Annotated in this window: 47 protein-coding genes (2 of these 47 only partly in view); 21 read left to right on the top strand and 26 right to left on the bottom strand. The window is 44.9% G+C overall.

Going from position 1 to position 57,671, the window contains the following annotated elements; all coding sequences use genetic code 11:
• The 7 genes from H8K33_RS08010 to H8K33_RS07980 all read left to right on the top strand — a co-directional run.
• On the top strand, nt 1–785 hold the 3' portion of the coding sequence (locus tag H8K33_RS08010) for a substrate-binding domain-containing protein (RefSeq protein ID WP_186890443.1). 214 nt of this gene lie to the left of the window's left edge; 785 of the gene's 999 nt are visible here — the last part of the coding sequence; its start codon lies beyond the left edge, outside the window; the stop codon is at nt 783–785.
• A gap of 147 nt (nt 786–932) precedes the next feature.
• Nucleotides 933–1,289 (top strand): terminase, encoded by a 357-nt coding sequence (locus H8K33_RS08005; RefSeq protein WP_186890442.1) that lies wholly within the window; start codon nt 933–935, stop codon nt 1,287–1,289.
• Between the two features lie 82 nt (nt 1,290–1,371).
• Entirely contained in the window at nt 1,372–1,800 is a 429-nt protein-coding gene (locus H8K33_RS08000; RefSeq protein WP_222613337.1) for a DUF2059 domain-containing protein, read from the top strand.
• A 113-nt stretch (nt 1,801–1,913) separates the two neighbouring features.
• Entirely contained in the window at nt 1,914–2,783 is an 870-nt protein-coding gene (locus H8K33_RS07995; RefSeq protein WP_186890441.1) for a lysozyme inhibitor LprI family protein, read from the top strand.
• 73 nt (nt 2,784–2,856) lie between these two features.
• Nucleotides 2,857–3,291: a hypothetical protein gene (locus H8K33_RS07990; RefSeq protein ID WP_186890440.1), complete on the top strand. Its 435-nt coding sequence runs from the start codon at nt 2,857–2,859 to the stop codon at nt 3,289–3,291.
• The gene (locus H8K33_RS07985) at nt 3,288–3,677 is read left to right on the top strand and encodes a DUF1801 domain-containing protein (protein WP_186890439.1); all 390 of its coding nucleotides are present in this window, start codon (nt 3,288–3,290) and stop codon (nt 3,675–3,677) included. Before H8K33_RS07990 ends, H8K33_RS07985 begins: the two co-directional genes overlap by 4 nt.
• A gap of 11 nt (nt 3,678–3,688) precedes the next feature.
• Nucleotides 3,689–5,080, top strand: a complete 1,392-nt coding sequence (locus H8K33_RS07980) for an ATP-grasp domain-containing protein (protein WP_246443398.1) — start codon at nt 3,689–3,691, stop codon at nt 5,078–5,080.
• Between the two features lie 13 nt (nt 5,081–5,093).
• Here H8K33_RS07980 and H8K33_RS07975 read toward each other — a convergent pair whose 3' ends face one another.
• The 3 genes from H8K33_RS07975 to H8K33_RS07965 all read right to left on the bottom strand — a co-directional run bounded on the left by H8K33_RS07975 (nt 5,094) and on the right by H8K33_RS07965 (nt 10,853).
• On the bottom strand, nt 5,094–7,226 hold the full coding sequence (locus tag H8K33_RS07975) for an EAL domain-containing protein (RefSeq protein WP_186890438.1): 2,133 nt from the start codon (nt 7,224–7,226) through the stop codon (nt 5,094–5,096).
• A gap of 36 nt (nt 7,227–7,262) precedes the next feature.
• Nucleotides 7,263–9,035, bottom strand: a complete 1,773-nt coding sequence (locus H8K33_RS07970) for a PAS domain S-box protein (RefSeq protein ID WP_186890437.1) — start codon at nt 9,033–9,035, stop codon at nt 7,263–7,265.
• A 207-nt stretch (nt 9,036–9,242) separates the two neighbouring features.
• Nucleotides 9,243–10,853, bottom strand: a complete 1,611-nt coding sequence (locus H8K33_RS07965; RefSeq protein WP_186890436.1) for a phospholipase D-like domain-containing protein — start codon at nt 10,851–10,853, stop codon at nt 9,243–9,245.
• 296 nt (nt 10,854–11,149) lie between these two features.
• Between H8K33_RS07965 and H8K33_RS07960 the strand changes: the two genes are divergently transcribed.
• A complete protein-coding gene (locus H8K33_RS07960) occupies nt 11,150–12,352 on the top strand; it encodes a toxic anion resistance protein (RefSeq protein WP_186890435.1) in 1,203 nt (400 codons plus the stop codon).
• Between the two features lie 262 nt (nt 12,353–12,614).
• On the top strand, nt 12,615–13,064 hold the full coding sequence (locus H8K33_RS07955) for a YiaA/YiaB family inner membrane protein (protein ID WP_186890434.1): 450 nt from the start codon (nt 12,615–12,617) through the stop codon (nt 13,062–13,064).
• A 36-nt stretch (nt 13,065–13,100) separates the two neighbouring features.
• On the opposite strand, the gene H8K33_RS07950 is transcribed toward H8K33_RS07955, so the two are convergent.
• The 11 genes from H8K33_RS07950 to H8K33_RS07900 all read right to left on the bottom strand — a co-directional run bounded on the left by H8K33_RS07950 (nt 13,101) and on the right by H8K33_RS07900 (nt 28,361).
• The gene (locus H8K33_RS07950) at nt 13,101–13,961 is read right to left on the bottom strand and encodes a hypothetical protein (protein ID WP_186890433.1); all 861 of its coding nucleotides are present in this window, start codon (nt 13,959–13,961) and stop codon (nt 13,101–13,103) included.
• An 89-nt stretch (nt 13,962–14,050) separates the two neighbouring features.
• Nucleotides 14,051–14,947 carry an HvfC/BufC N-terminal domain-containing protein gene (locus H8K33_RS07945; protein ID WP_186890432.1) on the bottom strand — a complete coding sequence of 299 codons (897 nt, stop codon included), beginning with the start codon at nt 14,945–14,947 and terminating at the stop codon, nt 14,051–14,053.
• Nucleotides 14,938–15,849, bottom strand: coding sequence for an MNIO family bufferin maturase (bufB, locus tag H8K33_RS07940; RefSeq protein ID WP_186890431.1), 912 nt, complete (start codon nt 15,847–15,849; stop codon nt 14,938–14,940). The genes H8K33_RS07945 and bufB overlap by 10 nt, the downstream gene beginning before the upstream one ends.
• Nucleotides 15,850–15,931: 82 nt before the next feature.
• Nucleotides 15,932–17,611 carry a ferritin-like protein gene (locus H8K33_RS07935; RefSeq protein WP_222613336.1) on the bottom strand — a complete coding sequence of 560 codons (1,680 nt, stop codon included), beginning with the start codon at nt 17,609–17,611 and terminating at the stop codon, nt 15,932–15,934.
• Between the two features lie 85 nt (nt 17,612–17,696).
• The gene (locus H8K33_RS07930) at nt 17,697–19,040 is read right to left on the bottom strand and encodes a heme-binding protein (protein ID WP_222613335.1); all 1,344 of its coding nucleotides are present in this window, start codon (nt 19,038–19,040) and stop codon (nt 17,697–17,699) included.
• Nucleotides 19,041–19,425: 385 nt separating this feature from the next.
• Nucleotides 19,426–21,753, bottom strand: a complete 2,328-nt coding sequence (locus tag H8K33_RS07925; protein WP_186890429.1) for a patatin-like phospholipase family protein — start codon at nt 21,751–21,753, stop codon at nt 19,426–19,428.
• A 105-nt stretch (nt 21,754–21,858) separates the two neighbouring features.
• On the bottom strand, nt 21,859–23,073 hold the full coding sequence (locus H8K33_RS07920) for a cytochrome P450 (RefSeq protein ID WP_186890428.1): 1,215 nt from the start codon (nt 23,071–23,073) through the stop codon (nt 21,859–21,861).
• A gap of 311 nt (nt 23,074–23,384) precedes the next feature.
• Nucleotides 23,385–24,338, bottom strand: a complete 954-nt coding sequence (locus H8K33_RS07915; RefSeq protein WP_186890427.1) for a GlcNAc-transferase family protein — start codon at nt 24,336–24,338, stop codon at nt 23,385–23,387.
• 277 nt (nt 24,339–24,615) lie between these two features.
• Nucleotides 24,616–25,101, bottom strand: coding sequence for a hypothetical protein (locus H8K33_RS07910; protein ID WP_186890426.1), 486 nt, complete (start codon nt 25,099–25,101; stop codon nt 24,616–24,618).
• Between the two features lie 107 nt (nt 25,102–25,208).
• Nucleotides 25,209–25,883: a hypothetical protein gene (locus H8K33_RS07905; RefSeq protein ID WP_186890425.1), complete on the bottom strand. Its 675-nt coding sequence runs from the start codon at nt 25,881–25,883 to the stop codon at nt 25,209–25,211.
• 315 nt (nt 25,884–26,198) lie between these two features.
• Nucleotides 26,199–28,361, bottom strand: a complete 2,163-nt coding sequence (locus H8K33_RS07900) for a S9 family peptidase (protein ID WP_186890424.1) — start codon at nt 28,359–28,361, stop codon at nt 26,199–26,201.
• Nucleotides 28,362–28,567: 206 nt separating this feature from the next.
• Between H8K33_RS07900 and H8K33_RS07895 the strand changes: the two genes are divergently transcribed.
• Complete coding sequence (locus H8K33_RS07895; RefSeq protein ID WP_186890423.1) at nt 28,568–29,263, top strand: outer membrane lipoprotein; 696 nt, start codon at nt 28,568–28,570, stop codon at nt 29,261–29,263.
• Nucleotides 29,264–29,316: 53 nt separating this feature from the next.
• Here the strand turns inward: H8K33_RS07895 and H8K33_RS07890 are convergent, their stop codons facing one another.
• From H8K33_RS07890 to H8K33_RS07880, 3 genes are all read right to left on the bottom strand, one after another.
• On the bottom strand, nt 29,317–29,625 hold the full coding sequence (locus H8K33_RS07890; RefSeq protein WP_186890422.1) for a single-stranded DNA-binding protein: 309 nt from the start codon (nt 29,623–29,625) through the stop codon (nt 29,317–29,319).
• 71 nt (nt 29,626–29,696) lie between these two features.
• Complete coding sequence (locus tag H8K33_RS07885) at nt 29,697–30,104, bottom strand: hypothetical protein (RefSeq protein WP_186890421.1); 408 nt, start codon at nt 30,102–30,104, stop codon at nt 29,697–29,699.
• Nucleotides 30,105–30,131: 27 nt separating this feature from the next.
• Nucleotides 30,132–30,518 (bottom strand): VOC family protein, encoded by a 387-nt coding sequence (locus tag H8K33_RS07880; RefSeq protein ID WP_186890420.1) that lies wholly within the window; start codon nt 30,516–30,518, stop codon nt 30,132–30,134.
• Between the two features lie 307 nt (nt 30,519–30,825).
• On the opposite strand from H8K33_RS07880, the gene H8K33_RS20165 reads away from it, so the two are divergent.
• Nucleotides 30,826–31,569 carry a TlpA family protein disulfide reductase gene (locus tag H8K33_RS20165; protein WP_222613334.1) on the top strand — a complete coding sequence of 248 codons (744 nt, stop codon included), beginning with the start codon at nt 30,826–30,828 and terminating at the stop codon, nt 31,567–31,569.
• A gap of 187 nt (nt 31,570–31,756) precedes the next feature.
• Here H8K33_RS20165 and H8K33_RS07870 read toward each other — a convergent pair whose 3' ends face one another.
• Together H8K33_RS07870 and H8K33_RS07865 are read right to left on the bottom strand one after the other, a co-directional pair.
• A complete protein-coding gene (locus H8K33_RS07870; RefSeq protein ID WP_186890418.1) occupies nt 31,757–32,608 on the bottom strand; it encodes a dienelactone hydrolase family protein in 852 nt (283 codons plus the stop codon).
• Nucleotides 32,609–32,683: 75 nt separating this feature from the next.
• Nucleotides 32,684–33,703 carry a PIN domain-containing protein gene (locus tag H8K33_RS07865; RefSeq protein ID WP_186890417.1) on the bottom strand — a complete coding sequence of 340 codons (1,020 nt, stop codon included), beginning with the start codon at nt 33,701–33,703 and terminating at the stop codon, nt 32,684–32,686.
• 315 nt (nt 33,704–34,018) lie between these two features.
• Here H8K33_RS07865 and pgmB point away from each other — a divergent pair, with 315 nt between their 5' ends.
• The 4 genes from pgmB (at nt 34,019) to H8K33_RS07845 (ending at nt 39,976) form a co-directional block, all read left to right on the top strand.
• Nucleotides 34,019–34,729: a beta-phosphoglucomutase gene (gene pgmB / locus H8K33_RS07860; protein ID WP_186890511.1), complete on the top strand. Its 711-nt coding sequence runs from the start codon at nt 34,019–34,021 to the stop codon at nt 34,727–34,729.
• A 208-nt stretch (nt 34,730–34,937) separates the two neighbouring features.
• Complete coding sequence (locus H8K33_RS07855) at nt 34,938–37,250, top strand: family 65 glycosyl hydrolase domain-containing protein (RefSeq protein ID WP_186890416.1); 2,313 nt, start codon at nt 34,938–34,940, stop codon at nt 37,248–37,250.
• A gap of 337 nt (nt 37,251–37,587) precedes the next feature.
• Nucleotides 37,588–39,213 (top strand): alpha-glucosidase, encoded by a 1,626-nt coding sequence (locus H8K33_RS07850; protein WP_222613333.1) that lies wholly within the window; start codon nt 37,588–37,590, stop codon nt 39,211–39,213.
• A gap of 64 nt (nt 39,214–39,277) precedes the next feature.
• Nucleotides 39,278–39,976, top strand: coding sequence for a thiol:disulfide interchange protein DsbA/DsbL (locus H8K33_RS07845; protein WP_186890414.1), 699 nt, complete (start codon nt 39,278–39,280; stop codon nt 39,974–39,976).
• 70 nt (nt 39,977–40,046) lie between these two features.
• Here H8K33_RS07845 and H8K33_RS07840 read toward each other — a convergent pair whose 3' ends face one another.
• From H8K33_RS07840 to H8K33_RS07830, 3 genes are all read right to left on the bottom strand, one after another.
• Complete coding sequence (locus tag H8K33_RS07840) at nt 40,047–41,171, bottom strand: beta-ketoacyl-ACP synthase III (RefSeq protein ID WP_186890413.1); 1,125 nt, start codon at nt 41,169–41,171, stop codon at nt 40,047–40,049.
• A gap of 177 nt (nt 41,172–41,348) precedes the next feature.
• Nucleotides 41,349–41,969 carry a YitT family protein gene (locus H8K33_RS07835; protein WP_186890412.1) on the bottom strand — a complete coding sequence of 207 codons (621 nt, stop codon included), beginning with the start codon at nt 41,967–41,969 and terminating at the stop codon, nt 41,349–41,351.
• Nucleotides 41,970–42,146: 177 nt separating this feature from the next.
• Entirely contained in the window at nt 42,147–43,136 is a 990-nt protein-coding gene (locus tag H8K33_RS07830) for a tetratricopeptide repeat protein (protein WP_186890411.1), read from the bottom strand.
• Between the two features lie 290 nt (nt 43,137–43,426).
• On the opposite strand from H8K33_RS07830, the gene H8K33_RS07825 reads away from it, so the two are divergent.
• Nucleotides 43,427–44,743, top strand: coding sequence for a hemolysin family protein (locus H8K33_RS07825; protein WP_186890410.1), 1,317 nt, complete (start codon nt 43,427–43,429; stop codon nt 44,741–44,743).
• Nucleotides 44,744–45,161: 418 nt separating this feature from the next.
• The gene (locus tag H8K33_RS07820) at nt 45,162–48,752 is read left to right on the top strand and encodes a bifunctional diguanylate cyclase/phosphodiesterase (protein ID WP_186890409.1); all 3,591 of its coding nucleotides are present in this window, start codon (nt 45,162–45,164) and stop codon (nt 48,750–48,752) included.
• A gap of 97 nt (nt 48,753–48,849) precedes the next feature.
• Here H8K33_RS07820 and H8K33_RS07815 read toward each other — a convergent pair whose 3' ends face one another.
• From H8K33_RS07815 to H8K33_RS07805, 3 genes are all read right to left on the bottom strand, one after another.
• Complete coding sequence (locus H8K33_RS07815; protein WP_186890408.1) at nt 48,850–49,998, bottom strand: 6-phosphofructokinase; 1,149 nt, start codon at nt 49,996–49,998, stop codon at nt 48,850–48,852.
• Between the two features lie 47 nt (nt 49,999–50,045).
• The gene (locus tag H8K33_RS07810; protein WP_186890407.1) at nt 50,046–50,234 is read right to left on the bottom strand and encodes a YgaP family membrane protein; all 189 of its coding nucleotides are present in this window, start codon (nt 50,232–50,234) and stop codon (nt 50,046–50,048) included.
• 98 nt (nt 50,235–50,332) lie between these two features.
• Entirely contained in the window at nt 50,333–51,193 is an 861-nt protein-coding gene (locus H8K33_RS07805) for an MBL fold metallo-hydrolase (RefSeq protein ID WP_186890406.1), read from the bottom strand.
• A 208-nt stretch (nt 51,194–51,401) separates the two neighbouring features.
• Between H8K33_RS07805 and H8K33_RS07800 the strand changes: the two genes are divergently transcribed.
• Nucleotides 51,402–52,208 (top strand): sulfite exporter TauE/SafE family protein, encoded by an 807-nt coding sequence (locus tag H8K33_RS07800; RefSeq protein WP_186890405.1) that lies wholly within the window; start codon nt 51,402–51,404, stop codon nt 52,206–52,208.
• Between the two features lie 25 nt (nt 52,209–52,233).
• Nucleotides 52,234–53,157 (top strand): hypothetical protein, encoded by a 924-nt coding sequence (locus H8K33_RS07795; protein WP_186890404.1) that lies wholly within the window; start codon nt 52,234–52,236, stop codon nt 53,155–53,157.
• A gap of 32 nt (nt 53,158–53,189) precedes the next feature.
• Here the strand turns inward: H8K33_RS07795 and H8K33_RS07790 are convergent, their stop codons facing one another.
• Nucleotides 53,190–53,531 (bottom strand): ArsR/SmtB family transcription factor, encoded by a 342-nt coding sequence (locus H8K33_RS07790; RefSeq protein WP_186890403.1) that lies wholly within the window; start codon nt 53,529–53,531, stop codon nt 53,190–53,192.
• 205 nt (nt 53,532–53,736) lie between these two features.
• Between H8K33_RS07790 and H8K33_RS07785 the strand changes: the two genes are divergently transcribed.
• Nucleotides 53,737–54,867 carry an efflux RND transporter periplasmic adaptor subunit gene (locus tag H8K33_RS07785; protein ID WP_186890402.1) on the top strand — a complete coding sequence of 377 codons (1,131 nt, stop codon included), beginning with the start codon at nt 53,737–53,739 and terminating at the stop codon, nt 54,865–54,867.
• A gap of 36 nt (nt 54,868–54,903) precedes the next feature.
• A protein-coding gene (locus tag H8K33_RS07780) for an efflux RND transporter permease subunit (protein WP_246443395.1) crosses the window boundary here: on the top strand, nt 54,904–57,671 show its 5' portion. The gene runs 490 nt beyond the window's last position; the window shows 2,768 of its 3,258 coding nt (coding positions 1–2,768); it begins with the start codon at nt 54,904–54,906; its stop codon lies off the right edge, out of view.

Here is a 57,671-nt window from a genome sequence, read left to right as displayed (position 1 = left end):
TGGCTGATCCTATGTTCATGCAAATTGTCGGTGGCATGGTGGAAGCATTGGAAGGTCGCCAAATGGATTTAATCATGGCGCCTGTGTCACCGGAAAATGAGTTACGCGCTTATAAACATATGGTGAAAGAGCGTCGCGTCGATGGTTTGATTGTTGGTCGCACCAAATTGTATGACGAACGCGTCGCCTATCTGGCCAAACATGGTTTGCCTTTTGTTGCACATGGTCGTACCCGCGTTAATGAACCACATGCCTGGTTCGATTACGATAATGAAAGCGGCATGCGAGTTGCCGTTGAACATTTACTCGCCTACGGACATCAGCGTATTGCTTTAATGAGTGCGCCGTTAGAGATGAATTTTGCACGTCAGCGTTTTGATAGTTTTCAATCTGTGATGCGCGATGCTGGCTTACAGCCAAATCCCGATTATCTCAAAGATAATTCGAATGATCGACGTGGTGGTTACGCTGCCATGCAACAGTTATTGGCGAGCTCCGCGCCGCCAAGTGCAGTGATCGTCGATAACCACATGGCAGGCGTCGGCGCGATGCGTGCTCTGTTAGATGCAGGTATCGCAATTGGCAAGCAAATGTCCATCATCGTGTGGGGTAAGATGGAAGATTCTTTGGCTGGCTACAATGTCACCACGATAGAGCAGCCTAATCCTGATCTTGCTGGTAAGAAAATGGTAGAGATGCTGTTGGCGCTACAGAATGGTACGCCTCCGTCGGAGTTACAGGTCTTATGGCAACCAGTTTTGATTGCTGGTGAGACGGTGAGTTGAACCCAGATTTTCCATTACGAAGAAATTTCTTTGCACTATCAGTGCACCAATTTCTGCATAAACGCTTGCATTGTTTGTGTTCTTTCTCTCAAGTATTATGGTGAGTCTTTGTTGACACTAACATGATTTAAATTGAGGAAAAAGCATATGCGCTTAGTTGAACTCGTCCGTTGGCAGTGGGACGGCTATCATTTATATCATCGCTCACGCAAAAATCTCTTAATCCACATCGTCGCCGTGCCGCTATTTTTACTGGGTAATGTGGGTGTCGTGCTTAGTTTCGTGCAGTGGACGTCGATTGGTCTATTCTTTTCTCTTGCCTTGATGGCTTTGTCCTTGGCATTGCAAGGACGTGGTCACGCGATCGAGTCTTTACCATCGATTCCATTTTCCGGAAAACTGAATGCGATCACGCGTCTCCTATTGGAACAGTGGATTAATTTTCCGCGTTTTGTTTTGACCGGCGGGTGGTTGCGGGCATTTAAGCAATCTCAATTGGGATAATGATTTTTACTAATATTAATAATTTTTTAATTTGATAGTAATTCTGTAAAATATCTGTTTTAAATTAATTGGACATCGCAAAATGAAATTAAGCTACCTAGTTATTGGTTTGTTTGCCGTCTGTACTACTTTTTCTTCTGTGACGATGGCGCAAGACAGTCCTGAATTACGCGCGAAAGCCGCTGACCGTTATTTGAAAAGCGTGCCTATGGCGACCATGCTAGACGATGCTTTTGCATCGGTCGCCCAGCAGATGCCAGCGGATCAACGAGAGAAATTCTTGAAAGATATGCGAAGTATCGTACGTGTGGAATTTCTCGAGGCGGTGTCAAAAGAAAAAATGGTCAAGGTATTCACTGCCGAAGAGTTAAACGCCATCGCAACTTTCTACGAATCAAAAGAAGGTGCAAGTGCGATGAAGAAATTTGGCGTGTATATGGCAGAGATTATGCCGGTGATGCAAAAAGAAATGGTACAAGCGATGGCAAAGTTGCGAGACGAGAAAAAGTAAATTTTCAAAATTCGGCCTTTGTCGCGAAATATAAACCGGCAAATCGAATTAGCTGGAGATAATCTAACTGAACGTCGCTAATACAAGCAATTTACTCTGACCCATCATAGCAAATGAAATCACTACGCTTAGTGCAATATCTGCTCATCATCAGCCTAGCTTTCGCATCGAATATTGGCGCGCAAGAGCATACGAATTTGGCGTTGCAATCCCTAGCGCCCAAATCGCCAGGTGCCTCTAAAAGTGTCTCTAATACAAATGGTTTTGTCAGCCTTAATTGTGCCGTCATCCAATCAGATTTGAAAAAAATGATGTGTGCCAGTCCTGAAATTATGGCTGCTGAAAGTAAGTTGCGTGATCTCTATCAAAAGGTTGAAGTGCAAACTCGCGATCCGCAAGTTTTGTTCGGTCAACAAAAAGACTGGCGGAAGAAACTAGTCGAATGCAAGTCTGAGAAGTGCATACTTGAGCGATTCCGGTCGCAGGAGAAGATGCTTTCGACATGGATTGCCAATGAAATGAAACGACTCCAAGAAAAGGAAAATTGCCAAGGCAAAGCGTGCTGGCCTGAAGGTAGCGCCATGCATACAGCATATGTACTAAGCGAAGAATTAGATCAACTTACGCCTGCTTTGCAGTTACAGTTTGAAAAATTATTACGCTTACTATCTAACACGCAAGGCAGTAATGGCAGGCCTTATATTGAATCGCGTATCCTTTCTGGCATAGAGTTGCAACAACGCGGTTGGAAAAAATACATAGAGGATGAATGTGAGTTGGTCGGAGCCTTAACGGGTGCTGGCGGCACGTGGCCCACTACTTGGGCGCTTGACTGCCAAGTGACTCAAATGAAAAATCGCTTATTGGATGTAAAAAAAGTGACTGCTTGTATCGAAAAAATACCACGCGAAACGCGTTGGATTGATCAAGACGTCTGCATTCGAGAACTTATCACCTTAAGCAAAAATGTTAATCCATCATGACTTGAGATTTAGAATTGACGATAGGTTTTTGTAGTGCAATCTGTGCGGAGATTGATTTCGAGAGAACGAACTAATGACTAACTCCATAAATATCTATTTGCTATTCGCCGCCGCCGGCACTTTTTTTGCGGCACTTTTGCACTTTGCGTGCATCATCTGGGGAGCGCCTTTATTTCGTCTGTTAGGTGCAGGCGATGCTGTAATCGCAATGCTGAATCGTGGACATACGCAACCATTAATGATGGCTGCAATTGTCGGCGTCGCATTATTGATGTGTTCTGCGTATGCCTTGTCAGCGGCGGGGGTAATCATGCCCTTACCTCTACGGCGGGTGGTTCTGCTTGGCTTGATTATTGTGTTTATTGCGCGTGGCTTAGCATTTCCTTGGTTAAAACCATTCTTCGTCGGAAACAGTGATATGTTTTGGTGGATCAGCTCAGCGATTTGCTTGTTGCTGGCAGCGGTGCATGCGATAGGATTAAGTCAAGTATGGAGTGAGTTATCATGAGCAAGAATACAAACGAAGCTGAAAACCGTGTCACATTGTTTTTGCAAGATTTGAGCCTGACTAATTCTGCACACTATGAATTGGTACAGACAATACGTAAAAAAATCCTTAACGTGAATAAGTCTAATGATGTCGTCATCAAAGAAGAAGTGAAGTATGGTGGAATTTTATTCGCTGAAGAAGAAGCGTTTTGTGGCATCTTTGTGTATGCGAATCACGTATCTTTGGAATTTGGCGAAGGGGCGAATTTGCCTGATCAATTTGGCGTGTTAGAAGGTAAGGGAAAGTTTCGTCGACACATTAAATTGGTGACTATCGCTGATATCGAAAGCAAACATCTCATGCATTATGTGAAGCTGGCACACCAGCATTCCCTATCAACATAAATTAAATCAAAATGAATTCAACAGATAAGCTAGCGTCGGAAGTGTGTCATGTGTGTGGTACGAATGAAGATGCGGCGAAAACCATACAAAAACTCAATAGCCAATGTTTTTGTTTGAGCTTACCTGATGGCGCATTAAAGCAAGCGCTCAAAGTTGAGCTTGCTGCGCCTGAGATTTTTGATTTAATTGAGCAACGTTGTCCGCATGTATTTTCCGCTCAGCCGGTGTTTGTTTCGGCAAGCCAGCAACGCGCCATGGCAGCGGTAATTCAGGCGATAGAAACTGTGGTGGCGATGCCGGCATTTCGCGAAAAGATTTTGCGCGATGCGCCAGCAATTGCACAGCATGAAAATCAGGCGGTGAAAGGGGTTTTCTTTGGTTACGATTTTCATGTGCATGATGAAAAAATCGGCTTGATTGAGGTGAATACGAATGCTGGTGGTGCCATGCTAAACGCGGTGCTAGCGCGGTCTCAGCGGGCTTGTTGTGCGGTAATGGACGATATTGTGCATGACCATTCAACCGTGCAGGCATTTGAGCAAGACATTATCAAGATGTTTCGCCAAGAGTGGGCGCTGGGGCAAAGTGAGCACGCCACCAAATTGTCACCTGAACTGAGCACCATTGCGATCGTCGATGATGCACCAACAGAGCAATATTTGTATCCTGAATTTTTACTTTTTCAGCAGCTATTTTCACGATTTGGTATCCATGCAGTGATTACTGCACCAGAAGATTTGAGTTGGCGCGATGGTGGTTTATGGCATGGCCATTGCAAGATTGATTTAGTGTATAACCGACTGACAGATTTCTATTTAGAACATTCCAACACGAACGCATTAAGACAAGCTTATCTCGCTGATGCCATCGTATTAACGCCAAATCCACAAGCGCATGCATTATTTGCCGATAAACGTAATTTGGTGATCTGGACCGATCCACAGCAATTGCAAGCATTGGGTGTGAGTACAGAAGTGCAAGCGTGTTTGTTAGCGAATATTCCTGGTACTGAAATTGTAAAGCCTGATCAAGCCGAACGATTGTGGGCTAAGCGCCGACATTTATTCTTTAAGCCGAATGCGGGTTATGGTGGTCGCGCAACTTATCGCGGTGATAAATTAACTAAGCGCGTCTGGGAAGAAATTCTGGCTGGTGATTACATCGCGCAAAGCATTATTACGCCAGGCGAACGGATTTCAGGATCGCCCGAATTGCCAGCGCAAATGAAATTTGATATTCGCCAATACACTTATAACGGGCAAGTGCAGTGGACCGCAGCACGCTTGTATCAGGGGCAGACGACTAACTTTCGCACGCCGGGTGGTGGCTTCGCACCGGTGTATACCATTAGTGATAAAGATTTGACCGATAATCCGCAAAAAATGCACGCAATCCTTTGCTAACTTTGGATGCTTATCAAACCAAAGGTTCAGGATAAGCAACGCCATAGCCCTGTGCGTAATCAATTCCCATCACTCGCAGTTGATCGATGATTTCCTGATTTTCAGCAAACTCGGCTATGGTTTTTAGTCCCATCACGTGACCGATTTTATTGATGGCATCGACCATCGCGGCGTCAACAGTATCGCTAATAATATCTTTGACAAAGCAACCGTCAATTTTTAAGAAATCAACCGGTAAATGTTTGAGATAAGCGAATGAGGACATGCCGCTACCAAAATCATCTAAGGCGAAGTAGCAGCCTTTTTCTTTTAAGCTGAGGATAAACGCACGGGCGTTTAGCAGGTTGGCGATCGCTGCGGTTTCGGTGATTTCAAAACAGATACTTTCAGGCCTAGCACCACTGATCGCAAGTTGCTCGTAGATGTAATTTAAAGTTTTCTCATCATTCAAACTGCCGCCCGAGAGGTTGATAGAGAACAAGGCGTTCTCAGGTGTTTCTAATTGGGCGATATGGGCAAATGCATGTCGTATCACCCAGCGATCAATTTCGGGCATTAAACCATAGCGTTCTGCCGCGGGAATAAATGCCATAGGTGGAATCACCTTACCCTCGGCATTAATTAGTCGCAGCAGTATTTCTACATGTGCCTGCACTTGCTCATCCGCCGATGGATTTAATGACACTATTTTCTGTGCGTACAATACCATGCGATTTTCTGCTAAAGCGCTGCAAATCTTGGTATACCAATCTAACTCGCCATGCCGTTTGGTGATGGCATTATCTTCGGGTTGATAGATATGAATGCGATTGCGACCAAGATCTTTAGCGGTGTAGCAAGCGGAATCCGCAAAACGCAAGATTTCATTAACGCCCTGACGTTCGGCTTCTTGTCCACCAAAACTGACCAGTCCGATACTGACACTAATAGGAAAAGTTTTACCGTCCCAACTGAAATGGAAGTCGCCGATGATATTGCGTAATTTTTCCGAAATTTGTAAGGCAACATACGGTGGACAAGTTTCCAGTAGCACGCCAAATTCGTCACCGCCAAGGCGCGCCAAGGTGTCGTTTGCGCGTAATGCCAAGCGTAAGAGCCCCGTAATTTGACGTAGTAATTCATCACCCGCATTATGACCACAGGTGTCGTTGACGATCTTAAATTGGTCGAGATCAAGATAGGCGAGCGCATGTTGTTGTTGATGCAGGATGCTGCCTTGAACCGCTTTCTGTAAGCGCTTTTCAAATTCGCGGCGATTGACTAAATCAGTGAGTTCATCATGCGTGGCTTGATAGGTCATTTCATCTGCCAGACGTTTAGTTTCGCTAACATCATGAAATACGACTACTGCGCCAATAATTTGCTCATTGCGGTCTAACATTGGTGCGGTTGAGTCTTCAATCGAAAACTTCGTGCCATTGCGATTGACCAGAACACTCTTATGCGCCATGCCCGTCACTTGACCAGTTCTCAGCGTCGCCTCTATCGGAGAAATGGTCGATTCCTGCGTTTCTTCGTCTATGAGCGTTAAGACTTTTGCGACGGGAACTCCCATTGCTTCAATACATGACCAGCCAGTTTTTCTTTCAGCGACTGGATTAAGGTAAGTGACATTGCCGGAATGGTCTGTGGTGATGACACCATCACCGATAGAATTGAGTGTGACTTCCAGACGTTGTTTTTCCTTGTACAGTTCTGCTGCATGTACTTCTAAATCACGCTTGGCGCTTTCCATTTTTGCGTAAGCGACCGCCAGCAGATTTTCGCTCATCTTTAAACGGGTTTCGACTTGATGTCGTTCCAGTGCCATCTGTATCGTGGCATGTAATTCCCGCTCTGAAAATGGTTTGACCAAATAGCCGTAAGGCTTGCTGGCTTTAGCTCGTTGTAAGGTGCTTTCCTCGGAATAGGCGGTCAGAAAAATAACGGGTAAATCAATTTTGGCTGCGGTGTCGATGCCATCGATGTCGCCAGAAATATTGATGTCCATCAGCACGATATGCGGCAAGGTTTCTTGTATCGCTTTGATAGTCTGTTCGCAACTGGCGGCGACACGCGGCACATCATAGCCAAGGCGAATCAGGCGTCGTTGCAGATCAAGTGCTACGATGCTCTCGTCTTCGACGATTAGTACACGTGTTAGCATGGTGATGTCCTCACTTAGTGTCTGCTGAGTGTTGGTCTAGTGCTCTGTCAGCGGAAAGCTTAATACAAACTCTGTCGGATGCTGGCGTTGTATGCGCAATACACCGTTTAATTGTTGCGAGAGCAGGTTGACCAGTCGCAAGCCCAAAGTCTCGACTTCATCTAAATTTAAATGGTCTGGGATACCGTTGCCATCATCGCTAATACGCAATTGAATTTCTTTGTTGTCGTTGGCCGACAAAGAAACGCTGATTTTGCCTTCGTTACGCTCTGTAAACGCATGCTTGAGTGCATTCGTAATTAATTCATTGATCAGTAAGCCACAAGGAATTGCCGAGTTGATTGGCAGATAAACTTCATCGACATTCACCGCCAACGTGATATTTTTTCCTGATACTGAATAGGAATTCACCAGCGTCGGAATCAGCGCTTCTAAGAAGTCAGCGAAATCAACGCGGGCAAAATTATTGGATTGATACAGTGTTTGATGGATCAGTGCCATCGATTGAATCCGGTTCTGGCTATCCATCAACATATTTCTGACCGCTTCGTCATTGATCAGTGAGGATTGCAGACTGAGTAAGCTATGCACCACTTGCAAATTGTTTTTGACTCTGTGATGAATTTCACCAAGTAAGACGTCTTTCTCAGTGAGCGCTTCTTGAATTCGTAACTCTTTTTGTTTGCGATCTGAAATGTCAACGATAGACGATAACACCATCATGCCATCTTCGGTCTCGATAGGATTGAGACCGATTTCGATAGGGAACTCGCTACCATCTTTGCGACGACCGAATAAATCGCGACCAGCACCCATAGGACGTGACTGCAAGTCGCCGAAAAATTGGTGGCGCTTGCCTGGGTGTTCATGTCTAAACCGTTCAGGTACCAAAATTTCGATTAACTGACCAAGTAATTCTGCACGGGTGTAATGGAATAGCAGCTCGGCTTGGGTATTGACCATTTCTATCCTGCCTTGCGAATTCACCATGACCATTGCATTTGGTGCAGATTCGACCACACGACGAAAGCGTTCTTCCAGGCGTTTGCGTTCGGAGATATCGACGATGGAAGATAGAACCATCATACCTTCATCCGTTTCAATTGGATTGAGGCCAATCTCGATAGGGAATTCACTGCCGTCTTTGCGTCTGCCAAACAAATCTCGCCCAGCTCCCATTGGTCGTGATTGCGGTGCATGCAAAAACATATCGCGTTTTACTGGATGTCCGTGGCGAAAACGTTCTGGTACCAGGATCTCTATTTTTTGTCCCAACATCTCTGCACGACTATAGTTGAAGAGCCGTTCGGCCTGCGTATTCACCATTTCAATACAGCCATGATGATTGACCATTACCATCGCATTCGGCGCCGATTCAACTACGCGTCGAAAGCGCTCATCTATGCGGCGTCGTTCACTCAAATCTTTGATGATTTGGCTATAGCCAATTAATGTTCCATCGGTTTGAAATAAAGCGGTGATCAACACATTCGCCCAGAACTCAGAACCATCTTGTCTGCGTAACCAAGTGTCAACCTCGTAATGCCCATGCTGGGCGACATGGTTTAATAGTGAAGGCGAAAAGTGATTGTTCAATATCTCTTCGGAATACAGCGATAACATGGGCTGCGCTAAAACTTGCTCCTGAGAATAGCCCAAAATCTGTCTTGCACCAGCATTCCAACTTTGGATATGACCAGCTGGATCGAGCATGATGATCGCATAATCTGCGATGCCATCGACTAACAAGCGATAGCGATCATCGACTGCCTTGTGCTGCTCCTCATCTTGCTCGATGCGATCTGTCATGATGCCACCTTCGTGAAGTTTGCATCTTATGCTAGCACGATTTATGCCTTCTATATCCTTGAGGCAAGATTCTTCGATTAAAACGGACTAAAAAATGTGCAAGTCTTTTATGAATAGCAATAATTTTTTTGCTTGTCCGTAGCGCCTGATTTTTCGGTGCATTTTTCGAGTTATTTTTTACGTGTAAATCTTATTTTTACATGTCAGTTACAGGATGGGGCGTAGTGGTAATAATTGCATCAGCCAAACCTGAAATCGTTTGGAAGTTGACACATATTGGTCGGGATTATCAACTTGCGCGTTCCAACTATTGCCGGGCTTGAGATCTTGTTCAATTGCCTGTGCAAGTTGTTTGGATAATTCTTGATTGCGAATGATCACACCGACTTCGGTGTTCAAGTTTTCTGATCGTGGATCAAAATTAAATGTGCCTATGTAGGCGATTTTGTTGTCGATTACCATGGATTTGGCATGCAAGCTAAACACAGCGGGCTTGTATTTGTCGATGACTGGGGAATTGAGTAGCTTGCCACGACTTTCTGCATCTGGCCGAAATTCAAATATTCTCACGCCCATTTTTAATAATTCTTTGCGTTGATTACGATAGCCGCTGAATGCCTGTAAATTATCCGTAGAGGCTAAAGAATTGGTATTGATGGTGATCTTGACGCCACGTTGCAAACTGCTCTTGATCATCGCGATGGCTCTGTCGGATAACACCAGATAGGGAGACTGTATCAATATTTCTTGTTGTGCCTGATTGACCAGCGTCGCTAAAGCGCGGGTACTGTCACCACCGCCTTGTAAATCCGTAAGGCGATTTTTTCCTGGAATATCGTGAATGAACTCCACATCAGTCCAGACGATCTCTTTTGACAAGCGCTCGAAAGATTCAGGAATACTACGTATCGCTTGCTTGAGGGCGGGCTCAAAATTGCTGTCGAGATTTGCATAGGCATGTAATTGCTCATAGATTCCTGCAACTTCTTGATTGCTGATTTCTGTCGATGCCCGCATGAAACGATGTTCGGCAAAGATGGTTTCAACAGGAACACTCAAGGGGTGTTGCCAGAAGTTATTGAAGTTGCCGCTGACTTTTGTCACGGCATTGCCAAGTATCAGCACATCTCTGTCGCGAAAATTCGCTTCATGGTGAAAGTTAAAGTATTCACTCGCCATATTTCGACCGCCGGTAATCGCGACCACACCATCGACGACAAAGGTCTTATCGTGCATGCGTTGATTTGCCGATTTAAAATCCGCGATGATATTCCATAAGCGCTTGCCAATATTTGTGCCGACCTGATGTTTAGGATTGTAGATACGGATTTCCACATTTGGGTGTTTGGCTAATGCCAGCAAGGTTTTATCTTCTGCCTCGATTAATAAATCGTCGACAATCACCCGTACTTTCACCCCACGATTGGCGGCACGGATTAAAGCCTCAGAGGCGAGTGTGCCGATATTGTCATTACTCCAGATGAAGTATTGCACCTCGATACTGGTCGTCGCATGATCGGCAAGCCAGGCGCGAGCAAGCAGGGCTTCAAATCCATTTTCTAAAATATAAGCACCCGTTTTTTGCGGATGTTCTGCGGTGACCGACGCTATATAGTTAGGCAATGACCAAGATTGCGCATTCTTTTTGTCCGCTGACAGAAATTCAAAACTTGCTTGAAGATTGCCTTCACTTGTGGTTGGCATTGGCACGCTGTCATAGACCGTGCGTGATGTGGGAAATGGTCGGTCTAAATAAGTAAATAGACAGAGTAAGAACAGAATCGCGATACTGAGTTTGAGTTTATTTGCAGGGCGCATAGCCAGATAGGGAGTAGATTCGCATAAGCGTACTTTTCCATTTTACAAGCAAACGTCCTCCACATGCCCTGGACTGCGGATAAATTTCCGCGACTAGTATCGTATTGAGACACCTTTTTTACGAAGGCATGAAACTATTAATCGCAATGTGGCAATAAGTGAAAAAGGATTTCAAACTCTCGCTTAGTCAAATTCTTAAGATCAAATACTCGAATCTGACCAGAAAATATTTGATTGCTATTCCAGTATATTCAATTTAAATTGCCATTGTTTTAAATCTCACCGAAAGGGTAAAGATGAACCAGCAAATTGCTAGTGATACCAGCAACCCATTTGTTTTACAAGCACCAGAACTGATTACGCCTGTGAGTGAACAAGTCGCAAAAACAGCAGCGCCATTAACAGACGAGCTCAAAACAGCGGTCGAAGAACAAGTAGAGCGGTTTATGCAAGCTTTGTTAACTGAAGATGTGCAAAGCGCTGAATTTAAAACGCGGCTTGATAGCGCGTTCGCTTTAGGACGTGAAGAGATTTCCATTGCTTCGGCTCTGATGCAGGGGAGATTGATGCAAGCGAATTTTATGGGAATGGAAGATAGTTCTGCTTACCAAGCGATTCAAGAAATGCGTACGCATTTGGATCAGCTTAATCCTGGTAAAGAAGGCGACTTGTTTCAACCAAAGAAATTATTGGGACTGATCCCATATGGGAATAAATTGCAAAGCTATTTCCGTAAATATCAAGGTGCAGCAGGGCAATTGCAAAAAAGTATGCAGCAATTATATGCAGCACGTGACGATATGCAACGTGATGTACTCGATATCGAGGCGACTCGTTTGAAGCTATGGGAGGCAATGCAAAAGCTCAATAGCGCCATGCATTTTGCAGAGACATTGGATCGTCGTTTGCAGGAACGTGTGCAGTCCTTAAGAATGACAGATGCAGCACGTGCACAAGCTTTGGAGCAAGAAGTGCTGTTTTATGCGCGTCAAAATTTGCAAGATATGTTGACCCAACAAGCGGTCTGTACTAACGGCTATCTCGCGCTAGACGTATTGAAGAAAACCGGACGCGAGATGATGAATGGATGCAGTCGTGTCGCGACAACAGGCATGAGTGCGCTAGCCGTTGCACAAACGCTTGCCAGAGCGACAGGAAATCAAATCAAAGTGATGGATGCGCTGAGTGGCATTAACAGCACGATAGAAAATCTGATCGCCGAAACGGGGCGTCAATTAAATCAACATACCGATAAGGTAGGGCAGTTTGCGCAAAATCCTATGTTGGGAATTGATAAATTGAAAGAGATGTTTGAGCAAACTTTTAAAGCCATGGATGCCATGGACACTTTCCGTTCTAAGGCGATTGAAGTGATGGGACAAAATAATCATGTCCTACAACAGCAATTGCAAAAGGCAGAGCACTATCTCGATAAGCATCGTCAACAGCAAGTACGCGAAGCAACGCGGGTAGAATTATCTGGTCCGGTTGCTTTGTAGTGCAATAATGTAAGAAGCTTGGGATTCGTAATAATCTTAGGACTTACGCAAAACAGACGCCGGCGTTGTTGGTTCGCCTCGCCCCCTGCCTTCGCAGGGGCAGGCCAAGCAACCGTACTGTCTTCGGCTTCCCGCCTAGCCAGCGCAATTTTGCGTAGGTCCTAAATCTGAATTGAATTAAGTTAAATTAAATTAAGTTAAGTTAAACTTAGTTCCTTGTTTCTAACTCAAACGCAATACGCTCGAAAAAGGGGAAATAACTATGGCAACACAATACATCATGCATCGTGACAGTAATGCTTGGCGCTTGCAGGTTTGGCTTTCATTCGGTATCGCCGTTGTCGCGTGTGCGACGGGCACAATTCAATTGCCAGGCCAAGAACTAGACCGCGCTTTCGTCGCACTGGGTTTGTTTTTTAGCCTATTTGCATGCTTTGCCGTCGCCAAAATGATACGCGATAATCGCGATGGACAAGTTGATACAGCATCATGGGTGATGACGGTGTGGGTCGCTTTTGCCGCAGCGATTTTATTGACTGCCTGGGGACTCTGGCGTATGAATATACCAGCAGCGGAAAAAAACTACATGCTTGTGAGCTGGCTATTTTTGATTAGTACCACTTTTACGTTGGCAAAAACGATTCGTGATGCACATGAAGCGGATTTGATGGCGCGTGCTGATGTGACGACGAACGAAGTACAAGCTTCTTAATTGACTGAGCCAGTAATGAACGACTAAGTTGACTTTTCATTGTCGACTTTTCATTTCTAAAAAACGCTGCTGACGCACTAATTGCTCAGCAGCGTTTTTTGTTAGCAGCTGTTCTCTTTGATCGATTTCTGTATGTAAGAGCTGTAATTGATTAAGTAGTAAATCCAATGCCGTTTGTTCATTTTGTACAGTGTGTGTCGAACGCGCCTGCGCTGGCACGCGCAAATAGCTTTCAAGGCTATCTGGAAGATATCGTTGCAAACATTCGTTCAAATAAAAGCGATCATCAAAGCTGAGTTCACCGATATCGTTCGCGTTGGTAACAAGTTGATGGATACGCACAAATTGAGCTTTGATCGCCTGCAAGAGCGTTTTCAACTCATCAAATTTCGCTTGAAGCGGAAGATCATTTTTTAAGTTTGTTGGCTCATGCTGCTCTTCGTAGAACGCAGCGATTGCGCGATCAAATGCGCTCAAGCTTTGGAATGCAAATAGATGTGAAGTATCTGTCTGCACAGATAGGTGCTGCGATCCCTTGTGTCGCGAAATCCCATACCAGACACCAAACACCAGTAACACCAAACCACTTACACCAGCGAGGAAAGTAGATCGCTGAATTGCTGCCAACAAAATTCCGAATGCGGAACTGGTCAGTATTAAAAGCTGGAAAATTTGTTTGAAATTATATTGCCTTGCACTGGTCGGAGCAGTCCGTATCTGAATTTGATCAAACAGTGGCAAGCCAAGTGCGTGCTTTGCTTTGATCGCTGCAAGTTGACGTTTCACCGCAGGGTTGAGATCTTGTTTTACATTTGATGGCACGCGTGTCGTCCGGCGATTGAGTGGTCGACTTGATGAAACAAAGCGAGGATCAGAACGAGGATCAGAAGGTTGCATAAGGACACGATGACAAAAGAACTTGCGTGCATGATAGCACCGAACTATAGGCATTTTCATCCTTACTTTTTCTGCCGAATAGAAAAAATCTAATCAGTATGTTCGCAGTTATTCAACTCGACAAGGATATAAGCACGACTGATTGCTACTGGTAGCCAAAGTGCCAGACGCGCATAAATCATATCGACATCGTATCGACATCTGTTTGCTAACTGTGCGATCAGGTCTTCGAGGAAAATCGATGATGGATGGGCTTCTTTCAGGACTTGCAAAAAATCATACTGCCATTGCTCAATCGGATCGGTGGTAACACGATAATTGCAGCGGCTTATCGCAAGGTAAATGCGACGACAGTCCTCGCTGTTTTGTTCAATGCTATTTTGATTGAACCAGTGAAGCAAGCTTGCTTGCGCTGTCATCACGCTACAGACATCAGGCGATGTCAGAGAGATTCTTTTTAATTGTGGAAGATGATGATAATCAGGTTCAAGCAGCGTCAATCCCTCTGTGCCTTTGGCACGTAAAGCTGATACCCGCATGCGTTCTGCTCTTGCGATTTCTATAGGTAGTAAATAAATCATCTGATCCGCTTCATCGAGCGAACTGAGATCGGGGCAAGTTTGTTGGAGGTAATCCGCAAAGTGTTCGCCTAGATCAAATAAGCTATAGGAATTTGGTGGAAATGCCTTGAGATATTCTGTTGCAAAGTGATGGAATAATGGATCACCTAAATGTTGTCGCAAGATGGGAAAATCGGCTCGCAGACAATCGAGTAGACGTGCGGTAAATGCGAGTTGATAAATTGCCAGCGCTTGCGTGGGATTTAAATAGCTATTGGGGCGTAATAACTGATGCGTTTGAATATTTTCAGATGTCTTTTTGTCTGAATCAGCATGCATAAGTTCAGCTTGCATAAACTTAGCCTCAGGTGTGCCAGTGATATGCGCTAGCATTTGTTGCTGCAAGTGTTTGATACTCAGACGCATAGATTCGCTGCCAGCAATGGATCGGTGTTGAACTCCTTGCTGAATGACTGTTCAGCAGATTCGGTTGATGTTGTCGATGATAATTGTTGTCGCGCTTTTGCCAGCTCATTCATCAGCGTTGCAAAATCAGGAATGTTCGCATCCCATTCCAATAAAGTGCTGACTAAACCAGTCCTTTGAATCAGTTCAGTGTATAGCTGCCAGACGATATCGGGCACTGGACTATCATGTGTATCAATGATGTGGGTGCCGCAATGACGAGGGCCAGCGAGATGGATTTGTACGATGTGTTTTGGTGTGATATTTTGAATGTAGTCACGTGGGTCGAAACCTAAATTGAATGCAGAAACATAGACATTATTGATATCTAAGAGTATCCCCGCGCCAGTTGCGTCGCACAGCGCATTCAGATAATTCCATTCGGAGATATCGGATTCCAAGTAATGTAGATAACTACTCGGGTTCTCTAAAATCAAACGTCTTCCTAAATAGTCTTGCACCTGATGAACCCTTGAGATCAGGTAATCTAAACTGGTTTGATGTAAAGGCATTGGTAATAGATCATGGCTATTGATGCTGCCGATACCAGTCCAACATAAATGATCGGATATCCAAACCGGTGAAAACTCTTCACATAAATTTTTAAGTTTATCTAGGTAGGCAAAGTTGAGTGGCTCACTGCTACCAATAGAGAGTGAAACGCCGTGAAAAACCAATGGATAAATCGCTGCAATACGGCGCAGCATCTGACGTGTGTGACCATGATCATCCATTAGGTTTTCTGTGATCACTTCTAACCAATCGGGCGCATAGTGCCCATTAATTTTTTGCCCTGCTTGATATTGCAGTACATCTTGAAAATGACAATGGCGTAATCCTATCCCATACCCAAGATTGGGCATGGGAGTGGCGTAGGAGTTCAGCTTTTCCGATGATTTCTTATCGTACATAGTAATCAGAATATGACGCAAATATGATCAGCGCTTAGCTTGGTGGGAGTACGATACGTAAATTATTGGGTACGGGTTTTTGGGCATTTTTGACGGCGGGATTACTTGCAAATCGAGCCTGAAAAACTTGCCAAGCCGTGTCGTAAACACTTTGTCCATTGGTGGCACTGATTTGATTTCCATCGACCGACACTGGTGGATTGGTGCCATGGAAAATTTGTGCATCTGGAATCGGTGCACCGCATCCTCCGTTGCCTGCGGCTGAATTGAAATCCGGTAAACTTTCAGCGGGTGGATAACCACATCCACCCTGATTAGCGCAACTATTTGAGCCTGCGCAAGTATGAATTACCGCATTGGCACAACTATTGGCTCCCGGTGAGTTGGGATCCAGACCTTGGCAAGCATGTGCGTTACTACCGATGACATTCGGTGTCACTGGCGTAAAGCTAGGCGCACCACCAGTGGCCCACACGGTCGCAACGCGAGTCGATAAGGCTTGCATAGCAGCAGCGGGAAAGCTGATTTTCGCGTTACTCCAACTTGATTCGATCGCAGATAATAAATTGCAATAACTATGACTTAGTGCATTATCTATTTCTGCGGCGGTAGCTGGATTGTTCATTGCATCCGCGCGGGCTTGTGCCGCAGCGAGTTCCGCTGGTGTTGCTTCTTGCGGTTCAAGCAGTAGATCGTCCGCGGTCCACGCTGCATTTGCAGGGCGCGTCGCTAGCCAGTTTGGCCAAGTTTCTATCATATCTAACCAAGATGCAACTAACGCAAAACGATCATAATGACTTTGTTTATCCCATTGTGCACGAACGATGGCATTACTCTTAGTTTCGTCTTTCTCCATTCTTTTTTCAGCTGGAACGAAGCGATTTGGCACCTCGGAGTTAGCTTGCGCTCCTTCGCCTTGATCAAGAATGGCGGTGATCATTTCTTGTGCGGTTTTGCGTGCTTGTTTTGCAGTTGCATCGCTGGGGATCGTGACTGGAAAAAGCGGATACTCTCTGGTGGGATGTTGCGCACTAGCTGATTTGAAATTGAACATGTCAACTTGCACAGAATTGGGTGTGAATAGTTTTTCCCATAAGCTCATTTTGTCGTCATACATGATGTCAAAATACTGTTCTATACAGTGATACAGGTGTCCGATAGAACCAAATGCTGCCGGCATCACCGGCTTGCCACCAGCGTCTGTGGGAAATGGTGTGGCAGGGCGCAGATGTCCGTCGTTGTTCGCTTCCCAGTCTGGCATCTCAATCGCTAAAAATAGTTTGATTTGATTGCGATCTAGTGGGCCAAGTTTTACTTGTACATCCTCATATCCCTTGACTGTTTTTAAATCGCCGATGCAAGGAATTGAGCTGCCAAATGAGGTGTAATCAAGTGCGGGAAACTTTGGTGTGAAGCCAACGGCTGTACATAAATTGCTGGCCAATTGCAGATGCAGCATTTCCTGTATATAGACGCTAAAGATGGCATTATAGGCATACTGATTTGGACTGCTAACATTCGGGTTTGGCTTTATTCCCGGCCACAGATTTTGGCTGGTAGACGAACTTGGATACATACCTCGTATTGAGTAAAGCGAGGACATGTATAGCGGGATGGTGAACAATTCGACCTCAACGGCAAGTTGCAACAACTGATGCAGCGCTGAACGATCTGCAGGAAACTGTTGCGCATTGTGGGTAGGCTTAGAAGACATCGTAGAACCTTTCTGCATAAATATAGCGGTGAAGTGTGGAGGTACTTTGTGGAAGCTAATGTGGTTTTGACTAGGTCAACATGCCCTAGGTCTTAGTTAAGGTATTGCTTGTAACATGTGGAAAATCAACAAAACCATCACCTATTGGCAAGCGCATTAGTATGGTTTGTGAATATTGGAGCTGGGTGAATTCTGCGGCATTGTTTAATGCTTCTAACCAGTAAGTACAGGAATACATTTCGACATTCGCATGTTGTTGTTCGAAACCGATATTGGTGACCGCGCCACCGCCGTTTTTGCTACTGACTTGGAGCGTGAAAAACGCTGTGACAGGTGCTGTGAGTAATGCATCTGCTAAAGCTTGATTGGGATTGAGTGTATAACTTGGATTAGGATTCGCAACGGGATCCATCTGTGAATACTGTGTTGTCACCACGCCTTCGGGTAACGTGGAAAGCGCTGGAATAATTGGCGCACCTGCCTGTTTTTGATACGTGCCCGCAGCCAAGATTGAATTCCCGTGTGGTACAGAAACTTGTTTGATAATATTAAATTGCTGCGTCGGTGGGACACTGTTGCTAATAGTTCGATTACCAATGCCAGCTTGATCGCCATTGCCATAGGGGCCGAGTATTTGTGGCTGATCATTGATGAATAACAGCGATCCGTTTTCCGCGTGTACCAAGGCGTTCTTGTTTGGCCCTTCGGCAAAATACACCCGCTGCTCATAAAGCAAAACGTTGCAGTTTTGTGTGCCTAATCCACCTCGATTGGGCGCGCCACCATGTATCGCGCTGAAAGTAAGTTCTTCGTAATAAGCAAAGTTTTTTAAGATGTAGCCAGTCGGCGAGCTGGGATCGACCTGCGGTAAGGGCATGACATTGTAGGAGTAGGGCAGACCATCGGTGTCCGTGAGCTTATTAGTCCAAGTCCCGATGAAATATTCAAGTGGTCCCAAAGTCGTTGTGGGTGCAGCTGGTGACGTTTGTGCTGGTTCATGAACCAGTGCCGTTGATAAATCTGGCAGCGTGTTGCTGTTATAAATGAAGACACTAATCGCTCCCAGATTATCTGCCAGCCCTAAACCATAAGCCGCGTGGATATCATCGTTAATGCATAGCGCTAAATTCCCGCTTTGACCAGTGGGTAATTCAGTTGGCCCGGCACCGATTAAGAATACCGGATTGTCACCGATTCGCCCAACGAGAGCGCCCATAGGCGCACCCACTAAAGGATAGCGTGCTTGCGTTGGCGGAATAATAATTTGTGCGTTGCCAGCAGGGCCGTATAGTTGGTGTTGATTTGTTTGCGGATCTGCAGTCCACGCACCAGTTTGAAAACTGATCGTGACTGCGCTGTTTGCAGTGATGAGTATTCCTGTATCTGACCAAGTTTGATTTGCCTGCACCACAATACTTTGATTTGGCATTTGAACTTCCCCCAATTTTCTTAGAACTATCAAAACAAAACGATAAGAATCGCTGGTTGATTGTGTTGTTAGTTGAGAAGCGATATCTGCTCGTATAGATGCTTTAGCATTTTTTGTGCCAAATAAAATTGTGGCTATTTGTGGCTATTGCTGGCTGGCGAAGCTCAAAAAAAGCAGGTTTTTATTTGCATTACACGTAAGCTCATTTCTGATTACGTGTGAAGAAATATCGGATGAAGATTCTTAAGCGAGGTGCACTCATCATGAAGGTCATCAGGCTGTGCAGAATTCTGCACAAGGCGGCAAACTTCGATCATTCATGCATTTGAATGATCGATTGCATGTGGATATGATGGCTTTGCTACTCAAACATTTCTAAGAATGTTCAGCGACGTCCTAGCGAATTGGTCGCAATTTGAAATCCTAATGAGCGATAGCATTCGAATTGTGTTTCATCATAAAATTGATTCGCCGACGATTGATGCGGGAAGCTTGGATCTTGTGTTTTGTAATGTGCGATATAGGCATTATGATCAAAGCCCAAGTCGTCATCGCGTAAGCGTGAGGATAGATAGGCATCAGGAGCCAAACTATCACGCAGACTAAAGTCGCCGATTAAAGAAGTCTTCAGATAAATTAATTTGCCGACTTTCTCATTACAGTAATAAATAGTCCCAATCGCATAATGCTGTTTGCCGTTACGAATCGCATCTAGGCCATCCATCACAATAATGACACCAAAGTCAATTTGTACTAATCGAATCACATCTGCCAGACTAGAAAAAGTAAGGCCTAAATCTTCTTCACTATCACCCGCAATAATTAATCGGCATTCACGTCGTATCAATTCATACATACCGAGATTTTCGATATGGCCGCCATCGGTTAAATTAATGTAGGCGGTTTCAGCATTAAGATTGCTGGCGAGTTCGCGTAAAAAATAACTGGAGCCGGGACGGCTATTAATTGTTCTTTTGTTGTTGATCCAAGCTGGGTTTGCTAGCCAATAATCGTAGCGAATATTGAGCATGCCTAAAATAAAGACTAATGGCTTGATCGTACTCTTGCCGAGATTGGGTGCGACCGCAGCGGCTGAAATCGCCATGGCGGTCGCCAGATTGAGTTCTGGATTTTGCGCTTCTAATTCTTCGGTGGTGCAATAAGTTGTGCTGACGCTACCAATAAAACGTTTGCTGAAGAAGAAAAAATCACCTCGTCTATCATCGCAATAGGCTTGGCTGGTGCGACTCAAATTTAAGGTGCAATTGAGCAAATGGTAGGGGGCAAATGTCGAATCTAGTTCAGATAGCTTAAGATCGTCAGCCTGTTGAATTTTGCCGTCTCGATTTAAACCAAAAATATATGCTTTACTTAGACGATCACGATAAAAACAACTAAAACTGGTAAAGTTAATGTTGCCGGTAAAATGATTAATCAGCGACAAAATGAAGGCGATGCTGATAAAGCCGAGTGGACTAATCCACATAAAACCGCTCTGCTGCAATTGGCTTGCACGTAGTAAGTCATTGCATAAATGCAGATAGAACAACCAGAAGACAGCAAAGCCGATCAGACCTAAGATGTAGATCGTCATGCGCGATGCCAGACTGGCTATTTTGGGTAAGAGCTTAGCAGCTAAGAAGCTCAGGCCGAATGCAGAAAAACTACCTAATAGTACCAGCGATTGAAAACTCAATCGACGATCCACTTCGCTTCCATACAATGCAATTGCAATGGGCTGTAATTCAATGGCCGCACTGATAAAAATTGCCGCAATACACCAGCCCAGTAAACGGGTTGCTTTGTTTCGATTATTCCAGCCCATATTGTTGAGATCGTTGACGCTATTGGCGTTGGGTTGAAGTCCAGGTTTTGATGTTGCCGGCTTTGCTTGCAACGTCATATTTGCCAGAGGAGATACAAGATAGATTGCTATCGTTGCATAGAGTATGGATAGCGTGATTGCAAATTTCTCGGTGCTTGGTAAATGAATTTGACTTAACAACGATGTAAGTTGTTGGCGCACGTCCCATGTTGTAGACATCAACAACACACTGATTGCCGCCAATATGAGTAGTAAGGGGAAGACGATTAAAAAATTAATCACCATGCCGCGTAAGAACACGCTAGGCACGCGCAGGACATCGATTATGCCGCCAGGTGCCATGTAATTGGCATTGTTCCGTAAGTGCCGGAAGACCGCATTTTCTGGCACGCCAGGCTGATGTCCGAACAGTGCGTCGTGTGCTTGTGTTTGGTTGATGCCATCGGGCTTGAATGTATTATTCGCATCTAATTGCTTAGCCTCCAGCGCTTGTACCGCGCTGTAACAAGAGCCGATGTAACCGCCACCAGATACTGTGGATAAATAATCGACCGCCCTGAGTAAGCCAATTTTACGCAAACCTTGCAAGATGCCAAGGTTCACCGTCGCTGAACGTATGCCACCACCAGAGAACGCTAAACCGACCAAGCCACGATGTGCCACAGTGTTGTCCGCGTTCCATGCCGCTTGTGTGTTGTTGATTTCATCAAGCACTTCGTTGAGAATTGACGAGCGTTTTTCTGCAGGAAGTAAGATGCGATCAAAATCGACGAGTTCTTGTTCGTGACGGTTGAGCAGATTGCCATCACTATCTAAGAATTTGCGTTTATTGATCTCTTCAAGTTCTGCTTGAAAAACCTCTTGCATGAGCTGGTGCTTGTTATGCATGATCTGGCACTTTCAATTTGCTTTACTTCGTCATTTAACAATTGAGGTATCGATTGATGTATCTATTGATGTATTACTGATGCAAAAAAAGCATCAAGAAAATGTTCAAGATGCTGGATCAAATTCCAGATGCAGGCTGACAGGAAAACTGTTTTGGTAGCGTACTTTGCCTTCTTCACCTGCGGCTCGGCGTAAGTTTTTACAACGAAGTAAGGATTTCACGATCATCGGAATTTGCACCATATTGATGTATTGTCCGAAGCAGGTATGCATGCCGTAGCCGAAGTGCATGTATTGATAATCAGGACGATCAAGGCGGAAAGATTTTGGATCATCGAGTTCGCGGCCGTCTAGCATGGCAGATTGCAAAGCGACTAAAACCTTCGTGCCCTTCTTGATTTTTTTGGAGCGCATGCTACCGCTAGCAATCACGTAATCTTCATTCGCAATCCGAAAGATCCCTGCACCAAAGCTATTAAAACGCAAAGCTTCAAGCATAAATTTCCGGAGTTTTTCATTGTCATCTTGTAGTGCCGCGGCTTGTGCTTGGGCGAGTAATGCTGGATGGTCGAGTAAATAATCAATCACTAAAACAGCACATTTGGAGGTTGTTGGCATCAAACCGATGATGATACCAATGAGATTGTTACGGATTTCCAGATCACTCATCCCCGGTGTACCACTTGCCTGTAGTTGTAAGCACCGGCCAATGATGTCATCGATGTTTGTGCCAGATTCCGCTGCTTGTTTTCGTTGTGCAATGAGTTGATCGAGATAGGCGCAAGTTTTTACACTATTGGCGAGCGCGGCTTGATCGACCTCTGGCGGATTATTTGGGTAAAACAGATAGGCAAACATGCTGCTGGTCCAGTCAAATAATTCTTTCTGGCTAGGACCCGCAATTCCTAAATATGCTGCGCTGAATTGGCAGGGTACGATGCTACTGAGTTGACTCACCATTTCTATTTTACCTGTGGCCCTATTGACCAGCTGTTGCGCAAATTGCTCAACCATGGGGGTGATGATTTGACTAACATCTGCGCGCCGTACTACCAAGCGCATATTGGATACATCACGGGTATAGCTTGGTGTGTCGTCCATGCCCAGAAAAAAATTACTTCCTGCTGTAATCTTGCCCATCTTTTCTGCGTAAGTTACACCCAGCGCATTCGGACGCGATAGTGCTTCCTGTACATCACTAAAACGCGTGATCAAGGCAAATTCTTTGAGTACCAGGTTTGGTTTGACGGTGCGTAGGATGGCAAAGATAAAAGGAAGATTATTGCCTGCCCAAGTTTTGATTTGTGTTGCGATGCTCATGTGATGCTCCCGGAAGATATGAAATTTTATATTTTTAAGTCAAGCTTTTTAAGCATTGTTTGGCAATGGAGAGTAATGTATGAGCAAATAAAAGTCTATTTTTATCAATATTTATTTAATAGTCGTTGTTTTAAATTCGCACGCTGTAACTCTCATGCAAAAAAAATGCCAGCTCGGAGGCTGGCATTGGAAAACTGTGAAAAAGAAGCGGAATATTGAGCGTGCTAGAAGTTTAATGAACATATAGATGCACAATTGGATTCTGCTTACATTGAGAATTGCGCTCATTTGTGATTCAGTAAATTTTTGTTTTATCTATCCTGATTATGCACGTAGGCAATTGGAGATATTTGTCTTTGAATATAGTCAATGCCAAAGCATGCAGCATAGTCCTTTAGCGTGCGCATCCGACCATGCCCATAAATTCCTAAATTACTGGAATCAGACATAAGGATGTTGAATCGTGCTTTCGAGATTTCATTGTATTTTACACAGCAGTTATTTATTCTTTGTTCCTGATGTGTCATATCCCAATGCAAGGTTTTTGACTTATCTACGGCATTCGCTTGGGAATAGAGGTGATACACCGGAATATTAGCGTAGTGAAAAATGCTCCAACCATGCGTAAAGCTTCGCACTGACAATGATTGTTCTTCTTCACGAAAGTACAGAAAAGGATCATAGGGAACTTCGTGAAATAGGTCACCTCGTGCAAAAATATTTCCAGCTGCTAAATGACCGCCAATTATTGGCTCACGTCTATCAATACTTATTCCTCTGAACTGTAGAAATGCTGATTTTTCATTGAATGAACTGTTGGCATCAAGTGCATGAACGATTACGCGGTCCCAGATAGGTTTCTTTTTAAATTGGCCGTTCTCAATAATGAACGGATTTGGATATGATGACAGGATAACTTTGCTGTTGATGTGTTGGCAGGATTTGGCAAGCGAAATGAGGTAGCTATCCCAAGCTTTATCGAACAGAGTGTGGGCATCGATTTGAAAATACCAATCTTCATTTTGATATAAAGTGCTTGCAAGGTTTCGTGCCCAGCAAACGCCACGTGACTCTCGAAAATCGATATGCACGTAGCGGACATGGTGAGCGTACTTTGACATAGAAATACGTATATTTCGTTGAAAGTTTTGATCAATAACACCAACAAAAATTTCGTTAGGATTGTCTGCTTGTTGAAAAATCGATTCGATGGTGGAATCTAATAGGTCGTCGCAATATGACGCTACACTGACAAAGATGCTCATTTTTATTCGTAGTTTAGAAATTGCTTAGCAGCTTCAAAGTTGAGGATAAAGCTGGGCGTCGATTTGGCATCGCCATACAGTCAATCCATTCCGACATAGTCGTACTAAAAAGAAGCCTCTGCACGGACGAATTTTGAATCTGCGATGCTCACTGGGCTCTAGTATTGGTGCGTTTCTCAATTCAAACTTCGACTGCTCGCGACGGTTGTTCGGAGGTCTCGAGAAGACATTAAAGCTTGATGAAAAAAGTTCAATTAAGGAGCAGTGGAAGATTTGTCTAGTCGGTGACATGCACTACTTTGAATTTATTTTTGTTAAAGTAAATTATTTGACCACTGGCCTCTTCAAAAGTCAGGCCAATAGCCTGATTTTTTACAATAATCGCGCTGCATTTTTTCACTTCTGGTAAACATGTCGGATGATATTTACCTGGTTTGATCACACTCAGACTTGGTGGGTTCGCGACAATGTCTTTGAAAGTTTTAACAATCATTGCGATCTGATTTGGGCGCGTTACAACGGCCAATCCAAATGTGTTCGTAGCTTTGTTTTCGACCAGTATCGCTTTTGCTTTTATTGTCGAACCAGAAAAGAATCCTTCTATCTCCACGTTTCCATCTTTAGTGGATTTTTCTTTTGGCAATATAGACCAACCTGCTGGTAGATGAGTATTTTTTTCTGATGCACTACTTGGCCAAGTAAAACCTAAAAAAATTAAGCTGATGGCGATACAGTAAATAGATTTCAGATTGGAATTATTCATGGTGAGTTCACATAACAATGATTTGATTTGCATAAATCCCGAACAATAATTGAGATTGTGTGAATATTGCTCGGGAGGGAAATTTCAGATACCTGATAAAAGATAGTTTATTTCTTCACTGTTTGGATATGAATGTGATTATTTGTTGGATTGGAGGGAAACGATTCATATTGAACAAAATAGCTGGAGCCGAGTGAGGCTCTTAGTGCATTGACTATGGTGTTGGCAGAACTGCTTGAAATATTATTTGCTCGTAAGTCGATCGCTTGATTCACATAGTGCTGTGAACCTGGCATATGTGTTCCGTCATTTGCTGATGTAATTACTGGCGTCGCACCCACACTAGAGAATGCTGCCGCTACTGAAGAAAAAGTCGCAACAATTTCTCTGCCCAAATTATTCAAATTTACGCCGGGCTTTACGCTAATGCCATGAATTGCAGCCTCTGATTTAGGGCTCGTATCGTCATCGGGAGGATAGGTAGGTTCAATTAATAAACTTAGCTCTAAGTTGGCGTTTTCTAGCGCCAATTTCTCTGCAGATGATGTAATCGATTGAAGCTGCTCTAAGATACTTGCGATTGAAGTGTCTTGCGAAATAGTTTCAGTTGAGCTTGCTTGTGTGGAATTGGTTTCGACTGAAAATGTTGATACCGGCAACACAGCAGTTGAAACCACGCTGTCATAAAAAAAGAATCTTGCATTAATTTTCCCATGTAAAAATAGATTGAATTTCTTAATGAAAATCACAACGAAGGATATTTTCGTTTGCGATAATTTCATATTATCATTCTATGTTGACATTATAAATGTACATTAACTTAATGATTCATTGATTTTTTTTTGATGCCTTCGTTCGCTAGTTGAGCTGGTTTAAACAGATCAGTACATTGATTCAGATCGCTGCAAAAGTGCTAGTCCTTTTAGGTAAAAGTCAGCTGCACAAATAAAAAAACACAGGGAAATCCGTGTTGGATTTCCCTGTGTTGTTTGTTCATGTACGTGAGAACTTTAACAAATTTTTTGATTCCTAAATTTTAGGAATTCAACATCTCTGAATTGTTTACTTTGTGTAGATATCTCACGCCAGTCCAAAGCCTACTCTTTAATACCCCACTGCGACAACATCCATGCAAAGTTAAACGCGCCTTCTTTGATTGCATCATAACGACCTGAAGCGCCGCCATGTCCGGCCGCCATATTGGTTTTTAACAGCAAAGGATTGCTGTCTGTTTTGTGTGCACGCAATTTCGCAACGTACTTTGCTGGTTCCCAATACATGACCTGACTGTCGTTCAGACCCGTTGTCACCAACATCGCTGGATACGCTTTTTTCTCGATATTGTCATACGGAGAATAGCTGCGCATGTAATCGTATGCTGCCTTATTATTTGGATCGCCCCATTCTAAATATTCACCTGTCGTTAAGGGCAGGCTGGAATCCATCATGGTATTCATGACGTCAACAAATGGTACGGCTGCGTGAACCGCTTTGAATAAATCAGGACGCATGTTGACTACTGCACCCATCAATAAACCACCAGCGCTACCGCCTTGAATAATTAACTTGTCTTTACTGGTCCATTTTTCTTGAATCAGAAATTCTGCAGCGGCGATAAAGTCGGTGAAGGTGTTTTTCTTCTTCATCAACATGCCATCTTCGTGCCAACGTTCACCTAGATCCGTGCCACCACGAATGTGTGCTTGTACGTAAATCACACCACGATCGAGTAAGCTCAGACGACTCAAGGCAAATGTCGCTTCGGTGGAAATGCCATAGCTGCCATATGAATACAGAAGCGTAGGCGCAGTGCCATCGAATTTCACGCCTTTTTTATACACAGCCCACAACGGAACCTTCACACCATCTTTAGCCGTTGCCCATAAGCGACGCGCTTCGTACTTGCTGGCATCAAAGCCGCCGACAACTTCTTGTTGCTTCAAGATGCTGCGTTCGCCAGTGGCCATATTCACGTCCATCACCATCGGTGGTGTGGTTGGTGATTGATAGGACATACGCAGTTTTTGTGCTGTAAATTCTGGTGTGCCTGCGCTATTGGCTAAATACACTTCGTCGTTAAACTGCACGCTCTTCCATTGCTTGGTTTTGAAATTAAAGATGCGAGTACGGTTTAAGGCCTGGGTTTTTTCTGTGACGGCCAAGTAATCACGGAAAACTTCATAGTTCCCAACTAGTACCTTGTCATCATGTTTGACGATTTCTTTCCAATTTTTTTCAACCGGATTGGCAAACGGTGCAGTCACAATGCGGAAGTTTTTAGCGTTCTTGTTGGTACGAATAAACAAACTGCCATCGCGATGTTCAACATTGTAACGATGACCTTTTTCGCGCCCTAAAACGGATTTGAAATTAGCTTGTGGTTGATTCGCAGGCAGTAACCATGCTTCGCTGGTGTCAGTTGCATAGGCTTGTAATTGGATGAATTTTCGATCACGACTGGTGCCAATGCCAATACCGAATTGTTCAACTTTCTCATGATAAATTTCGGTCGCTTTATCGCCCAAGCTAAAACGGAACAGGCGATCAGAGCGCTTGGTTGTGGCATCTTCTTGTACATAGAACATCGTTTTGTTATCTGCCGCCCACGCCATACTGGTCACGCGCTCAGCTGTATCTTTCAGTAGTTCACCGGTTTTCAAATCTTTGATTTGCAATTTGAATTGACGGTAACCAGTGGTGTCCGTCAAGTAGGCGAGATAGCGATCATCGGGGCTCACAGAAGTGCCCGCAACCATAAAGAATTTCTGCCCTTTGGCTAATTCATTTTGATCTAACAGAATTTCCTCAACGGCTTTTTCGTCGTAGTTGAGTTTGGCATCTGCCAGACGGCGGCAATTAATGCCATACTGTTTGCCAGCCTCGGTGCGAGAATAGTAATAATACTTGCCGCGTCGTACAGGCACCGACAAGTCGGTCTCTTTCATACGGCCTTTGGTCTCCGCAAACAATTTATCAGCGAGTGCTTGCACTCCAGACGTCATTGCTTGCGTGTAGGAGTTTTCTGCATTCAAATAATCGATGACCTTAGGGTCTTCTTTCTTTTGTAACCAACGATAGTCATCGCTTACGGTTTCACCGTGGCGAACTTCCGACCAATTAGATTTGGCGGCAATGGGCGGAACTGGCATGCTGGCAGCAGGCGTTGTTTGTGTTGATGCAGTTTGAGAATTGACGGTGGTTGCTGAACTCACGGCGATCACGAAAGATGCTCCTAGCACAGACCAATGATTGAGGGACATAAGAATCCTTGTAAGTAGATCAGTAAAAGTAAAACAGTAATATTTACACAGTAATATCTAAGCGATAAGACTTGCATCTTAAGAGAGTTTTGCATTGAATTCTAGTTATTTTTTATAAGTACATTGCAAGCTAGAATTCGCCTTAGGTCAACCAGGCGGTGATCATTACCGTTACAATCTCACCCTTATTACAAAGAGAGTAGCAAATGAGCGATATCCAAAAAAAGTCTTTACATCCCTTGATCGCAGTTGCCGCAGGTTCGGTAATCGTATTTAGTTTGGTTGGTGTTGCTGCAATGACTGGGCTTTTGCCGAGCACCAAAGGTGAGCCTAAACCTGAAGCAGAAAATGTTGCAACAAATTTAGCCGAACCAACTTCGCCAGCACCGGCAAGCAGCTCTGCAAATACTTTGCTTGTGGATACAAATGATAAATCTAGCGACAAGGAAGTGGCAAAATCTCCTACAGTGCCAGTTGCAAAAAACAGTGCGCCAAAAACAGTGCCAAAAACAGCGCAGCAAAATTCTTCAAATGCAGTTGCAGAAAAAGTTGAGAAGCCTATTTGTAGTCAATGTGGCGTAGTCGAATCTGTGCGCAGTGTGGAACAAAAGGCAGAAAAGGGGAGTGGCGTTGGTGCTGTTGCAGGTGCTGTTCTCGGTGGTGTCATCGGCAATCAAATCGGTGGTGGTAATGGTCGTAAGTTAGCCACCGTTGCAGGTGCTGTTGGTGGTGGTTATGCAGGAAATGAAATCGAAAAAAGCCGCAATACGCGTACTACTTATGAAGTTCGGGTGAAAATGGAGAATGGTGATATCCGTACCTTCACGCCAGAAAATAAGCCAGATTGGCGTAGTGGTGATCGCGTTAAATTAGTGGATGGTCGCTTGGTCAGTAATGACTAAGTCGTTTGTCGAGTAATTTTGAAAAGCGGCGACGTTTCTTAGTCGCCGTTTTTTTATTTGCGTTCGGCAAAAGCCAAATCTTGTATGCTATGCGCAACCAAATCCAAAGCCGGGCGCGCATTGCCCTGCTTGTCTGTCCACACTTTCGGCGTTAAGGCGCCAGATAAACTTAAACTAGCGCCATCTTCCAGCTGCAGCAAAGTTTCTCGCACCGTGTCGTTAAATGCGATCACATTACAAATAATGCCATCGCCATCATCGGTCATTGCTTTAACTTTGCAAGTCACATAAGCCGAACCCGCATGACCTGTTCTTTGTTCTGCAATGCCATATAGGCGTCCAGCGATCAGTGCATCTATCATAATGAATTACTCTTTGATATGAATGGAGTCGCATTATAGTATGCGAGGTGATTTTTCTTATCAGTATTCGATCATGCAAGCAGAGATTGCAGTGAAGGCACGCGAATAAATGGCATATATTCGTGCCAATCAAATAAAAATGAAAACACCACATGAATCACGGGTGAAGATAGAAAAGCGAGTACTAAGTATTGCAGTAATTCTTTACGATGAAATTTAAAAACGATTGGCGGTAGAAGCAAGGTTGTTAGCGCCGGCACTGTGTAGTAAATCCACCAAGCTAATCCGGCATTGTTGCCCAACTTGGCAAATACCATACCACCAACCACGACGACGCTTGCCACTGCCATTACCGTTAAAGTACGAGGGCGCTGTGTGCGATGGCGAGTAACGCAGTACAAGATGGCAATGAAGGTGATTAGTGAGACTGCGATAAATACTGAGAAGCGTCCGGCAACCGAAACAAGAGATGTTGACATGAGTAAGATATTTTGAGTTCGCTGCGTTTATTGACCTAAAGGCGGCTGCCAAAGTTCAACTTTGTTCCCTTCAGGATCAATCACCCAAGCAAATTTACCGTATTCAGATTCATCAATTTTTTCCAGCACATTGCAGCCTTCTTCTTTTAATAGTTTGACCAAGCCATGTAAGTCGTCGACCCGATAGTTGATCATGAAAGGTGCTGAGCTGGGTGCAAAGGTGTCGCTTTCATGCGAACCGATAGACCAAATCGTGGTGCCTCCAACCGGCTTACCTTCACTATCAGACCAACTGAAAGCGGTTCCACCCCAGGTCTGAACATCAATTCCTAGATGTTGCTTGTACCAAGCATGTAATGCAGGCGCATCTTTGGCTTTGAAAAATATACCGCCAACGCCGGTCACTCGTTTCATGTTAGCACTCCTAAAAATGATTGTTGAATAGGTAGACATCATCCCACAATAAAACGGAAACAACATCGATCGGAGAATAGATTTGTCGTTTGAAATTGTTGCGGCTTGATATTTTAAGTGGTAATTTTCAATTTATTAAGAAATAAAATTTTGTGAATGCCCGTTCATGTTGACGCCGCGGAGGAAAACTTTGCTTACATCGCTTATCGCCCCAATCGTTCTATCGGTTTTTTTGTTGTCATGTAGCGCTCAATGTTTGGCGCGGCAAATCGCAAATGCTGTTGCGGAAAAAGTTGAGGCGTCCTCCGTGAATGAGTATGACAACAAGTATGTGAATTTGGAGCCGGAAATAGAATTGAAAGAGTTGACCAAGGACTTTCAACAATGGTGGAACTACACCTACTACAATATTCGTCTTGGCAAAGAATTCATCGGACTTGATGTGAATTCGACCGTGTTGGATAAGGAAAATTTTCTAAAGAAAATGAGTGAAGCTAAGCTTATCGCAATTAAGTTAAAGACAGCTGAGCCGAGTGACGTTTATCGTTTGTATGTCTTAGATAATATGGATAATTCAATGCAAAGTATAAGACGTACTTCTGCTCGCATAGCGCAAACAGAACTCGGCTATTTTTACATGCAAGGAAAACCTCTTCCCAATATGGATGTGTTTGATATCAACGGTAAAGCACACAATCAAAATAGCTTACTCGGTAAATTAACGGTCGTTAAAACTTGGTTCATCAAGTGCACAGCATGTATTGAAGAATTCCCTCAAGCGAATAAGTTGGTTGAGTTGTATCAAGACAATCCTAGAGTTCAATTCTTGAGCTTAGCCCTCGACCCGCAAGCCGAATTAATTAAGTTCTTGGAAGCGCAGCCTTTGAAGTACGCAGTGGTTCCAAAGATGCAAAGCTATATTCAAAATGAACTTAAACTGGGAGCCTACCCGACGCATCTCATCGTCGGCACCGATGGAAAAATCATGAAAGTATTCGAACGCCTTCATGAATTAGAGACTTTTCTTGAAACCGCGGTGACGAAATTGTGAGGTCTGACTTGTTTGGAAAGTTGTATTGCATTTCTAAACAATTGTTGTGTTCGAAAATGCACCGTAGCGCTTGCTTTAATTATTGAAATGGATGAAAACTGCTTTGACTAACGGTAGTTAATTGTTGGCAGTGAAGTTCAATATTTCTGATGATGCTCAAACAATATGAGTTTGTCATGCGCATTGCTTATTTGGGGCTAGGGTTGGAATGAGATGATTTAAGCTGCTGACTGAATAACCAATCGCGCCACCAAAATCCCGGATAGATATCGGCAGGCAGCTGATGTTCCAATCCTTTATATTCTCTCAATGTGATTTGCTGCCCACCATGACTAGCAATCGCTTGGGCAAATCGTCTGTCAGCAGTAATTGGATTTTCCATATCCGCGTTGCCGTGAATTACGAGTACAGGCAGCTTAGCAAAATTGATCGCTTGAGAATTTGAAGGCGCGATGCCAGACATGGGAACAATACCAGCAAACAACCCAGGTGAGGTCACAGGAAGTAACCATGCTGCCGAGCCTCCCATAGAAAATCCCGTGGCATAGATGCGAGATTTATCCACGGGATTTTCTGCGCTAAATTGATTGATTAACTCTACTGTGTCGTTCAGCATTGATGAGGGAACGGCATGTTGATCTGGCGAAGCCGCACCATAATTTGCGCTTCTGATTGAAAACTGTGGAATCAAAATAAACGCCTGATACCGATCGCGAACATCCGGCATAGCCCAACTCTTGGCCATTCGCTCTAGCTGGCTCAAGTTGTCAATCCCAACTCCTGCTGATCCATGCAGTTGTACTACGAGCGGATAAATTTTTCCTGGAATTAGTTTTGATGGCCGCAGTAAGCGATAGGGCAATTGCACGCCGCGTGAAGACGTAAAGCTGGCGCTCTCAAATTGATTAGGTGAAACAGCATTGAAGATGTCGCGGGCCAATGGCTTGGCGTTTTCTATTAGTTCGTGTTGTTGAGAGACTGTGGTGCAGCTTGTCAGGGCGGTGCAGAGAAGGAGAATGAGTGTTTTTGTTTTCTTCATTGTTTGATTGGGGTTGTGTAATTTTAGGTCTAATGTTTGATATGGACGTCCCTTTCGACGGAACAGGGGGCGACGTCACCATCTCCGCCGTGGACTCTCATTGACTTCAATATCACCAGTTTCCAAATCGAAATACGTTACGTTGGCAATAGCACCTGTTTTTGGATCAAGTGCAACCTTCGCCGTGCCGCCGAATGAAGCATTTTCATTTACCCAAGCTTCCTCTTCGTGATATTCGTCGCGGTAGTAGTCCCAATGGCTCCATTCGAGCAGATGCTCCGCTTCAAGCTCGCAATCAAAGGTTATGGTGCATTCACCTGCTCCGATCCCGACTACGCGAACATCGTAAACAGAGACCCCGTGCAGCTTTGTTCTTTTTACCTTGTACTCACGGTCTCCGTGATAGTAGCCAAGTTCATTAGCTGAATTGAATGCGGCTTCTTCGAGTGCGCTTAAGTCATCGAGGAGGGACTTACGGATCTTATCGAGTTTCTCGCTGTCGCTAAGCAATAATTCAGTTAGTGCAGGAAGTGATTTGAAATACAGCAGCGAGGGAAAGCGGTCACATGCAAACTTCATGTCTGTGTCTTCAGACACTACGGCTATGGTGTCTCCCGTCTTGAGTGCGTGTGCTTCGATGATTGCGATTGCGAAGGCGTCAGGAAACTCTTTTCGCTTCTTCCCCTCCCGAAATGGAGGGGTAATGCGGTCATACCACTGCATAACAGTTGCTAGATTAACGCTGCTATAGTCGAGTTTGATGAGATTGAAATTCTTTAGGAATTCTTCCCATTCAGTTTTAGCTATGCGCATGACCTCCCTGTCGGCAATGTATGAAGTTTGCTTTAGAGGGAAGTGCTTCCACTTAGCCAAGAATGGAGCCTTCCGCCGCGCGTCTTCGAGTGCCTTTAGTGCTTCTTGTGAACGTTCGCGGATCTGACGCATCACTTCGCTCTCTGTTGGTTCAGGTAACAGGAGCTTCAAAGTGTGTTTCTGGGCTAAGGGAATGAACGTCGTAAGGGCGGTCGAAGAGAAGTTGTACTGCTGGCCAGCTAGTATGCTGGTGTCGAGGAAAACAGCTGTGGGAAGTGACATTTGGCTCGCGACGCCTTACTTGTTTTAATGTGAAAGAAACTGAAGTTAACACATAAATGTAAAAATCACAATGATGCTTCAAATGCTCGGAGAGTCTTGTAACACCGATTGGGTATTGATATCGCCCTTAGCCCAAAGCGCACTTCATCCCTCCAATTCCACAAAACAACAAAACCTCGCGTTTTTTGCTTTACTTTTCAAAGCGCTTTGAATTAAACTGGAAATCAATCCAAAGCGCTTTGAATTAATCCCTTAAAAGTTTTCAAAAAATCATTCAATTAGCGCTTTTTAATTTTCCAGAAGATGAGTAAGTCTATGAAACCAGCCTGCATTTTTGACCTCGATGGTGTGATTGTGGATACCGCGAAGTATCACTATCTGGCTTGGAAGCGCTTGGCGAATAGTTTGGGTTTTGATTTTACTGAGCATGACAATGAGCAGCTTAAAGGTGTCAGTCGGGTTGAGTCTTTGAAATTGATTTTGCGCTTGGGTGGTAAGCAACTTGATGACGCGGAATTTGATGCGGCTTTGGTGCGTAAGAATGGCTGGTATCTGGAATACATACAGCAAATCGGGTCGGAGGAGATTTTGCCAGGTGCTGCGGAGTTTTTGACTTCAGTGCGCGCGCAGGGTATCAAAGTGGCGCTGGGATCGGCAAGTAAAAATGCGGTCTTGATTTTGGAGCGCATACAGTTGCTCGATCAATTCGATGCGATTGTTGATGGCAATAAAGTTAGTAAAGCCAAACCAGATCCTGAAGTGTTCTTAAAAGCGGCGGAAGAATTAGCGGTACCTGCTAGCGCGTGCATTGTGTTTGAAGACGCGGTGGCAGGTGTGCAGGCGGCACGTAACGCTGGCATGAAAGTGGTGGGTATCGGGAGTGCTGCGGTATTGGATCAGGCGAATTTGGTGTTGCCGAACTTTGCGGGCTTGAGCATCGCAGATGTGTTGGCGCGCGATGAAATACTCCTTCCCACGAAGTTTTATGAAATGGGGAAGGCTGGGTTGGGGATGGGTTTTAGCTGAGCGACATAGGTTGCTGATTGCCTCACTATAACCCATTCCCACCCTAGCCCTCCCCCTTGAAAGGGAGGGGACTTTTAGTGGCGCTCTGACTTGTGTAGATAGGCTATGTCTAGAAGGGGATGGGCGAGAAGCACAAATAGTCACAAAAAGCAGTCACAAAAATAGCCAAAAAACAGTCAACGAATAAACCAAGACGGACGAAATAGCAATGAGAGATTACATCAAAAAAGACCCGTGGAATATTATCGAAGAAGGCTTTGATCCTGCTTTGCATCGTATCTCCGAAAGTATCTTTTCGATAGGCAATGGCAAGATGGGCCAGCGCGCTAATTTTGAAGAAAAATATAGCGGCAGCAGTTTGCGCGGTAGCTATGTGGCTGGCGTTTATTACCCAGATAAAACGCGTGTCGGCTGGTGGAAAAACGGTTATCCAGAATATTTCGCGAAGGTGCTCAATGCGACCAATTGGATAGGTATTAATGTCAACGTCGATGGCGAAGAACTTGATTTGGCAACCGCTAGCGTAGCGAATTTTAAGCGTGTATTGAACATGCAAGAAGGACTCTTGCAACGCAGCTTTGTGGCGACTCTGGCATCAGGTAAGCAAATCGAAGTGCAGTCTACGCGTTTTACTAGCATTGTTGATACTGACAATGCGGTGATTCGTTATACGGTTAAAGCTTTGAATTTCAGCGGAAAACTGACTTTTACGCCTTTGCTGGATTTGAATGTAGTGAATCAAGACTCCAACTACGATGAACAGTTTTGGGTGGAGATTTCACGTACAGCAGAAGCCGGTGTTGCAGCGATTACGGGCGAAACAAAGAAGACAGCATTTCATGTAGCGACAGCATTTTCATTATCTTTGGAAATTGATGGCGCGCCTCAGGCTTTACAAGCTGAACCTGTATCGAAAGAAAAATTTGTCGCAAATATCGTGCATGTTGATATCGCGCAGGGGCAGTCTGTTAGCTTGATTAAATACGTCGCCGTGATTTCATCACTGTATGCAGAGAAAGCGACGATACAAACCACAGCACAAGCAAGTGCAGCGGCTGCTCAGGTAAAAGGCTTTGAAAAAATGCTGAGCGAGCAGCGTGCAGCATGGGCGAAAAAATGGGCGGAATGCGATATCACGATTGATGGCGATGTCGCCGCCCAGCAAGCGATCCGCTTCAATATTCTGCAAATGAATCAAACCTATACAGGTGAAGATGAACGCTTGAACATCGGCCCGAAAGGCTTCACCGGCGAGAAATACGGCGGCGTCACTTACTGGGATACCGAAGCATATTGTTTACCGTTCTATTTGAAAACTGCGGACCCTAAAGTCGCACGTCAATTGCTCGTGTATCGCTACAAGCATCTTGGTCGCGCGATCGAGAATGCCGCCAAGCTGGGCTTCAAACATGGCGCTGCCTTGTATCCTATGGTGACCATCAATGGCGAAGAGTGTCATAACGAATGGGAAATTACCTTCGAAGAAATTCACCGTAATGGCGCGATGAGTTTTGCGATTTACAACTACATCAATCACACGGGTGATCTTGGCTATCTGGCGGAATACGGACTAGAAGTCTTGATCGCGATTTCTCGTTTTTGGCGTCAACGCGTGCAATGGTCAGACCGTCGTAATGGCTACATCATGTTGGGTGTGACGGGGCCAAATGAATACGAAAACAACGTCAACAATAATTGGTACACCAATTTGTTGGCGCAATGGACTCTGAATTACACACGCGAGTCTTTAGCCCAAGTCAAAGCGAGCGATCCAGTGCGCTACGCCGAAATCGTAGCGAAGACCCAATTGGGCGGGCACGAAGACGAGGAAACGATCTGGGCCGATGTTGCCGCAAAAATTGTTTTGCCAGTCGATGCGCCAACCGGCGTGTTTATTCAGCACGATGGTTTTATGGATAAAGAATTGTTGCCGATGTCAGCGATTCCTAAAGGCGAATATCCAATTCATAAAAACTGGTCATGGGATAGAATTTTGCGCTCGTGCTACATCAAGCAAGCCGATGTTTTGCAGGGCATTTATACCTTTGAAGCGAACTACAACAAAGAGACACTCAAGAAAAATTTTGATTTCTATGAGCCTTTGACCGTGCATGAATCTTCGCTGTCGCCGTGTATTCATTCTATCTTGGCGTCGTCGCTGGGATATGAAGATTTGGCGTACAAATTTTATCTGCGGACTGCGCGTTTGGATCTCGATGATTACAACCACGATACTGATGATGGCTTGCATATCACGTCGATGGCCGGCACTTGGATGTCCGTGGTTGAAGGCTTTGGCGGTGTGCGCGTGCAACAAGGCGCTCTGCATTTAAACCCTAGTTTACCTAAGCAGTGGCAGGGCTATTCTTTCCGTATTACTTTCCGTGGTGCCTTGTTGAAAGTGTCTGTTGCGGCAAATGCAATTATTATTGAAAATGAATCGGATATTGGATTGCGCTTGAGGGTTTTGGGCGCTGAGAAAAAATTACAAGCGCGTCAAATTTTGACTGTTGCTCGTTAAATTTAGAATTGCTTTCTCAAGAATTGAGTGATAAGGTTAAAAGTGAGGAAACAAATTTAGTGTAATTCAATTACATGCGATGTTTTTTCTCGCTGAATGACGGAAATAGGTAGCCTGCAAAAAGCGATGATTTTGTGTTGATTTTATTTGAAGTCTAGTACTGTATTTCTTGCTCACATCGGAGGGGTAATCAGCTCGGTGATGAGTTTCGGCTCCCTCCTTACGAGAGTAAGTGAGGGGCTTTTTTTATCTGGTATCTGCTCAGTTGTTGCGGGAATGCATTTAGCCAACAACGGTCTTTCGTATTATTTTCATTTGTCGAATCGCAATGCATCTTATGTCTTCTCAGAATCCAAATTGGTGGCGCGAAGCCGTCATCTATCAAGTTTATCCGCGTAGTTTTAAAGACAGTAATGGTGACGGAATTGGTGATCTGCCAGGAATTACTGAGAAATTAGACTACATTGCCAGTCTTGGCGTGGACATCGTTTGGATCTCACCATTTTTTACTTCGCCGATGAAAGATTTTGGTTACGATGTTGCAGATTATTGCGATGTTGATCCTTTGTTCGGTAGCTTGTCTGATTTCGATGCCTTGATCGCGCGCGCGCATGCATTAGGTTTGAAGCTAATGATCGATCAAGTCTTGTCACATACAGCAGAGACCCACCCTTGGTTTATCGAAAGTCGCAGCAATCGCCACAATCCTAAAGCAGATTGGTATGTCTGGGCAGATCCAAAAACCGATGGCACTCCACCGAATAATTGGTTATCGATTTTTGGTGGTTCCGCGTGGCAGTGGGATACGCGTCGCTGCCAATATTATCTGCATAATTTTCTCACGAGCCAGCCGGATATGAATTTTCATCACCCAGAAGTGCAGCAAGCGCATCTGGAAAACATGCGATTCTGGCTGGAGCGTGGGGTCGATGGTTTCCGTATGGATGCCTGTATTTATCATTTTCATGATCAGCAATTGCGGGATAATCCAGTCGCGGAAAAACGCAATACAGTCAATGTTGCAGCTTCGAACCCGTATGGCATGCAAGCCCATGTGTTTGATAATTCTCGTCCAGAGAATTTGATTTTCTTAGAAAAAGTCCGCGTTTTGCTGGACGAGTATCAAGCAATTTCGATTGGTGAAGTCGGTGCGGACGATGCGCTCGAAGTGATGGCGCAATATACCGAAGGTGATCAACGTTTGCACATGGCGTATAGCTTTAATTTGTTGACCACAGAATTTTCTGCTGCGCATATACGGCGTCAGGTCGAAGCGTTTGAGACTCGTGTTAAAGATGCTTGTGCCTCGTGGTCAGTAGGCAATCACGATGTGGTGCGTGTGAATACCCGTTGGGGCGGGCGCGATGCAGGGCCAGCATTTGCGAAGATGATTTTGACCTTACAATTGGCATTAAAAGGCACGCCTTGTTTATATCAAGGTGATGAACTTGGATTGACCGAAGCTGTGCTTAGCTACGAAGATTTACAAGACCCTGTTGGTATTACTTTTTGGCCCGAATCCAAAGGCAGAGATGGATGCCGCACGCCGATGGTTTGGGATAGTGCCGAACAGAATGCTGGATTTTCTGTCGCCAAGCCCTGGTTGCCAGTACCAGAAGAGCATCTAGCTTTGGCTGTTGCAGAGCAAGATAAAGATTCAGAATCAGCTTTGCATTTTGCGCGTCGCGTGATGCGCTGGCGTAAGAGTATCCCGCAACTTTTGCGTGGCGATATTCAGTTTTATGATGTGCCAGAACCTTTACTGGCATTGAGTCGGCAATCTGACGGCGCCCCGCCTTTGGTGGCTGTATTTAATTTATCCTCACAAGCGCAAAGCTTCGAGTGGCCCCTAATTCAAGACGCCATCGCCTTAACTGGTCATGGCTTAGCGGGGCAGAAGGACGATGCACGCTTATCCTTGCCTGCATATGGCGCGTGGATAGGTGTTAAACGTCACTCTTAAGCGCTGACCTGAATCGGCATTTGCGTTTATACTGACTTTTTTGTTTGCTTCTATGGATAAAAATATGTCGCCTATACAAATCAACAGACGTCGCTTTTCACAATTCATGGCAGGAACAGGTTTGGGTTTGCTGAACCTGACTACCCATGCCAGCATTCTTAAACCAGAAGCGGGTAAGGAATATCGATTGCTATCGCAACCGCAAGCAGCCAATGCGGGGAATAAAATCGAAGTCATCGAATTTTTTGCTTACTATTGTCACTTCTGTCATCACCTGGAACCTAGCCTTGCGGAATGGGTGAAAAAGCAGGGCGATAAAATTTCATTTAAACGTATTCATGTTCTGAACCCGGGTGCGGAAACGCAGCAAAAATTATTCTTTGCGCTTGATGCAATAGGTAAGGCAGATGAATTACAAAATCAAGTTTTCGATGCTTATCACGCTCAGCGCAATCGTTTGATGACCGATGAGCAAGTACGTGATTTCATCAATAAAACGTCGATTGATAAGGCTGCGTTTTTCAGTGCCTATAATTCTTTTACGATCAAAACGAAGCAAGCGCGTGCTCCACGCGTGATGTCCGATTACGAAATTAACTCTTGGCCGACCTTGATCGTTGATGGGCGTTTTCAAACTTCGCCATCAATGGCTGGTAGCGAACATGGACGCCCTAGTGAAGAACAAGCGAATCAAGCCTTGTTCCCTGTTTTGGATTGGTTAGTCGCTACTGCACAAAAAGATAAAGCTAATGCAGCGAAATAATCTGAAGCTCTAAGAAAAAGCGCCAGCCTTGAAGGGCTGGCGCTTTTTTGTTGATGAAATAAAGTAGACCTTAGCTGAGCTTTTTTACCACGACACAGCCTATCGAATAGCCGGCACCAAAAGAACAAATGACACCGATAGCTTCTTTCGCTAAATCATCTTGATGTTTGTGGAAAGCGATGATGGAGCCAGCCGAGGAGGTATTGGCATAGGTATCGAGAATCGTTGGTGATTCTTCTGTTGTTGCATCACGTCCCAAAATCAAACGTGCAATTAAAAGATTCATATTCAAATTGGCTTGATGTAACCAAAAGCGTTGAACAGCATTCACATCTAAGCCCGCAGCTTGAACCGTTGTGGTAATGGTTTCGGCGGCCATGGGACAAACTTCTTTAAATACTTTGCGACCTTGTTGGCGAAATAATTTGTCCACTTTGCCAACGCCAGTCTCATCAGCACGATTTAAAAAACCGAAATTGTTGCGGATGTTATTGGAGAATTGCGTTTTTAGCTTCATTCCCAAAATCGCAAATTGGTGTGAAGACGTTGCTAGGTCAGCACGCTCTAATAGAATCGCGGTGCAGGCATCACCAAAGATGAAATGACTGTCGCGATCACGCCAGTTCAAATGGCCGCTAGTGATTTCAGGGTTCACGACCAAGACAGCGCGCGCTTGCCCACTTTGGATGGCACTCATCGCAGCTTGAATACCAAAGGTAGCTGATGAGCAAGCGACATTGATGTCGTAGCCGTAGCCATCGATACCAAGTGCGTTTTGGATTTCTACTGCCATTGCTGGATATGCGCGTTGCATATTGCTTGCTGCGCAAATTACCGCATCGACATCGGCTGCGGTTTTACCGGCACGTTCTAGTGCTTGCTTGGCTGCGGCGACTGCCATTTCACACATAATTGATGGTTCATCATCGCTGCGTTCGGCGATATGCGGCACCATGCGGTTGATATCCAGTACGCCCGCTTTATTGATCACATAGCGTGATTTGATACCAGATGCTTTTTCAATAAACGCTTCACTTGATGGTTCTAATGCGGTGATTTCGCTGGCGGCAATGGCAGCGGCATTATTTTGGTTGAATTGCGCAACATAAGCGTTAAAACTGGCGATTAATTCTTGATTAGAGATCGATTCGGTGGGCGTGTATAGACCTGTGCCGCTGATGACGACTTGATTCATCTGGGTTTCCTCGGTTGGAGTGATGGATTGCAGCGCTTCTGTAGGCGGTGCTTAGCACACCGATTTTACACGGGTATTTTGCCACTGCTTTAAATATGGGCAAAACTTAGAGGAAATATTCCAACGAATTTAGATGAATTTAGATGAATTTATATACGTGAATTGATGTGATCAGCATCAGACAGCCAAGTATCTACCCGGACGATGATTCAACATAATTGCCAGATTTAACACGACGGCGCCAAGGACCGAAGCTAACATCGCGATTGGTGATACAAGTAAGAACGATGCCAGTACGATGCAAAGATCAATACCCATTTGCATTTTTCCAGCGCGTAAGCCATGTTTTTCTTGCAGATAGAGCGTTAGGATATTAATGCCACCCAAGCTAGCTTGATGGCGGAACAAGACGATAAAGCCGACACCCATTAAGGAACCACCAATTAAGGCGACATAGAACGGTGTGAGTTGACTTAGTTGAACCATTTTAGGATGCAAGCCTGACATGACAGACACCAAGCCAACCGAGATAAAAGTTTTGAGCGTGAAGCGCCAACCCATACGTTTCCAGGCTAGCCAATAGAACGGCAAGTTCAATACGAAAAATACGCTACCAAATGAGTAATCGCTGGCGTAATGAATTAAGAACGCAAGCCCTGCGGTGCCGCCAGTGAACAATTCAGCTTGATTAAATAGTGCGACACCAAGTGATACCAGCAAGGTTCCGGTAAAAATTGCCAACACATCTTCAAACAAATTATGTGGGACAGCAACAGGTGGACGTGGTGGGGTAGACATCGCAGATTTCATAGCAAGGCAAACACGGTGCAGATGATGGCAGAACACGCATTGTAGATTGCTTGCTGCCTGAAAAGTCGCTTGAGAACGTCTTTTCAGGCTTTACTTGATGCTTGTCAAACTACTTTTCTAATCGGCAGTTTGAACGAGCAAAATTGCTTTGCTAAATATTGATCATTAGCCGCGCAAGGCTTTTAGTTGCTCTTCTGCGTCTGCTTTGGTTTTCTTGGCTAGTTCAGGCTTAAAGCTCAATGCTTTTTCAAATGCAGCAATGGCTTTCACTTTATCCCCCAAACTTTGCCAAGCTTTGCCTAATCGATACAACACATTGGCATTGGCTTCGATCGCTAATGATTTTTCTAAATGTGGCAATGCGTCTTTGACTTTGCCTTGCTCTTGCAAGGTTTTACCTAAACCATAAAAACCATGAATTGAGTCTGGAAATCGGTTGCATAATTCTTGGAAGATTTTTTCCGCTTGCGCCATCTTTTTTTCGCTAATGAGTGCGTGGCCGATATTCGATAAAACATTTCTTTGATGCTTAGCCAGTGATTCGGATTGCGAGGTGTTGACGGCTAATGCAACCGAGCTTGCACGATCAAAATTCTCTTCATACAGATCCAGTGAGGCTTGCAGTAGGGCGCCTGCCGACGGGCTGATTTTGATCGTCTCAACAATCAAATCTTTCGCTTTATCCTTACCGCCGCCAACAAAGCCTGGTGCTTGCAAATAGAATTGCATGAGGGAACTGCGTGCACTGAAATTATTGGGATTCAATTCTATGGCTTTTTTGAACGAGTCGCGAATTTTGCCAACGTAACTAATTGCAGACATCACGCCACCGCGCATTGCTTTAGTCCCCAGCACATTACCTAAAGCTTCGTGGCATTCAGAATTTTTGGCATTATAAGCAATGCATTGCTCAGCAATTTTGGCTGCTTCATCAAGACGATTTTCTTTGCCTTCGATCAGAATGAGTTCTGTCTTAGCGACTAAGGCATCGGGGTTATTGGGTTCTGTCGTCAGTTTCAGGCTGACCGCTTTTTCAACTTCCGCATATTTTTTTGCTTTGATTAAAGCCTCATATTCATGCGCTTGCGCAATGTGGCTACCTGTACTCAGGCAAATTAGTGCGAATAATGTAGAGAAACTGTGCTTAGTTTTCATGAAGTCTTTCCAGATAAAAATAAAAAACAAGGCTGGCGATTCGTGCGATCAAGAGTGTCACTTTTGCATTAACGATTGTCAACGTAAATGCGATGACACAGAATTTAACATTCATGAAATGACGAAAATCCGGGGTGAACGGAGATTTCCGCGTACAACATTCCGACAATCCGAAAAGTCATTGAAGAAGATGTAAATCAATTTGCCACAGGTATTCCGGGATTTTTGCCACAGAGCCGTCGTATTTCTAGGGTAAAGTAGAGGCTTGTATATTTTTTGAAAGCAAGGCGTTGGATAATATTTTGTATATAGTCGCAGCAATTTTTCTGGTGCTACTGAATGGTTTTTTTGTGGCGGCCGAATTTGGACTGGTCAAATTGCGAGCAACACGGGTGCGTAGTTTGGCCAAAGTTGGCGGCTTACGTGGACGTTTACTGATCGCTGTACATCAAAATCTCGATGCCTATTTATCTGCTTGCCAGCTCGGTATCACGCTTGCCTCTTTGGGTTTAGGTTGGGTCGGTGAACCAGCATTTGCGCGATTGTTAGAGCCATTATTGATTGCCATTGGAATTGATTCGGCTGAATGGATACATAGAATTTCCTTATTTTTTGCTTTTTTTGTTATTTCATTCTTACACATTGTGGTCGGCGAGTTAGCACCGAAGTCAATGGCGATTCGCACTCCTGAGCGCGTATCGCTGTGGACGGCGCCTGCTTTATATTTGTTCTATTGGATTATGTTCCCAGCTATCTGGGTCTTGAACAAAAGCTCGAACACCCTGTTAAGTTGGTTGGGCCTAGACGCCAGCCACGGTAGTGACGCGCATTACTCTCCTGAAGAATTAAAAATGATTTTGCGTGGTAGTCACGCCAGTAAAAAGCTTACGCCAGATGAATGGAGCATCATGGCGCAGATGCTCGACTTTGGCGACCTTGAAATCTCTGACCTGATGCGCCCGATTAACGAAGTGGTTGCTATGTATAAAGACGCCAGCCTGGAAGAAAATATGGCAAGCGCAGCACGTAACCGATTTAGCCGTTACCCATACATCGATAGTGATGGAGAAACGGTATTGGGTATGCTGCATTTGAAGGACCTATTCTTAGCTGAACAAAGTGGTAAGTCTTTGGATGATTTGAGCAAGCATTTGCGCCATGTCGAATATGTGCCGCCGAATATGCCAGCATTAGAATTATTCCGTCGTTTCCGTAAAGGCGCGCCGCATTTTGCGATGGTTGGCTATCGCGATAGTAAGCCAGTTGGCTTTTTGACCTTGGATAATTTGTTAAGTGCATTGGTAGGACAAATTCGTGATGAATTCCGTCAGAACGATAATGACTGGACTTTGTTAGATGACGGTACCTTGATTGGTAAGGGGAGCTTGCCCTTATTTACCTTGGGTATCGCGTTGGGAATTGATCTCGACAACGAAGAAGTTGAATCAATTGGTGGCCTGATTATGCAGGTATTGGGTGATTTGCCAGAAGAAGGTCAGAAGATAGAATTCCCGCAATTTGATGTCGTGGTAAAAAAAATGAATGGACCGAGAATTATTCTGGTCAGGGTGCATCCTAAAGTAGGGCAAGCTGATGATGGACATTAAGGTGCTATTGATGCTTTTCCGGGAGAATAACTAGTTAGCACAATCAAGACCCAAGAGGGATGCCAGTGATTCGGCATCCTTTTTTTATGCTTGCCTTATTGGGTTGGCTTGTGATCTGGAGAGAATTTATTGATCCAGATGCGCGTTGCAGCATGATTTTCTTTGTATTCCAAGAGAATTTAATCTTGTTGTTGTTTTGCACACGTTAACTGGACATGCTTCTTGTTTTCGATCAAGGTAGCTGAACCTCAAGCTGTTATAAATAAGTGAGAGAACTTCCGTGTTCGTGTGAGCGAAGTTGTGATCCGGCACAGTGACTATTTGCGCTATACAGGGATATTATTCTCAAACGATAAAGCCAATGATTGCTACTTATAACTTGTTGAGATTCACGCGAAATTTTTGGCTAAGCTTGGTCATGATTCTGGCTTTTTTTGTCGCTTTTACGATTTATGTTCAAGCGGAAAAGCGCGTAGATACCGCCAATGATTTACGTTTTTCGGCGCACGCCTTGGGCAATGAATTGCGCCAATCTTCAGAAGATTTGACCCGGATGGCAAGAGCGTATGTGACCTCAGGACAAGCTATTTACCGCCAGTATTACGATGAAATCGTTGCTATTCGTAATGGTCAGGCTGAGCGACCATTGAATTATCACGAGATTTATTGGGATTTGGTATTGGCGGATAATCAAAGGCCAAGAGCATCTAGCGGGAAGAAAATTCCTTTCCGAGAATTAATGCAGCAAGCGAATATCAGTGCGACGGAGTTCGCTAAATTGCAATTGGCACTGGATAATTCTGACCGCTTGCGCGTGTTGGAACTACAGGCGATGGATCTGGCACAGGCGCAATTCATGGCAAATCCGAAAAGCCCAGCACCCGCGCTGGCATTGCTAACCAATAATGATTATCGCACCGCCAAAGCAAGCATCATGTGGCCGATTGCCCAATACCATCAAATGATGGAAGCGCGCACCTTAGCGACTGTAGAGCATGCACAAGCAGTGGCAATGCAATTACGTATTTTGGTTGTGGTCATTAGCATTTTGATGATTGCCTTGCTATGGCGCGCTTATCAAAGTTTGCAGTTCACTTTGGGAGCCCCGATTTCTCATATACGTGCACATCTGGATAAATTGGGCAGTGGAGATTTTTCTGAACCAATTTCAGTACCGGATAAATTGAATCGCAGCGTTTTAGGATTGGTGGCGGTCGCTCATACAGCGCTGGCGACCATAGAAGCGCGCAGGCAGAAAGTCGAGTTGCGCAATCAAAGGCTGACGCAATTTTATAATGTCCTGAGTCAGTGTAATCAGGCGATTGTGCGTAGCCACTCGGAACACGAATTGTTTCAACAGATTTGCAGTGACATGGTGCAATACGCTGGCATACAAATGGCATGGATAGGAATTTATTCTGCCGAAAAAAAGGCGATTATGCCGATTGCGGCGAATGGTGCTGGATTAGAAATTCTTGAACGCAGTCAATTTCCTATGCATGGTGAAGTCGAAGTTGAAGCCGCTACTAGTATTGATGCTGACAGTAAGATGCCAGCGCATATCAGCATAATCGCGATGCGAGATGCCGTTGCCACGTGGTCTCAGGATTTCGCTAACGACTGCGAAGACACAGAATGGCTGATGATGGCGCAACAACATGCTTGGTCAGCTTCTGCAGCGATTCCTTTGTTTAAAAATGGCGCTGTGTATGGCGTAATTAATGTGTTTGCCGGAACAGTCAACGCCTTCGATAAAGAAATTCAGACGCTGTTAGTTGAGCTGGCGATGGATTTAAGTTTTGCCTTAAACCGATTTGAACTTGAGGCAGGACGTAAGCGTTCGAGGCAGACCGAAGTTCTGCGTAGTTTTATGCTCGAGCAAATTAATAGTGAAAAATCGCTTCAGCATATTTTTATGGAAGTGGTTCAGCATTTAGAAGCGGTCATGCCGGCGAGTATTTGCTCTATCGTGTTATTGGATAACGATGGCGTTCATCTACGAGTTGGTGCCGTACCAGGTTTACCTACTTTTTTTTCTGAAGCGATTGACGGGCTTCCGATTGGTGATGGTATTGGTTCATGTGGACATGCCATGTCAACTGGTGAGACCACAATTGTGGAAGACATAGATAATCATCCGTATTGGTTTGAGTTTAGAGAGTTAGCAAAGAGTGCAAAACTGGCAGCGTGTTGGTCCGAGCCGATACGTTCATCGAGTAATCGCATACTTGGTGCCTTTGCGATCTACCATGCGGTGCCAAGTAAGCCTGAAGCCTGGCATTTGAGCATGTTAGAAATGGCGGCTCACTTTTTGGCGATTGCGATAGATAAACACAGAACAGAAAGTAATTTACGTAAATTGTCACAGGCAGTTGAACAGAGCCCGAATATCATTATTATTACTGATACAGATGCCAGAATTGAATATGTGAATCAGGCTTTTGTTGAAAAGACGGGCACTTCTTTAGAACAGGTGATGGGGCAACGACCCAGTATTTTACAGTCGGGTAAAACACCATTATTTACTTATGAAGAAATGTGGGATCACTTGCGCAAAGGTGAAAGTTGGCAAGGCGAATTGGTGAATCGCTATAAGGACGGCAGAGAGTATATTGAGTTGGCGCATATTTCTCCTGTGCGTGATGCAAATGGCGTGATCACCCATTTCTTATCTCTGCAGGAAGATATCACCGAAAAGAAACGAACCGAAGAAAGAATTCAATATTTGGCGCATTACGATGTACTGACTGGCTTACCAAATCGCGTGTTGCTAGAAGAACGATCTCAGTTTTCGATTAATTCCGCTAAACGAAAAGGCACCAACTTAGCATTGATATTTTTTGATTTAGACCACTTTAAAAATATCAATGATTCGCTCGGACATAGTACGGGTGACGCTCTTTTGATTGAACTATCACGTCGCTTGCGTGATGTGTTGCGTGAAGACGATGTGATTTCTCGTTTGGGTGGCGATGAATTCATTTTGCTGCTATCTGGTGTTGATGAAGTTGGTGCAGAAAAAGTCGCAGAAAAATTATTGTATACAGTGAACCAATCCTATGTGATTGGCCAATATGATTTGAATGTATCCGCATCGATTGGTATTGCGGTTTATCCCGAAGATGGCGAGGATTTGGAAACTTTATTGCGTAATGCCGACACAGCGATGTATCGGGCGAAGCAAGATGGGCGGAATAATTTCCGCTTCTTTACACAAGAAATGCAGGCGCGTTCTGGTCGTCATTTAGAGTTGGTGAATGCATTGCGTTATGCCTTAGAGCGCGATCAACTGCAAGTGGTGTACCAACCGCAGATAGAATTGCAAAGTGGTCGTGTATTGGGTGTGGAAGCGCTCTTGCGCTGGCATCATCCAGAAATGGGATCGGTGTCACCAGCCGAATTTATTCCAGTTGCAGAAGAAACTGGTTTGATTTTGGCGATTGGTGAATGGGTTTTACGCACGGCAGTGTCACAGATACAAAGCTGGCATGAGCGTGGCTGGAATACCTTGAGTGTTGCGGTGAATTTATCGGCGATTCAATTTCGTCATACCGATTTGCCTGGCACAGTATCGCAAATTTTACGTGAATCACGATTGGCAGCAAGCTTCTTAGAATTAGAATTGACCGAGGGGGTTGCGATGATTGATCCGCCCGGTGCAATCGCGATTATGAATGACTTGCATCAACGCGGTGTCCGGATGGCGATTGATGATTTTGGTACAGGTTATTCTTCGCTGAGTTATTTGAAAAAATTCAAAGTTTCTAAACTAAAAATTGATCAAACTTTTGTGCGCGATATTGGTAGCGATCCAGAAGATAAAGCCATCATCAGCGCGGTGATTAGCATGGCGAGAAGTTTAGGTATGCGAACAATTGCCGAAGGTGTTGAAACTGAAGAACAAACAGCATTTTTGCGTGCGCATCAGTGTGATGAGGTACAAGGATACTTCTTCGCCCGACCTTTAAGCGCCGGGCAATTTGAACAGTTTATGCAGGATCATACGTGATGCATTCGCAAGACAATACGGCGATTCGTTATGCGATTATTTGGGTGCTTAGTTTGATGCTTCTTTAAATAATTAATTGGTGATGGTCAGCAGTATCTTAGTCACCAAAACAAATGCCAATGTCGCGTCCGGTTTGTATGGTGTCACCGTCCAAAGGAACTGCTTTCATCCGGCCTGCCACTTCAGCTAGGTTAACATATTCCACATTCGGAAAAGCTAAGGCGACCATGATGCCGGAGTGCCCTTCATCTAAGGCTCTCACCGCAGCCGCGCCGAAACGCATTGCCGATAAGCGATCAAATGAGGTTGGGCTGCCGCCACGTAATAAATGGCCGAGCACAACAGCGCGGGCTTCCTTTCCTGTGATCGCTTCGAGTTGATGTGCTAGTTGTTCACCAACACCGCCCAAACGTTCGACGCCGCCCACGCGCGCTTGTTCTTCCAAAACGCGCTGACCATCCTTCGCTTGGGCGCCTTCAGCGACCACCACGATACTGTAGTGGCGACCAGCCTTGGTACGGGCATGAATTTTTTGTGCAACTTGGTGGATATCGTAAGGAATTTCCGGAATCAGGATCGCATGTGCGGTACTCGCCATGCCGGCGTGCAAAGCGATCCAGCCTGCATAACGACCCATCACCTCGACTACCATAATTCGGCGATGACTTTCAGCGGTGCTATGCAGGCGATCAATGCATTCCGTGGCAAAAGCGACTGCGGTATCAAATCCAAACGTCGTGTAGGTTTTATCTAAATCATTGTCGATGGTTTTGGGTACGCCAATCACACGCAGCCCCTGTGCTAAGCCGCGTTGATGCAGCGCATGTGCGATGGTTAAAGTGCCATCGCCACCAATACAAATTAAAGCATCAATTTCCATCGCGCGCAGATGTTGAATGATGTCATCGGTACGATCAACTTCGTATTCACTACCGTCCGCATTTTTCATCACAAAGCGCATAGGATTGCCGTGATTGGTGGTGCCTAGTATGGTGCCACCTAAATGATTGATACCACGGACTTGATCTTTACTGATCGCAAACACACCATCTATCGGAAAACGATCTGGTCGCAGAATGCCGTTAAATCCTTCACGAATTCCAAAACATTCCCAACCGCGCTGTAATGCTGCCAGCACTACCGCGCGAATGACCGCGTTTAACCCCGGTGCATCACCGCCGCCTGTGCTGATGGCGATACGGCGAATCGGATTAGACGGATTTGCATTGGGGATGCTGAAGCTCATGCGTACTCCTGAATTAATTTATGTTCAATCGGACTAAATCTTGTTGGCTAATCTTTACTGCAGGTGGAAATTCCAAATGGCATATAGGCTGGGCAAAAGCGTAAGGTGCCAGTTAAAATTGGTACGATGCCGATATAACCCCACATACCAATATAGCCCGTGACTGCCGCAGCGATTAAAGCGACACCAACTACGACACGAATTAAGCGATCAGTACTTCCGACATTGACTTTCATGGTGCTCTCCTGAATTGTTAAGTGAAAAATACGACGAAAAATTACCGCGAAATGCTGAAGCTGAAAACGTATCTGCGAATCAATGTCCTTGTCGAGCCTTAAATTCCATTGAAAGGAATCTTTAAATAACTGATTCCATTGGCTTCTGGCGGCGGCAGATTTCCCGCACGTATATTGATCTGTACCGCGGGTAAAATCAATAAAGGCATATCGAGCGTCGCATCGCGGGCGCTGCGCATCGCGACAAACTCAGCTTCGCTTACACCATCGTGTACGTGAATATTATTTTTCTTTTGCGCTGCAACTGTGGTTTGAAATGCGACTTCACGTCCGTTTGGTGGATAGTCATGACACATGAAAAGTCGCGTATCATCAGGAAAAGCCAGAAGCTTTTGGATTGAGGCAAATAACATCTTCGCATCACCACCAGGGAAATCACAACGCGCCGTGCCAACATCTGGCATGAATAAAGTGTCACCGACAAAGATCACATCATCGATTTGGTAGGCCATATCGGCTGGCGTATGTCCTGGTACAAATAAAGCCTTAGCACTTAGTTGACCTATCGTGAAGATTTCATCTTCTTGAAATAAATAATCAAACTGTGAGCCATCGATTGCGAACTCAGGTTCTAAATGGAAAATTTTTTTGAAAACATTTTGTACTTGATGGATGTGTGCACCTATCGCGATTTTTCCGCCAGCTTGTTGTTGCAGATAATGCGCGGCGGATAAATGATCGGCATGGGCATGTGTTTCCAAAATCCAGCTGAGCTTGAGTTGATGTTCACGCAGAGCGAATAAGAGTTTGTCTGCAGAGACTGTTTTGCTGCGACCCGATTTGTGATCGTAATCGAGTACTGGGTCGATAATTGCTGCGTGGCCACCAATCTGATCAAAAACCAGATAACTCACGGTGCAGGTGTTGGAATCAAAAAAACTTTGTATCTGTGGTTTCATGCGGTGCAAGGCGAGCTAAAAATAGGGATGATCAATCATAGCAAACTAGTTTTTGAATGCAAGATAAATTCTGTGATCTCGCTTTGAAACCACAATCGTTTCGCTTTGTTTTGATTTGCCACATAATGATGCTCTTGAAAGACGCGCTGCTTCCTTTTTTATTGAATACACTACCGCTTTTGAATTTTTACTCTTCCATGCCAAAGTAATGAGCTTACTCGCGCTACTACTAATTGTTTTGATCGGTTGCCTGGTTGGCTTAATTATGGGCTTAACCGGTGCAGGTGGGGGTATGCTTGCCGTGCCAGCTTTGGTCTATAGCCAAGGCTGGACTATGCAACAAGCGATGCCAGTCGCATTGTTGGCGGTTAGTCTGGGGGCATTGATCGGTGCGATTGATGGCCTGCGCCGTGGACAGGTTCGGTATAAAGCTGCGACTTTGATGGCACTTGCAGGCGCGCCGATGACGACACTGGGAGTCCTGCTCGCCCAAAAAATGTCACAACCAAGCTTGATGCTGGCTTTTTCAGTGGTGTTGATGGTCGTCGTCATGCGACTGATAGCACAAGTCCATGCAGGTGGCAGTGCTTCAGTGAGAAGTGATGCGATGGCGATGATTAATCAGCAGACAGGGCGCTTCGATTGGAGTTGGACGACTGCTGGCATCATCGGCTTAATCGGTGCCTGTGCAGGTTTCGCGACGGGATTATTGGGCGTTGGTGGCGGTTTTATTATTGTGCCTTTATTGCGGCATTTTACTAATTTGAGCATACAAAGTGCTGCCGCCACTTCGTTGATGGTGATTGCTTTGGTCGGCGCTGTTGGGGTCAGCTCTGCGGTGATGCATGGTGCAGAATTACCGTTTCTATTTTCCATGACTTTTGCCAGTGCGTCTGTGTTTGGTGTGCTAGCAGGACGTCGGATAGCGAATCGCTTAGATTCAAAAACGGTGCAACTCATTTTTGCTGCAATGCTATTTGGTGTAGCGATGAGCTTTCTGTGGAAATCAATGTAAACAAATTTATTTGACATGCTTATTTATGCAACTTAACAATCTATTGGCACGACATCATCAAGAACTGGCCTTATTAATTGGAAATGGCATTAATCGTTATAACAGCCAGGCAAATAATAATTCTTGGGATGCCTTGTTGACGACTCTAGCGCGCACCCATTTGTCTGATTTTGCAGGCAAATTACCAGCTGGAATTTCGCTAACAGAGTTTTATGATGTTTTGGAATTAGGCTTGCGGGGAGACCTGCAACCAGATCAGACCTTGCAAAAGAAACGCCCAAGTTTGCAACAACAATTTTGTCATTTGATGTCTGGCTGGAAGGTGATGCAGCAACATCAGACCATCATGCAGTGGGCTCAACATTTTGCATGTCCGGTATTAACCACCAATTTCGAACATACTTTAAGTGATGCTGTTAACGCGCGAGCTTTTATCGGCGGCAAAACAGCATTTACCGATTACTATCCTTGGGAAACCTACTTTAGCACTGCGGAGCTAGCAGATCCTTGTGCGGGATTTGCAATTTGGCATATAAACGGAATGCAGAAATACCATCGCAGTATTCGCTTAGGTTTGACGCATTACATGGGTTCTGTTGAGCGGGCAAGGGCGCGTTTGCATAAAGGTAATCAGCGCTTATCGTCGGGTGGTGATATCCGTTTATGGGAAGGCGCATCGACCTGGCTGCAAGTATTGTTTCACAAGCCCCTATTGATTATTGGCTTGAGTCTGGCAGAGAATGAAGTGTTTTTGCGCTGGTTATTGATAGAACGCGCCAAATATTACAAAGACTTTCCAGATCGCGCACAAGCTGCGTGGTATGTACATACCGAACACGAGAAAGATTTAGGTAAACTATATTTTCTCAAAGCAGTCGGTGTGCAAAGTTTCGCTGTACCTGATTATGAGACGATTTATGGTGCGCAAACTTGGAAGGTCAATAATTGATTTTGCGAATGAAAACTTAGTGGATAGACGAGCTAAGATTTCTTGTTCTGTAAGGTACCAAGTAAAGAAGCCTGTGATTCTAATTGTCGTGCGACATTGCCACACACCAGATCACATAAGGCATAGATAGAATCATCTGCGATCCGGTAATACACTGCGGTGCCACGCCCCTCACGGACGACCATGCCATGTTTAGCCAGTGTCGATAAATGACGCGATACATTCGCTTGTGAACAATCGCAGGCAATGGCTAAATCACCAACATTTTTTTCGCCATCACGTAAATGATTCAAGATTTTTAGGCGTGTCGGTTCAGACAGCGCTGAGAAATATTGAGCGACATGATTTAGCGCAAGTTCGGATAAACCTTCCATTTTTGAACACGTTTGAGTGGTTGAATCCAAGATCATACCCTCTATAATAAAATTTTGTCTATTTACGCAAAAACTTTATTCCTTATTTGCGCATTTACGCAAATAAGTATATTATGTACGGTATCGAATGGCAATGAAATTGTATGTTTGTTCTTCATTGACTTTATAGACACATTTTTCTCGCGAAATTTTGGGAGTAATCACCATGACGCAGTTTTTGACATCTTATCTACCTAAGTCTGCCGTATTAGCCGCAGTGATCCTTGCGATGCTTGGCCAACACGCAGTGTTGGCTCAGGCTCAGACAGTCGCATCGGGCAAAGGCGTGCAGAAATCCACGCTGAATATGACGGCGGTTCGTGTAGCGAATGGCGACAGCAATTTAAGTGTGGACGGTGTAGTTGAGGCGGTTCGTAACACGGTCATTTCAGCGCAAATCGCTGGTGCGATTGTGCAATTACCAGTGCAAGCAGGCGATGTCGTGAAGGCGGGTCAACTTTTAGTCCGTATGGATGCACGTGCCGCACAACAAGAATTTAATGCGAGTAAAGCGCAAGTTGATGCAGCAAAGGCGAATTTGGCAGTCGCGGAAAAAGATTATGAGCGTCAAAAATTGTTGTTCGAAAAAAATTACATCAGCCAAGCGCAATTGGATCGCGCTTTAGCGCAATTCAAGTCTGCCAGCGCGCAAGCGAATTCACAGATTGCCCAAGCTGGTGCGGTACAAACGCAATCAGGCTTCTATACCATCAATGCGCCTTACAACGGCATCGTATCCGAGATGCCATCTGCCGTTGGTGAAATGGTGATGCCAGGTAAGCCCATCATGACTGTGTATGACCCCAAAGAATTGCGCGTGATCGTGACCGTCCCGCAAGCACGCATCAGTCAATTGAAAGCGGAACAAAATCTGCAAATCGAGTTCCCATCTTTGCCAGCAGCACAGCGATTTGTTAAACCTAAAAAAATGACGGTCTTACCTTTGTCCGATGCGGCTACGCATACGGTACAAGTACGCTTTGATTTGCCAGCAGATGCGCAGGCAGTCAATCCCGGCTTATTTGCACGTGTCAATTTATCCTTGACTGCTGATTCGACTAGTGCGAAAGGTGCGAGCGTAAATCGTTTATATGTACCGCGTAGTGCCGTTATTCGTCGTGCTGAATTACATGCTGTGTATGTGATCAACGCGCAAGGAAAGCCGATCTTGCGTCAAGTGAAACCTGGTCCGGTACTACTTAATGAACAGGAAATCCTGAGCGGTGTCGCGGCAGGTGAAATGATCGCCATCGATCCTTTGGCTGCTGCAAATGCAAGCAAACCAGTCAGCCAATAAACGAATAAGCACCTACCTCAATATGAAGGAGCGAACATGTCTGATAACGATATGATCAAAGCGAAACCGATGGGCGTATCTGGCAGGATTGCGGCATTTTTTCAAGCATCGCAAATTACGCCTTTGTTGGCGTTGGTCGCCTTTTTACTAGGACTGTTTGCAGTCATGGTGACACCACGCGAAGAAGAGCCGCAAATTAATGTGACGATGGCAAACGTTTTGATACCGTTTCCTGGTGCTTCGGTCAAAGACGTTGAGCAAATGGTAGCGATTCCTGCTGAGCAGGTCTTGAGTCAAATTGCGAATGTCGAACATGTGATGTCAGTGGCTCGCCCCGGCTTAGCCATCATCACTGTGCAATTTGAAGTTGGCGTGCCACGCACCGAAGCCTTGGTGCGTTTGTATAACACTATCCACAGCAATCGCGATTGGCTACCTGCTAATCTGGGCACGCTTGAGCCTTTAGTGAAACCGAAAGGCATCGATGATGTGCCTATCGTTTCTTTAACGCTGTGGAGTAAGAATACAGAAACGGGCGCAGCAGCATTAGAAAGCGTTGCGCATAGTATTGAAGCGGATATTAAACGTGTGCCGGGAACGCGCGAAGTGGTCAGTATAGGTGGACCAGGACGTGCGATTAATATCGAACTTGATCCAACTAAGTTAGCTGCAAATGACTTGACCGTGATGGATTTGCAAGGCGCTTTGCGTGCAGCAAATTTGGGTTTGCCTAGTGGCGAATTGAGCGCTGGCAATCAAACAGTCGCGATTGAAGCAGGTCCATTTTTACGCGATGCGCAAAGCGTTGGCGAGTTAGTCGTTGCCGTAAAAAACAAACGCCCGATTTTCTTGCAAGACGTTGCGAAGATAGAAGATGGCGCGTTACCAGCGAGCCGCTATGTTTGGCATGGTACAGCAGGTAAAGATGCCGCTGAGTATCCAGCTATCACCATCGCAATCACCAAGAAGCCTGGCCAAAATGCCGTTGAGGTTGCCAATGCCGTCATCAGTCGCGTTGATACTTTAAAGAATGCGGTCATTCCTGCCGATGTCGAAGTTTCCGTCAGCCGTAACTACGGTCAAACTGCGGATGACAAAGCGAAAAAGTTGATCCAAAAACTCTTGTTCGCGACCTTGTCCGTAGTCGCATTAGTCTTTATCGCACTTGGTCGTCGTGAAGCTGCCATCGTTGGCACAGCGGTGATTTTGACTTTGACAGTGACCTTGTTTGCTTCGTGGGCTTGGGGCTTTACGCTCAATCGTGTGTCGTTGTTTGCCTTGATTTTCTCCATCGGTATTTTGGTCGATGACGCGATTGTGGTGGTGGAGAACATCCATCGCCATCAAGCCTTATTCCCACATAAAACGCTGACAGAAATTATTCCAGGTGCGGTGGATGAAGTCGGTGGGCCAACTATTTTGGCGACCTTCACCGTGATTGCTGCCTTATTGCCGATGGCATTTGTTAGCGGCTTAATGGGACCTTACATGAGCCCGATTCCTATCAATGCCAGCATGGGCATGTTGCTATCTTTGGCGATTGCATTCGTGGTGACACCTTGGTTGGCACGTATTTGGATGAAAGAAGGTCATCATGCACAAGATGGTTTAGCGAGTAAATTAGAGCCGACTTTTCGTAAGATTTTCAAGCCATTTTTAGACGACAGCAGCGGTAGCAAAAATCGTAAAAAGCTCGGTATTGGTGTGGCTGCATTAATTGCTTTGTCAGTCGCATTGCCTGCGATCGGTTGGGTGCAATTGAAGATGCTGCCGTTTGACAATAAGTCCGAGTTTCAAGTGATCGTGGATATGCCAGCGGGTACGCCAGCAGAAAAGACAGCTGCGGTTTTGCGTGAGCTTGGCAATTATCTACAGACAGTGCCTGAAGTGAGTGATTATCAAGCGTATGCGGGAACCGCTGCGCCTATCAATTTCAACGGTTTAGTGCGTCAATACTATTTGCGTGCTGGTGGCGAGGTTGGTGATATTCAAGTCAATCTTGTCGATAAGAGTCATCGCTCCGATAAAAGTCATGTGATCGCGACCCGCGTTCGTCCTCAATTACAAGCGCTCGCAAAAAAGATCGATCCAGAAGCGAATGTCAAAGTGGTTGAAGTACCGCCAGGTCCACCAGTTCTGGCGCCAATTGTTGCAGAAATTTATGGACCTAGCGATGTAGAACGTCGTCAAGTCGCAAAGCAAGTACGTGCCGTGTTTGAAAAATCTGAGGGCATCGTTGATGTGGATGACAGCAGTATCTTGCATGCGCCGCGCAAGTTGTTGATCGTCGATAGAAAGAAAGCCGCGCAGTTAGGAATCGCACAGTCCAGCATCGTGATGACTTTGCGTGCAGGCTTAGCGGGTGACTCTGCTGCTTACCTGCATGATGAAAGTAAATATCCAGTTGCAGCGAATTTGCACTTGCCAATTAGTGAGCAGGGCAGTCTCGATACCTTGTTGTCCTTAGGCGTAAAGAACGCCCAAGGCGGCATCGTGCCGATTCGTGAACTTGTCACTGTGACAGACACTTTGCGCGAACAGCCTCTGTATCACAAAGATGGTTTGCCAGTGAATTTTGTGGTTGCGGATATGGCTGGCAAGGTGGATAGCCCGCTGTACGGTATGTTTAGTATGCGCAGCGACATCGCCAAAATCGTGACACCAGGTGGCGGTAAGTTGGAGGAGTTTTTTATCAGTGCACCACAAGATCCGTATCGTGGCTTTAGTTTGAAGTGGGACGGCGAGTGGCAAGTCACCTATGAAACTTTCCGTGACATGGGCGCGGCTTATGCAGTTGGACTGAT

The organism is Affinundibacterium amnicola (genome assembly GCF_014284275.1).
Taxonomy (GTDB): Bacteria; Pseudomonadota; Gammaproteobacteria; order Burkholderiales; family Burkholderiaceae_D; genus Undibacterium; species Undibacterium amnicola.
This window is presented reverse-complemented; position numbering and strand designations above follow the sequence as displayed.

What these genes read in the sequence shown, in the direction of transcription:
- H8K33_RS08005 (WP_186890442.1), top strand. Translation starts at nt 933, where the DNA reads ATGCGCTTAGTTGAACTCGTCCGTTGGCAGTGGGACGGCTATCATTTA.
- H8K33_RS08000 (WP_222613337.1), top strand. Translation starts at nt 1,372, where the DNA reads ATGAAATTAAGCTACCTAGTTATTGGTTTGTTTGCCGTCTGTACTACT.
- H8K33_RS07995 (WP_186890441.1), top strand. Translation starts at nt 1,914, where the DNA reads ATGAAATCACTACGCTTAGTGCAATATCTGCTCATCATCAGCCTAGCT.
- H8K33_RS07990 (WP_186890440.1), top strand. Translation starts at nt 2,857, where the DNA reads ATGACTAACTCCATAAATATCTATTTGCTATTCGCCGCCGCCGGCACT.
- H8K33_RS07985 (WP_186890439.1), top strand. Translation starts at nt 3,288, where the DNA reads ATGAGCAAGAATACAAACGAAGCTGAAAACCGTGTCACATTGTTTTTG.
- H8K33_RS07980 (WP_246443398.1), top strand. Translation starts at nt 3,689, where the DNA reads ATGAATTCAACAGATAAGCTAGCGTCGGAAGTGTGTCATGTGTGTGGT.
- H8K33_RS07975 (WP_186890438.1), bottom strand. Translation starts at nt 7,226, where the DNA reads ATGCTAACACGTGTACTAATCGTCGAAGACGAGAGCATCGTAGCACTT.
- H8K33_RS07970 (WP_186890437.1), bottom strand. Translation starts at nt 9,035, where the DNA reads ATGACAGATCGCATCGAGCAAGATGAGGAGCAGCACAAGGCAGTCGAT.
- H8K33_RS07965 (WP_186890436.1), bottom strand. Translation starts at nt 10,853, where the DNA reads ATGCGCCCTGCAAATAAACTCAAACTCAGTATCGCGATTCTGTTCTTA.
- H8K33_RS07960 (WP_186890435.1), top strand. Translation starts at nt 11,150, where the DNA reads ATGAACCAGCAAATTGCTAGTGATACCAGCAACCCATTTGTTTTACAA.
- H8K33_RS07955 (WP_186890434.1), top strand. Translation starts at nt 12,615, where the DNA reads ATGGCAACACAATACATCATGCATCGTGACAGTAATGCTTGGCGCTTG.
- H8K33_RS07950 (WP_186890433.1), bottom strand. Translation starts at nt 13,961, where the DNA reads ATGCAACCTTCTGATCCTCGTTCTGATCCTCGCTTTGTTTCATCAAGT.
- H8K33_RS07945 (WP_186890432.1), bottom strand. Translation starts at nt 14,947, where the DNA reads ATGCGTCTGAGTATCAAACACTTGCAGCAACAAATGCTAGCGCATATC.
- bufB (WP_186890431.1), bottom strand. Translation starts at nt 15,849, where the DNA reads ATGCCCAATCTTGGGTATGGGATAGGATTACGCCATTGTCATTTTCAA.
- H8K33_RS07935 (WP_222613336.1), bottom strand. Translation starts at nt 17,611, where the DNA reads ATGTCTTCTAAGCCTACCCACAATGCGCAACAGTTTCCTGCAGATCGT.
- H8K33_RS07930 (WP_222613335.1), bottom strand. Translation starts at nt 19,040, where the DNA reads ATGCCAAATCAAAGTATTGTGGTGCAGGCAAATCAAACTTGGTCAGAT.
- H8K33_RS07925 (WP_186890429.1), bottom strand. Translation starts at nt 21,753, where the DNA reads ATGCATAACAAGCACCAGCTCATGCAAGAGGTTTTTCAAGCAGAACTT.
- H8K33_RS07920 (WP_186890428.1), bottom strand. Translation starts at nt 23,073, where the DNA reads ATGAGCATCGCAACACAAATCAAAACTTGGGCAGGCAATAATCTTCCT.
- H8K33_RS07915 (WP_186890427.1), bottom strand. Translation starts at nt 24,338, where the DNA reads ATGAGCATCTTTGTCAGTGTAGCGTCATATTGCGACGACCTATTAGAT.
- H8K33_RS07910 (WP_186890426.1), bottom strand. Translation starts at nt 25,101, where the DNA reads ATGAATAATTCCAATCTGAAATCTATTTACTGTATCGCCATCAGCTTA.
- H8K33_RS07905 (WP_186890425.1), bottom strand. Translation starts at nt 25,883, where the DNA reads ATGAAATTATCGCAAACGAAAATATCCTTCGTTGTGATTTTCATTAAG.
- H8K33_RS07900 (WP_186890424.1), bottom strand. Translation starts at nt 28,361, where the DNA reads ATGTCCCTCAATCATTGGTCTGTGCTAGGAGCATCTTTCGTGATCGCC.
- H8K33_RS07895 (WP_186890423.1), top strand. Translation starts at nt 28,568, where the DNA reads ATGAGCGATATCCAAAAAAAGTCTTTACATCCCTTGATCGCAGTTGCC.
- H8K33_RS07890 (WP_186890422.1), bottom strand. Translation starts at nt 29,625, where the DNA reads ATGATAGATGCACTGATCGCTGGACGCCTATATGGCATTGCAGAACAA.
- H8K33_RS07885 (WP_186890421.1), bottom strand. Translation starts at nt 30,104, where the DNA reads ATGTCAACATCTCTTGTTTCGGTTGCCGGACGCTTCTCAGTATTTATC.
- H8K33_RS07880 (WP_186890420.1), bottom strand. Translation starts at nt 30,518, where the DNA reads ATGAAACGAGTGACCGGCGTTGGCGGTATATTTTTCAAAGCCAAAGAT.
- H8K33_RS07870 (WP_186890418.1), bottom strand. Translation starts at nt 32,608, where the DNA reads ATGAAGAAAACAAAAACACTCATTCTCCTTCTCTGCACCGCCCTGACA.
- H8K33_RS07865 (WP_186890417.1), bottom strand. Translation starts at nt 33,703, where the DNA reads ATGTCACTTCCCACAGCTGTTTTCCTCGACACCAGCATACTAGCTGGC.
- pgmB (WP_186890511.1), top strand. Translation starts at nt 34,019, where the DNA reads ATGAAACCAGCCTGCATTTTTGACCTCGATGGTGTGATTGTGGATACC.
- H8K33_RS07855 (WP_186890416.1), top strand. Translation starts at nt 34,938, where the DNA reads ATGAGAGATTACATCAAAAAAGACCCGTGGAATATTATCGAAGAAGGC.
- H8K33_RS07850 (WP_222613333.1), top strand. Translation starts at nt 37,588, where the DNA reads ATGTCTTCTCAGAATCCAAATTGGTGGCGCGAAGCCGTCATCTATCAA.
- H8K33_RS07845 (WP_186890414.1), top strand. Translation starts at nt 39,278, where the DNA reads ATGTCGCCTATACAAATCAACAGACGTCGCTTTTCACAATTCATGGCA.
- H8K33_RS07840 (WP_186890413.1), bottom strand. Translation starts at nt 41,171, where the DNA reads ATGAATCAAGTCGTCATCAGCGGCACAGGTCTATACACGCCCACCGAA.
- H8K33_RS07835 (WP_186890412.1), bottom strand. Translation starts at nt 41,969, where the DNA reads ATGTCTACCCCACCACGTCCACCTGTTGCTGTCCCACATAATTTGTTT.
- H8K33_RS07830 (WP_186890411.1), bottom strand. Translation starts at nt 43,136, where the DNA reads ATGAAAACTAAGCACAGTTTCTCTACATTATTCGCACTAATTTGCCTG.
- H8K33_RS07820 (WP_186890409.1), top strand. Translation starts at nt 45,162, where the DNA reads ATGATTCTGGCTTTTTTTGTCGCTTTTACGATTTATGTTCAAGCGGAA.
- H8K33_RS07815 (WP_186890408.1), bottom strand. Translation starts at nt 49,998, where the DNA reads ATGAGCTTCAGCATCCCCAATGCAAATCCGTCTAATCCGATTCGCCGT.
- H8K33_RS07810 (WP_186890407.1), bottom strand. Translation starts at nt 50,234, where the DNA reads ATGAAAGTCAATGTCGGAAGTACTGATCGCTTAATTCGTGTCGTAGTT.
- H8K33_RS07805 (WP_186890406.1), bottom strand. Translation starts at nt 51,193, where the DNA reads ATGAAACCACAGATACAAAGTTTTTTTGATTCCAACACCTGCACCGTG.
- H8K33_RS07800 (WP_186890405.1), top strand. Translation starts at nt 51,402, where the DNA reads ATGAGCTTACTCGCGCTACTACTAATTGTTTTGATCGGTTGCCTGGTT.
- H8K33_RS07795 (WP_186890404.1), top strand. Translation starts at nt 52,234, where the DNA reads ATGCAACTTAACAATCTATTGGCACGACATCATCAAGAACTGGCCTTA.
- H8K33_RS07790 (WP_186890403.1), bottom strand. Translation starts at nt 53,531, where the DNA reads ATGGAAGGTTTATCCGAACTTGCGCTAAATCATGTCGCTCAATATTTC.
- H8K33_RS07785 (WP_186890402.1), top strand. Translation starts at nt 53,737, where the DNA reads ATGACGCAGTTTTTGACATCTTATCTACCTAAGTCTGCCGTATTAGCC.